The organism is Blautia sp. BIOML-A1 (assembly GCF_009883055.1).
Classification (GTDB): Bacteria; Bacillota; Clostridia; order Lachnospirales; family Lachnospiraceae; genus Blautia_A.
In genome coordinates, this window is sequence record NZ_WWVR01000016.1 from 1 (window position 1) to 57,671 (window position 57,671).

Annotated in this window: 47 protein-coding genes, 2 pseudogenes, 2 riboswitches and 1 other annotated feature (1 of these 52 running past the window's edge); of the genes and pseudogenes, 47 read left to right on the forward strand and 2 right to left on the reverse strand. The window is 44.1% G+C overall.

The features are described 5' to 3' along the window. Both GT674_RS09005 and GT674_RS09010 read left to right on the forward strand, forming a co-directional pair. A pseudogene (locus tag GT674_RS09005) lies at positions 1 to 252 on the forward strand (CoA-disulfide reductase); the annotation flags it as partial. Next, a pseudogene (locus tag GT674_RS09010) lies at positions 245 to 1,168 on the forward strand (rhodanese-like domain-containing protein); the annotation flags it as partial. The pseudogenes GT674_RS09005 and GT674_RS09010, both read left to right, overlap by 8 nt. Positions 1,169 to 1,185: 17 nt before the next feature. On the opposite strand, the gene GT674_RS09015 reads toward GT674_RS09010, so the two are convergent. Next, positions 1,186 to 1,845, reverse strand: a complete 660-nt coding sequence (locus GT674_RS09015; protein ID WP_161285372.1) for a Crp/Fnr family transcriptional regulator — start codon at positions 1,843 to 1,845, stop codon at positions 1,186 to 1,188. A 141-nt stretch (positions 1,846 to 1,986) separates the two neighbouring features. On the opposite strand from GT674_RS09015, the gene GT674_RS09020 reads away from it, so the two are divergent. Further along, positions 1,987 to 2,760, forward strand: a complete 774-nt coding sequence (locus tag GT674_RS09020) for a DUF134 domain-containing protein (protein WP_161285373.1) — start codon at positions 1,987 to 1,989, stop codon at positions 2,758 to 2,760. A gap of 222 nt (positions 2,761 to 2,982) precedes the next feature. Here the strand turns inward: GT674_RS09020 and GT674_RS09025 are convergent, their stop codons facing one another. Continuing rightward, positions 2,983 to 3,975 carry an AraC family transcriptional regulator gene (locus GT674_RS09025; protein ID WP_161285374.1) on the reverse strand — a complete coding sequence of 331 codons (993 nt, stop codon included), beginning with the start codon at positions 3,973 to 3,975 and terminating at the stop codon, positions 2,983 to 2,985. 74 nt (positions 3,976 to 4,049) lie between these two features. Next, positions 4,050 to 4,223, forward strand: a riboswitch (cobalamin riboswitch). A 138-nt stretch (positions 4,224 to 4,361) separates the two neighbouring features. Here GT674_RS09025 and GT674_RS09030 point away from each other — a divergent pair. From GT674_RS09030 to GT674_RS09245, 44 genes are all read left to right on the forward strand, one after another. Further along, positions 4,362 to 5,291 (forward strand): ABC transporter permease, encoded by a 930-nt coding sequence (locus tag GT674_RS09030; RefSeq protein WP_147598858.1) that lies wholly within the window; start codon positions 4,362 to 4,364, stop codon positions 5,289 to 5,291. 15 nt (positions 5,292 to 5,306) lie between these two features. After that, positions 5,307 to 6,170: a nickel transporter permease gene (gene nikC / locus GT674_RS09035; RefSeq protein WP_227239504.1), complete on the forward strand. Its 864-nt coding sequence runs from the start codon at positions 5,307 to 5,309 to the stop codon at positions 6,168 to 6,170. Next, a complete protein-coding gene (locus GT674_RS09040) occupies positions 6,151 to 6,942 on the forward strand; it encodes an ABC transporter ATP-binding protein (protein ID WP_138271515.1) in 792 nt (263 codons plus the stop codon). The genes nikC and GT674_RS09040 overlap by 20 nt, the downstream gene beginning before the upstream one ends. Positions 6,943 to 6,951: 9 nt before the next feature. Next, positions 6,952 to 7,890 (forward strand): oligopeptide/dipeptide ABC transporter ATP-binding protein, encoded by a 939-nt coding sequence (locus tag GT674_RS09045; protein ID WP_161285375.1) that lies wholly within the window; start codon positions 6,952 to 6,954, stop codon positions 7,888 to 7,890. 31 nt (positions 7,891 to 7,921) lie between these two features. Beyond that, positions 7,922 to 9,490 (forward strand): nickel ABC transporter substrate-binding protein, encoded by a 1,569-nt coding sequence (locus GT674_RS09050; RefSeq protein ID WP_161285376.1) that lies wholly within the window; start codon positions 7,922 to 7,924, stop codon positions 9,488 to 9,490. A gap of 3 nt (positions 9,491 to 9,493) precedes the next feature. After that, the gene (locus GT674_RS09055) at positions 9,494 to 10,246 is read left to right on the forward strand and encodes a class I SAM-dependent methyltransferase (protein WP_138271518.1); all 753 of its coding nucleotides are present in this window, start codon (positions 9,494 to 9,496) and stop codon (positions 10,244 to 10,246) included. A 1-nt stretch (position 10,247) separates the two neighbouring features. Continuing rightward, positions 10,248 to 10,994, forward strand: coding sequence for a class I SAM-dependent methyltransferase (locus GT674_RS09060; RefSeq protein WP_161285377.1), 747 nt, complete (start codon positions 10,248 to 10,250; stop codon positions 10,992 to 10,994). A gap of 1 nt (position 10,995) precedes the next feature. Then, the gene (locus GT674_RS09065; protein ID WP_161285378.1) at positions 10,996 to 12,723 is read left to right on the forward strand and encodes an ABC transporter ATP-binding protein; all 1,728 of its coding nucleotides are present in this window, start codon (positions 10,996 to 10,998) and stop codon (positions 12,721 to 12,723) included. Further along, complete coding sequence (locus tag GT674_RS09070; RefSeq protein WP_161285379.1) at positions 12,716 to 14,506, forward strand: ABC transporter ATP-binding protein; 1,791 nt, start codon at positions 12,716 to 12,718, stop codon at positions 14,504 to 14,506. The genes GT674_RS09065 and GT674_RS09070 overlap by 8 nt, the downstream gene beginning before the upstream one ends. Positions 14,507 to 14,751: 245 nt before the next feature. Continuing rightward, a complete protein-coding gene (locus GT674_RS09075; RefSeq protein ID WP_161285380.1) occupies positions 14,752 to 15,069 on the forward strand; it encodes a PadR family transcriptional regulator in 318 nt (105 codons plus the stop codon). Continuing rightward, complete coding sequence (locus tag GT674_RS09080; protein ID WP_161285381.1) at positions 15,066 to 15,677, forward strand: DUF1700 domain-containing protein; 612 nt, start codon at positions 15,066 to 15,068, stop codon at positions 15,675 to 15,677. Before GT674_RS09075 ends, GT674_RS09080 begins: the two co-directional genes overlap by 4 nt. A gap of 4 nt (positions 15,678 to 15,681) precedes the next feature. Beyond that, on the forward strand, positions 15,682 to 16,500 hold the full coding sequence (locus GT674_RS09085) for a DUF4097 family beta strand repeat-containing protein (RefSeq protein WP_161285382.1): 819 nt from the start codon (positions 15,682 to 15,684) through the stop codon (positions 16,498 to 16,500). A 241-nt stretch (positions 16,501 to 16,741) separates the two neighbouring features. Further along, on the forward strand, positions 16,742 to 17,698 hold the full coding sequence (gene guaA, locus GT674_RS09090) for a glutamine-hydrolyzing GMP synthase (protein ID WP_334297014.1): 957 nt from the start codon (positions 16,742 to 16,744) through the stop codon (positions 17,696 to 17,698). 249 nt (positions 17,699 to 17,947) lie between these two features. Then, positions 17,948 to 19,453, forward strand: coding sequence for a hypothetical protein (locus tag GT674_RS09095; RefSeq protein WP_161285384.1), 1,506 nt, complete (start codon positions 17,948 to 17,950; stop codon positions 19,451 to 19,453). Between the two features lie 93 nt (positions 19,454 to 19,546). Next, positions 19,547 to 21,277: a class I adenylate-forming enzyme family protein gene (locus GT674_RS09100; RefSeq protein ID WP_243149085.1), complete on the forward strand. Its 1,731-nt coding sequence runs from the start codon at positions 19,547 to 19,549 to the stop codon at positions 21,275 to 21,277. A gap of 166 nt (positions 21,278 to 21,443) precedes the next feature. Further along, complete coding sequence (locus GT674_RS09105; protein ID WP_161285386.1) at positions 21,444 to 23,408, forward strand: bifunctional metallophosphatase/5'-nucleotidase; 1,965 nt, start codon at positions 21,444 to 21,446, stop codon at positions 23,406 to 23,408. 14 nt (positions 23,409 to 23,422) lie between these two features. Next, the gene (locus GT674_RS09110) at positions 23,423 to 24,811 is read left to right on the forward strand and encodes an MATE family efflux transporter (RefSeq protein ID WP_161285387.1); all 1,389 of its coding nucleotides are present in this window, start codon (positions 23,423 to 23,425) and stop codon (positions 24,809 to 24,811) included. A 234-nt stretch (positions 24,812 to 25,045) separates the two neighbouring features. After that, positions 25,046 to 25,615: a glycerol-3-phosphate responsive antiterminator gene (locus tag GT674_RS09115; RefSeq protein ID WP_161285388.1), complete on the forward strand. Its 570-nt coding sequence runs from the start codon at positions 25,046 to 25,048 to the stop codon at positions 25,613 to 25,615. A gap of 38 nt (positions 25,616 to 25,653) precedes the next feature. Beyond that, positions 25,654 to 27,150 (forward strand): glycerol kinase GlpK, encoded by a 1,497-nt coding sequence (gene glpK / locus GT674_RS09120; RefSeq protein ID WP_161285389.1) that lies wholly within the window; start codon positions 25,654 to 25,656, stop codon positions 27,148 to 27,150. 119 nt (positions 27,151 to 27,269) lie between these two features. After that, positions 27,270 to 28,706 carry an NAD(P)/FAD-dependent oxidoreductase gene (locus GT674_RS09125; RefSeq protein WP_161285390.1) on the forward strand — a complete coding sequence of 479 codons (1,437 nt, stop codon included), beginning with the start codon at positions 27,270 to 27,272 and terminating at the stop codon, positions 28,704 to 28,706. Between the two features lie 17 nt (positions 28,707 to 28,723). Beyond that, positions 28,724 to 29,992 carry an NAD(P)/FAD-dependent oxidoreductase gene (locus GT674_RS09130; protein WP_161285391.1) on the forward strand — a complete coding sequence of 423 codons (1,269 nt, stop codon included), beginning with the start codon at positions 28,724 to 28,726 and terminating at the stop codon, positions 29,990 to 29,992. A gap of 3 nt (positions 29,993 to 29,995) precedes the next feature. Continuing rightward, the gene (locus tag GT674_RS09135; protein ID WP_161285392.1) at positions 29,996 to 30,355 is read left to right on the forward strand and encodes a DUF1667 domain-containing protein; all 360 of its coding nucleotides are present in this window, start codon (positions 29,996 to 29,998) and stop codon (positions 30,353 to 30,355) included. A gap of 138 nt (positions 30,356 to 30,493) precedes the next feature. Further along, positions 30,494 to 31,180 (forward strand): hypothetical protein, encoded by a 687-nt coding sequence (locus GT674_RS09140; protein WP_161285393.1) that lies wholly within the window; start codon positions 30,494 to 30,496, stop codon positions 31,178 to 31,180. A 146-nt stretch (positions 31,181 to 31,326) separates the two neighbouring features. After that, positions 31,327 to 31,572, forward strand: a binding site (T-box leader). 84 nt (positions 31,573 to 31,656) lie between these two features. Then, positions 31,657 to 32,154 (forward strand): TRAP transporter small permease, encoded by a 498-nt coding sequence (locus GT674_RS09145; protein WP_161285394.1) that lies wholly within the window; start codon positions 31,657 to 31,659, stop codon positions 32,152 to 32,154. Further along, positions 32,155 to 35,490 carry a TRAP transporter large permease subunit gene (locus tag GT674_RS09150; protein WP_161285395.1) on the forward strand — a complete coding sequence of 1,112 codons (3,336 nt, stop codon included), beginning with the start codon at positions 32,155 to 32,157 and terminating at the stop codon, positions 35,488 to 35,490. A gap of 396 nt (positions 35,491 to 35,886) precedes the next feature. Next, positions 35,887 to 35,994: riboswitch (TPP riboswitch) on the forward strand. Between the two features lie 267 nt (positions 35,995 to 36,261). After that, a complete protein-coding gene (gene thiS, locus GT674_RS09155) occupies positions 36,262 to 37,233 on the forward strand; it encodes a sulfur carrier protein ThiS (protein WP_161285396.1) in 972 nt (323 codons plus the stop codon). Between the two features lie 18 nt (positions 37,234 to 37,251). Next, the gene (thiH, locus tag GT674_RS09160) at positions 37,252 to 38,487 is read left to right on the forward strand and encodes a 2-iminoacetate synthase ThiH (RefSeq protein ID WP_161285397.1); all 1,236 of its coding nucleotides are present in this window, start codon (positions 37,252 to 37,254) and stop codon (positions 38,485 to 38,487) included. Then, positions 38,474 to 39,055, forward strand: coding sequence for a thiamine phosphate synthase (locus tag GT674_RS09165; protein WP_161285398.1), 582 nt, complete (start codon positions 38,474 to 38,476; stop codon positions 39,053 to 39,055). The genes thiH and GT674_RS09165 overlap by 14 nt, the downstream gene beginning before the upstream one ends. Before the next feature lie 148 nt (positions 39,056 to 39,203). Next, entirely contained in the window at positions 39,204 to 39,482 is a 279-nt protein-coding gene (locus tag GT674_RS09170; protein WP_330585522.1) for a DUF1294 domain-containing protein, read from the forward strand. A gap of 33 nt (positions 39,483 to 39,515) precedes the next feature. Next, complete coding sequence (locus GT674_RS09175) at positions 39,516 to 40,124, forward strand: GDSL-type esterase/lipase family protein (protein WP_161285399.1); 609 nt, start codon at positions 39,516 to 39,518, stop codon at positions 40,122 to 40,124. Further along, positions 40,112 to 41,053: a GTP-binding protein gene (locus GT674_RS09180; protein WP_161285400.1), complete on the forward strand. Its 942-nt coding sequence runs from the start codon at positions 40,112 to 40,114 to the stop codon at positions 41,051 to 41,053. Before GT674_RS09175 ends, GT674_RS09180 begins: the two co-directional genes overlap by 13 nt. A 28-nt stretch (positions 41,054 to 41,081) precedes the next feature. Next, positions 41,082 to 41,897 (forward strand): Cof-type HAD-IIB family hydrolase, encoded by an 816-nt coding sequence (locus GT674_RS09185; RefSeq protein WP_161285401.1) that lies wholly within the window; start codon positions 41,082 to 41,084, stop codon positions 41,895 to 41,897. A 167-nt stretch (positions 41,898 to 42,064) separates the two neighbouring features. Further along, positions 42,065 to 43,129: a CDP-glucose 4,6-dehydratase gene (gene rfbG, locus GT674_RS09190; protein ID WP_161285402.1), complete on the forward strand. Its 1,065-nt coding sequence runs from the start codon at positions 42,065 to 42,067 to the stop codon at positions 43,127 to 43,129. 13 nt (positions 43,130 to 43,142) lie between these two features. Continuing rightward, positions 43,143 to 45,122, forward strand: a complete 1,980-nt coding sequence (locus GT674_RS09195) for a hypothetical protein (RefSeq protein ID WP_161285403.1) — start codon at positions 43,143 to 43,145, stop codon at positions 45,120 to 45,122. A gap of 14 nt (positions 45,123 to 45,136) precedes the next feature. Further along, positions 45,137 to 46,474 (forward strand): lipopolysaccharide biosynthesis protein RfbH, encoded by a 1,338-nt coding sequence (rfbH, locus tag GT674_RS09200; RefSeq protein WP_161285404.1) that lies wholly within the window; start codon positions 45,137 to 45,139, stop codon positions 46,472 to 46,474. A 22-nt stretch (positions 46,475 to 46,496) separates the two neighbouring features. Continuing rightward, positions 46,497 to 47,825: a phenylacetate--CoA ligase family protein gene (locus tag GT674_RS09205; protein WP_161285405.1), complete on the forward strand. Its 1,329-nt coding sequence runs from the start codon at positions 46,497 to 46,499 to the stop codon at positions 47,823 to 47,825. Between the two features lie 19 nt (positions 47,826 to 47,844). Beyond that, a complete protein-coding gene (locus tag GT674_RS09210; RefSeq protein WP_161285406.1) occupies positions 47,845 to 49,065 on the forward strand; it encodes a lipopolysaccharide biosynthesis protein in 1,221 nt (406 codons plus the stop codon). Then, positions 49,052 to 50,374, forward strand: a complete 1,323-nt coding sequence (locus GT674_RS09215; RefSeq protein ID WP_161285407.1) for a phenylacetate--CoA ligase family protein — start codon at positions 49,052 to 49,054, stop codon at positions 50,372 to 50,374. Before GT674_RS09210 ends, GT674_RS09215 begins: the two co-directional genes overlap by 14 nt. Then, positions 50,374 to 52,221 carry a thiamine pyrophosphate-binding protein gene (locus GT674_RS09220; protein ID WP_161285408.1) on the forward strand — a complete coding sequence of 616 codons (1,848 nt, stop codon included), beginning with the start codon at positions 50,374 to 50,376 and terminating at the stop codon, positions 52,219 to 52,221. Before GT674_RS09215 ends, GT674_RS09220 begins: the two co-directional genes overlap by 1 nt. 29 nt (positions 52,222 to 52,250) lie before the next feature. Next, positions 52,251 to 53,177: an NAD-dependent epimerase/dehydratase family protein gene (locus GT674_RS09225; protein WP_161285409.1), complete on the forward strand. Its 927-nt coding sequence runs from the start codon at positions 52,251 to 52,253 to the stop codon at positions 53,175 to 53,177. 6 nt (positions 53,178 to 53,183) lie between these two features. Then, complete coding sequence (locus GT674_RS09230; RefSeq protein WP_161285410.1) at positions 53,184 to 54,152, forward strand: glycosyltransferase; 969 nt, start codon at positions 53,184 to 53,186, stop codon at positions 54,150 to 54,152. Further along, positions 54,149 to 55,990: an ArnT family glycosyltransferase gene (locus GT674_RS09235; protein WP_161285411.1), complete on the forward strand. Its 1,842-nt coding sequence runs from the start codon at positions 54,149 to 54,151 to the stop codon at positions 55,988 to 55,990. The genes GT674_RS09230 and GT674_RS09235 overlap by 4 nt, the downstream gene beginning before the upstream one ends. A gap of 144 nt (positions 55,991 to 56,134) precedes the next feature. After that, positions 56,135 to 56,662 (forward strand): ribosome hibernation-promoting factor, HPF/YfiA family, encoded by a 528-nt coding sequence (gene hpf / locus GT674_RS09240; protein ID WP_161285412.1) that lies wholly within the window; start codon positions 56,135 to 56,137, stop codon positions 56,660 to 56,662. A gap of 79 nt (positions 56,663 to 56,741) precedes the next feature. After that, a protein-coding gene (locus GT674_RS09245) for a GNAT family N-acetyltransferase (RefSeq protein ID WP_330585526.1) crosses the window boundary here: on the forward strand, positions 56,742 to 57,671 show its 5' portion. The gene runs 339 nt beyond the window's last position; only the first 930 of its 1,269 coding nucleotides appear in the window; it begins with the start codon at positions 56,742 to 56,744; its stop codon lies off the right edge, out of view.

Sequence of the window (57,671 nt, forward strand, 5' to 3'; positions counted from 1 at the left end):
ATCATCGCTGATAATATTTGTGGCGGTGATAGTCGTTACCTGGGCAGTCAGGGAAGCTCCGTTATCAAAGTATTTGATATGACAGCAGCTACTACAGGTATCAATGAAACCAATGCCAAAAAGTCAGGATTAGAGGTAGATACAGTAATTCTTTCTCCTATGAGTCATGCCGGTTATTATCCTGGTGGAAAAGTGATGACCATGAAGGTGGTTTTTGAAAAAGAGACCTATCGCTTGCTTGGTGCTCAGATTANGCATCAAGGGAAGTATCGTAGTGAATGAAAGGATGGAAACTTCTGTACCGGATATTTATGCAGCAGGTGATGCAGTTCAGGTAAAACATTATGTTACGGGTGATGATGCGCTGATCTCTTTGGCTGGTCCGGCCAATAAACAGGGCAGGATCATCGCTGATAATATTTGTGGCGGTGATAGTCGTTACCTGGGCAGTCAGGGAAGCTCCGTTATCAAAGTTTTTGATATGACAGCAGCCACTACAGGTATCAATGAAACCAATGCCAAAAAGTCAGGATTAGAGGTAGATACAGTAATTCTTTCTCCTATGAGTCATGCCGGTTATTATCCTGGTGGAAAAGTGATGACCATGAAGGTGGTTTTTGAAAAAGAGACCTATCGCTTGCTTGGTGCTCAGATTATTGGATATGAGGGCGTTGATAAACGGATTGATGTGCTGGCAACAGCAATCCATGCAGGACTGAAGGCAACCCAGCTGAAAGATCTGGATCTCGCATATGCACCGTCTTATTCCTCTGCCAAGGATCCTGTAAACATGGCCGGGTTTATGATAGACAATATAGCAAAAGGAACCCTGAAACAGTGGCACCTGGAAGATGTGGATACGATCTCTGAAGATGAAAGTGCTGTGTTGCTGGATGTGAGAACTGTAAATGAATTCAGCAGGGGTCATATTGATGGATTCAAAAACATTCCTGTAGATGAACTGAGGGAACGGATCAATGAAATTGAGAAAGGAAAGCCTGTATATCTGATATGTCAGAGTGGGCTGCGAAGTTATATTGCCAGTCGTATTCTGGAAGGAAATGGATATGAAACATATAACTTCTCAGGCGGATTCTGTTTCTATGATGCAGTGATTAATGACCGCGCGCTGATCGAAAGGTTATATGTATGTGGTATGGATTATTAGAAATAATCAAAATATTTTTATGATTTTTGTAGTGTTTCCAGTCTTTTCGAATCAAGGATTGTGATTTTGCCGCGGGAGAGTTTGACGAGTCCTTCACCTTGAAAGTATCGAAGCATTCGAGTGATAACTTCTCTGTGGGAACCAAGATGATTAGCAATCGTCTCATGAGTGATTTTCAGCTCGTTTGTTCCTTCGATATAGGTCTCTTCTAAAAGAAATGAAGCAACACGCTTATCCAAACTTTTCCACATGATTTGTTCAATAAGCCACATGACATCAGAAAAACGGGTAGCCATTAACTCATTGGTATAGTTTGCGACGGGAGCAGATTCCTGCATGATGCTTTTATAGATCTCAGCAGGGATGATCCAAAGATCTGTATCTTTTTCTGCTTCAATGGTTACTTCAAATTGAATGGAACGTATGATACATGAGGCGGACAAGAGGCACATATCCATATCGAACAGACGGTAAAGCGTAATCTCCCGTCCTTCATCTGAAAGTATGTAAGTTCGAAGCTGTCCGGACTTAACCAGTAATAAGCCAGTGCAATCCATGTTTCCGTTGTGAATGACCGTTCCCTTTTTTACATGCTGTGTGCTTAAATGATCTGAAATCAGTTTTTTCTGTTTTGTATTTAATTCACTCCATACTGGAAAATAATTATCAAAGCTCATAATATTTCTCTCCCTTTTATGAACATAGTATACTTATTTTTTTGAAAGGCGTCAATTGCATAATTGACATATGTCGAAAAAGTTATTGACATATGCCTTTTATCAAGCTAATATATAAGAAAAGCGAGAAGGGAGCAGTTTATGCCGAGACCAGTAAAATGCAGAAAAGTCTGCCATTTTCCGAATGTTTTAGAATTCCTTCCGGCAGATGATGCCGAGAAAAAAGCACCCATTGTTCTGACTGTAGATGAGTACGAGACAATCCGTCTTCTGGACAAGAAAGGTTACAGTCAGGAGCAGTGTGCAGTATCTATGCAGATCGCAAGAACGACGGTCCAGCGGATTTACGAGATTGCCCGGAAGAAAATAGCAGATGCACTTATTGACGGACATCCACTCAGAATTGAGGGCGGGGATTTCAGAATCTGCGACGGTCAGAGCAGTAACTGCAGCCTTGGAGGATGTTACAAGCAGGAACTTTATCAAAAATATGCAGTGGAAAAAGGAGAGGGTATAATGAGAATAGCAGTAACATATGAAAACGGACAGATTTTCCAGCATTTTGGACACACAGAGACATTTAAGCTTTACGATGTAGAGGAAGGAAAAGTAGTACATTCAGAAGTAGTAGATACGAATGGAAGCGGACACGGTGCATTGGCGGGAGTCCTTAATGCATTAAATACAGATGTTCTGATCTGTGGCGGAATTGGAGGCGGTGCACAGACTGCGTTAGCGGCAGCCGGCATTAAGCTTTTCGGAGGAGTTTCCGGAGATGCAGATGAAGCAGTAGAAGCTTTTATCAACGAAACACTTGAGTATAATCCGGATGTGAAGTGTTCCCATCACGAACACAACCACGGGGAAGGACATACATGTGGCGAGCACGGATGCGGAAGCCACAGCTGTCATTAAGAAGAATAGCAAGAATAATAATATTAAAGGATGCGTCAAGGTAACGGGAGAAGTTACCGTGGCGCATCCTTTTTGTGTGAGAGGAAATTCCTTTTTTTCGTTTGCTTAAAAGCCATTTTGTATTATACAGGATAATCTGACATATGTTTTCGGAGAATTCAGTGTAAAAAAACACGATTTTTATAAAAAATAAGCCATTTTTATAGGGATGAAAGTGTGGTACTATGTTATTGTTGGTTGCAAAAGCTTTTTCGTAGATTGATATTTTTTACGATACTGGTAAGGCGTAACCGAAAAGTACCGCTTGAACAGTTTGATAAAATAAGTCAGATCATGATAACCGACCAGTTCTGCAATATTCTGAACGGAGAGGTCACTTTGTTCCAGAAGGCTTCGGGCCTGCTGAAGTCGGATTTCCTGAATGACCGTAGTAACAGTAGTACCGTTTTCGTGAAACAGTTTGCAGAGATAAGACTGACTGATATGAAAATATTCTGCAATTGTTCTGGCAGAGGTCATTGGATAATTATCACAGATATAAGAATAAATCTGATCATAACGTACCAGCCGAAGCGGATTGGATGGAGAGACGCAGATATGGCTGAGTGACTGTCGTTCCATAAGGGTAAAAAGCATGCCGGCAGAATAATAAAGCATATTTTGATGGAAAATCTGTTTATGATGGAATTCTTCATACATTTCAGCCAGAAGAGTATCTAGTTTATCTGTGTAGGAGACTGAAAAATAAAGATAATTCCAGTAATGTGTCCGATACAGCATATTGGAACAAAAAAGAAGAAGCATATTATTGGCTGAGATCAGGTCGGAGTAATGACTTTTCAGAGAATCCAGCTTGAAAAAAATATGCAGGATCTGGCAGTCGGGATCAGGAGAAAAAGAATGAATAACCTGATGTGGGATAATACAAAAGGAATGTTTGGATAAAAAGACGGATTCCGGTGGTGCTGCCAGATCTGTTTTATAAAATCTGCAGGTGCAGTTTCCTTTAAGGATAAACAAAACATCCACAAAATCCTGCTTGCACAGACGATTTTGAAAATCAGGATCCTGCAAAAATACTGCGATTTCTTCATTGCAGCGAAAAACATCAGATTCAGTTATACAGAAAACAGAATTCAGGCTGTGGTTTCTGGAAATAGCAGGAAAAAGCACAGCATCAGATGCAGTTAAGATAGATTGCAATGTCTGTTTCATAGCAAGCCTCCATATAATGTACTGACAGTCATTATAACAGATGCAGCAGGGAAGATACAGACCATAAACCAAGAAAATTAAATAGTCAGAAAGGTGTACAAAGTACTTAATAAGGAATCTGGTGAAATGCCAGAACAGCCACCGCTACTGTGACAGGGACGAAAACCAAAAAATCACTGGAGAAATCCGGGAAGATGGTAAGTAGGATGAACTGGAGTCAGGAGACTTGCCTTTTTGATAGAAAAAATTCTGATTCGGATGGGATACAGAAGAAATAAGCTCTGCCTGGGGTAGAGATTTATTTTTGTGCTGATATGATGCTGAATCATATCAGTTTTTTTTTGTTTCAAACACAATAAACAGATGAAAAATGAGGAGAAATGAAGATGGGAAAGGTAATTGCAAAGCGTTTTATATTTATGATACCGGTAGTTCTGGCAGTTACATTTATTATTTTTATGCTGAGTTTTATATCGGCAGGTGATGCGGCCAGAGTACTGGCAGAGCAAAAATACGAACATCCATCACCGGAGCAGGTAGAAGAAGTACGGCATGAGGAAGGATTGGATCAGCCTGTGTTGGTGCAGTATGGAAAATGGCTGAATCAGGCGTTGCATGGTGATTTTGGAAAATCATATTCCACAAGAAAACCAGCTTTTGAGGAATTAAAAAGATATTTTCCACAGACGTTTAAACTGGCAGTTACTTCGTTTTTCCTGTTGCTGATCGTATCGGTTCCTCTTGGGATTTTGTCAGCGATTTATGAAAACAGGTTTCTGGATAAAGCCGTTCGTGTCTTATCATCGCTCAGTGTATCTATGCCATCTTTCTGGATTGGTCTGATGTTGCTCTATATATTTGGAGTGAAGTTGAAAGTAATCTCTGTAATCGGAGGAAATGCCGGTGGTATCCCGATTCTTGCAGCATTTGCCATGGATATCAGTTTTTTTGGAATCATGACAAGACTGATTCGTACAAATATGATACAGGTGCTGAAGCAAGATTACATACGTGCCAGCAGAGCCAAGGGATTGTCCTCTGTAAATGTGATTCTGCGTCATGGATTAAAAAATATACTGATTCCTGTGATGACACGCCTGGTATCAATGGTAATCAGCTTTTTCTGTGGCTCAGCCGTGATAGAGAGCATTTTTTCCATTCAGGGAATCGGAAATCTCGCACTGAAATCAGTGGTTACAAAAGATGCTCCGGTGCTGCAATGTTTTATCTTTATTCTGGCAGTGGGCATTGTAGTGTTGAATTTTCTTGTGGATATCGCCTATTCTGCGATTGACCGGCGAATTCAGTTAAAGTAAAGGAGAAGGCATAGAATGGGAAGCAGAAGAGCACAAAAAACAGACAAAAGCATGATTCAAAATCTGTACTGGAAACGGATATTCCAGTCACCAAAAACAAAAATAGGATTAATCGTAGTAATGATTTTTGCAGTGGCAGCTGTTTTTGCACCTGTGCTGGCACCGCATGATCCGCTGCTGGTGGACGTTACAATAAAATTAAAAAGTCCGTCAGCGGCGTATCCTTTAGGCACTGATCAGCTGGGACGATGTATTTTATCAAGACTTCTCTGGGGTAGCCGATATTCATTGAGTTACAGCTTTACGGTACTTATGATTACCGTATGTGTTGGTGTGCCGATTGGACTGTTTGCCGGATATGTAGGTGGAAAAATTGATTCTGTGATTATGAGAATCATAGATGTATTTATGGCAATGCCGGTCTTTATTGTGGCACTTGCTATTGCGGGAACTATGGGAGCCAGCGGTGCTCATCTGATCCTGTCCTTATCGGTTGTATCCTGGGCAGAATATGCAAGACTTGCCCGTGCACTGACACTTCAGGAAAAAAATAAAAATTATATGACTGCATTAAAAGCCGGCGGCTGTGGTCATGCCAGAATTATATTCAGACATATATTAAGAAATATCCTGCCGTCTGTGATCGCACTGGCAACCATGGAAATCGGTTCGATTATTTTGTCTATCGCTGGTTTTTCATTTATTGGTCTGGGTGTGCAGGCACCGACACCGGAATGGGGAATTATGCTCAGTGACAGTAAAAGTTATATCCAGACTTATCCAAGTCTGATGTTTTATCCGGGCATACTGATTATGATCATTGTTCTGGCATTTAATTATCTGGGGGAGGGAATACAGAATGGAACAGCCCAAAAATGATGTTCTAAAGGTGAAAAGATTACATGTGGAGTTTCAGACCTCTCACGGAATGGTGCATGCAGTAAAAGATGTCAGTCTGGAAGTAAAAAGAGGAAGGATTCATGCATTGGTGGGAGAAAGCGGAAGCGGCAAGTCAGTTACTTCTCTGACGATTATGAATCTGCTTGCAGGAAATGGAAAGGTGATATCTGGAGATGTGACACTGAACGAAAAGAGTATTCTGAAGTTATCAGGAAAAGAAAAGCGACAGTTATACGGAGACAGGATTGGAATGATTTTTCAGGATCCGACAGCCGCTCTCGATCCGCTTTTTACAGTTGAGCAACTGCTTCTGGAAGGGCTGAGAAAACATCATAGAATGAGCAAAAAACAGGCAAGAGAAGTTGCACTGGAAAGTCTGAGGATGATGAATCTGCGTGATCCGGAAGAACTGATGAAGAAAAAGCCTTACGAATTGTCAGGTGGTATGTGTCAACGGGTTATGATCGCCATTGCCATGTCCATGAAACCAGATTATCTGATCGCAGATGAACCGACGACGGCATTGGATGTAACAGTGCAGAAACAGATTCTGGAAGAAATCTATCAGTTATCCAGGAAAGAAAATCTGGGCGTGTTATTTATCACTCATGATCTGGGTGTGGTGGCAGAAATTGCAGATGATGTTTCAATTATGAAGGACGGCGAAATAGTAGAAAACGGAACAGTCGAAGATATCTTTTATCATCCACAGCATTCATATACAAAAAAACTGTTGGATGCTGTTTTATAGGGGAAAAGTATGAGTACGTTACTAAAGACAGAACATTTAAAAAAATATTATGGCAAGAAAAAAATAGTGAAAGCAGTGGATGATGTAAGTTTGGAAATCCATGCCGGATCATCCATGGCTCTGATCGGTGAAAGTGGAAGTGGGAAAACTACATTTGGAAAGCTGATTGCAGGTCTGGAGAAGTCTACAGATGGGAAATTTTGGTTTCAGGGACAGGAAATGCAGAATTTTTCTGAAAAACAGTTCCGTCCATATCGCAGGAACCTTCAGATGATCTTTCAAAGCAGCAGCGGAGTATTTGATCCCGGGTACACAATTGGAGAAAATATCCTGGAAATTCTGAAATTACATGAAAAACTGCAAGAGGGGGAGTATGAAGAGCGAGTAAAGGAAGCTTTGATCCAGACGGGTCTGGATCCGGATATTCGTAACCGTTATGTTGGACAGATTTCAGGAGGCCAGTGTCAGAGAGCCAATATTGCGAGAGCGCTGGTATTAAGACCAGAACTTGTAATCTGTGATGAACCGGTATCCAGTCTGGATTATTCCATACGAAAGCAGATCCTGCATCTGTTAAATGAACTGCAGGAAAAATATGAGATGACCTATTTACTGATCACTCACGATTTGTCCAATGTTCCGTATCTCTGCAAAGAGGTGGCAATTATGTATCAGGGACGTGTGGTAGAGTTTATCAAGCATACCGACAGATTAAAAGAGACAGCCATACATCCTTATACAATAGATCTGTTTGATTCCATTCCGGTGAAAGAACCGAGAATGCGAAGAATCGGATTACAGGAAAAGAAAATGTTTTCAGATACGATTCCGGAACAGGGCTGCCCATATCAGAACAGGTGCAGCAAATGTACAAATATATGCAGAGTGCACATACCGGAACTGACAGAAATTGCGACAGGACATTTTGCGGCATGTCATATGCTGTAAAATATATAACAAATACAAAGGAGAGGAAGAAATGAAGAAACGAAACGTAGTAAAACTGGTAGCATTGGGAATGATGGCAGCAACTTTGATGACAGGCATCAATGTACAGGCAGAAGGAGAAAAAGTGGTTACAGCAATAACATCCCTTGATCTGACTCCTGAACTTTGTGATCCTGTAAAAAGTGGTCCGGACTTTCGTCTTTATGAAATGATCTATGATCCGCTGGTACGTTATGGAGAAAATGGAGAGATTGAACCCGCACTGGCAGAATCCTGGGATATCAGCGAAGATGGCACAACCTATACGTTTCATTTAAGAAAAGATGTGAAATTCTCAGACGGTACAGAGTTTAATGCAGATAATGTGCTCTGGAATTATAACAGATGGGTGGAACAGGATGTAACCGGCAACTTTTCAGCCAAACTGGAAGATGTAACAAAAGTAGATGATTATACTGTAGAATTTAAGTTTGCAGAACCATGTTATACACTGCTGATTGAATTTACTTATCCAAGACCATTCCGTTTCACCTGTGAAAGTGCACTGGATGAAGATGGAGAATTTTATCAGGAAGTGGGTACCGGAATGTGGATGATCGACAGTTATGAGAGTGGTCAGGAAGTAGTTCTGGTACCAAATCCGAATTATTATGGAGAGAAACCAAAGATTGATAAAGTTGTTTTGAAACAGGTGGTAGACGGAGATGCCAGAGTGATGGCACTGCAGAGTGGAGAGGCAGATCTGAATCTCCAGGATATTCCTTCCGAAAGCTACAGCATTATTCAGGCAGATGAAGAGTTATCAACAGAACAGCAGGTTTCCACACTTTCCTTCTATCTGATTGAGAATTATGATACACCGGCACTTCAGGATATAAACGTACGTCAGGCACTGAATTATGCAACAAATAATGAAAGCATTGTAAATGACCTGTTAGATGGTTATGGTAATCCGGCAACCGGACTTATGTCTCCGACAGTTCCTTATGTAACAGAAGAAAACAGCAAAGGCTATCCATATGACCCAGACAAGGCAAAAGAACTGTTAAAAGAAGCAGGATATGAGGATACAGACGGAGACGGTATTGTAGAAAAAGACGGAGAACCGCTGAATCTCAGACTGGTATTTCAGACAGAAGAATACGCTTCCTGGAAGTCTCTGTGCGAGTTCCTGAAATCAGAATACGAAAAGATTGGTGTAGGTATTGAACTGGTAGAAGAAGAATCTGCAGCTTACTATGATGCCATCTGGTCCACAAGAGACTATGACCTGTGTATCTACCGCAGCTATGAAGATTCCTGGATGCCTCATGGTTTCCTGAAATCCATGTTCTATGCATCAGATGGAGCAAAGGCAGTAAACTGGTATGATGAAGAACTGAACAATGATCTCGGAGAAGTATTAAAGACACAGGATGAAGAAGAACGTACTGCATTATACGACAAGATTCTGACACGTATCAATGATCAGGCAGTTACAATACCGTTATATTATCCAAACCGTGATTATATCTATAACAATACCAGACTGACCAATGTGGAACTTGCACCGACAGCCTATGAAGGCATTAACTGGGGAACGCTGGATATAGTGGAGTAAAATATGTTTGAGGAAATCGAAAATAAGTGGACAGAAGATTCCGGTGATTATGATGACATGATCCAAAAACAATTGAGTAACAAAAGAACGGTATCTTACTGGACAAAAGAGCTGAAAAGACTTCTTGGACCTGAGCCCCTTCGTATTTTAGAAGTGGGCTGCGGCCCGGGGTTTATGAGTATCATAGCAGCGCGTCTGGGACATGAGGTAAGGGCAGTCGATGGATCATCAGGAATGGTAGAAAAAGCCAGAAGAAATATGCAGCATTATCGTCAGACTGTGGAAATCTGTCAGGAAGATGGTGTTACTCTGCCATTGGAACAGGAAGAAAGTTATGATGTGATAATTTCCAGAGATGCAGTATGGACGCTGTATGATCCGGAAAAAGCCTTCAGGCGCTGGAAGGATATATTAAAACCAGGCGGAAGAATCATTTATTTTGATGGAGACTATCGTACCATAGAACCTACATTAAAAAATAAAATCCATATGAAAATTGCTGATTTTCTTATTTATGTTACAGAGAAAAAAACATATGAAACTGACGTAAAGGAAAACAGCGGAATCTACGAAAAATTGCCATTTACGTCACAGAAGCGTCCGGAAGTGGATTTTCAGATATTGAAAAAAGTACGTTTTGCAAGAATCCAGATCAGAGAGAACCGATGGCTGAACAGTCCATGGAGGATGGATTTTTGGAAATACGGATATCAGGGAAAAAAATTTATTGTAATAGCCACAAAGAAGGAGAAGTGACATGCAAAACGATAAGATTAAAGAGTACTGGGAAGGGGAAGCCGGTATTTACAGTGAGGGAATCAAAGCAGAATTGCAGAGTGAAACAGCAGAAAACTGGAAGAATCTGATTCTGGAGTATGCACCGGAAAAAGAGCATCTGGAAGTATTGGATGTAGGATGCGGACCAGGATTTTTTGAAATAACACTGGGAAAAGAAGGACATCATGTGACGGGGATTGACATTACTGAAAATATGATCCATGAGGCAAAGGAAAATGTAAAGGCGGCAGGTTTATCTGCGGATCTGATGACAATGGACTGTCACAATCTGAATTTTCCGGATGAGACATTTGATATGGTTATCTGCAGAAATATCACATGGACGCTGGACGATCCACAGAAGGCTTACAGGGAGTGGCTGCGTGTACTGAAAAAAGGTGGACGCCTTTTGGTGTCGGATGCCTGCTGGTATCTGCATCTTTATGATGAAGAAAAGAAAAAGATTTATGAAGCACATGATGCTGCTATGTGGGAAAAATATGGAAGAGGTATCCATGCTCATGAAGATGTGGAAACAGGGAAAGAACTTAGCGCCAAGCTGTTTATGAGTGACAAAAAGCGTCCTGCATGGGATCTGGATTACATGATGGAAATTGGATTTTCCAAAGTGTTTGCACTGCCAGATATCAGTGAGATTTCCAGAACATCTATGGAACGAGAACTGAATAAACTGACACCTCAGTTTTTGGTAGGTGGAGAAAAGTAAGATGAACCAGTTTTTTCGATTAGTATATTTTCTGAAATATGCAAAGAAGGAAACTGCAATCCGAATTTTACTGGGACTGGGCATAGTGGGTGCCCAGTTTTCCCAGACATGGTTTCTTGCAAAAATGGTTATAGCAGTATGCGAGAAGAGAGATATGAAAGAAATTCTACTGTGTTTTCTGGCAGAATTTCTTTCTCTTTTTATCAGAGCGAGTTTAATAAAGTATCAGGAATATTTTCTGAAAAAATATGCGGCAAAAGTGAAGAATGAGATCCGCAGTCAGATTCTGGATAAGATAATGGTTCTTGGTCCATCTTTTAAGAATGACCAGAGAACCGGAAATCTCCAGTCACTGATTACAGATGGCGTGGAATCGCTGGAAGCCTTTTTGACTCAGTATATACCACAGATGGCGGTGGTTGTTTTTACCACAATATTTATTACATCTTTTATGTGCCGCCTGGATCGGACGGTAGGTCTTCTGCTTCTTTTTATGTCGGCGGTGACGGTAATTGTACCGCATATATTTATGCCGGCAGTATCGGATGTAATGGTACTGTACTGGAAAGAATATGCACAGTTAAATGCACAGTATATCGATGATATGCAGGGGATGAGTACCTTGAAATCCTTGGGAGTCAGCAGAAAAGAGGGAAGAAGGCTGCAAACCCAGGCCATTGGATTTGCAGCAGAATCTATGAGGAATCTGGGAATATCACTTTCAGATTCTACATTAATTATGATCTGCATTACAGCCGGAACCAGTATCAGCATCCTGTTATCTGCCATTCATGTGGCACAAGGAAAGATTCCCTATGCAGTACTGATACAGGTTCTGTTTCTGGCGGGTGAATGTCTGAAACCGATGAATGATTTAAGTATTTACTGGCATAACAGTTATACGGGATTATCAGTTGCTGAGGAATTATTGTATGTTCTGGATTATCCGGTTTCGGAAAAAACAAAAGAAGATCTGCAGAATACAGGAATTGGGGAAAAGCCGGAAATCGTATTACAAAATCTGTCATTTCAATATGAAAAAGATGGCATCGATGTATTAAAAAATGTGGATATGGTGTTTGAGTCCGGCAAGGTTACTGCAATTGCAGGAAAGTCAGGATCCGGGAAATCCACAATTGTAAATCTGCTTCTTGGATTTTATGAAACTGAAAAAAACAGAATTCAAATCGATGGGAAGGCATTGGGAAGCTTCGAACCAGATTATTTGAGAAGTCGGATTTCGGTAGTGTTTCAGGATAGTTTTCTGTTTTATGGTACGGTAAAGGATAATATCCGGATGGCCAGACCAGAAGCATCGGATGCGGAGATCATGCAGGCGGCTATGTCGGCGAATGCCCATGAATTTATTGTAAACCTTCCAAATGGATATGACACATTGGTGGGAGAACGTGGAGCTACGCTTTCTGGAGGAGAAAGACAAAGAATTGCCATTGCCAGAGCAATCTTAAAGAATGCGCCAATTCTGATTCTGGATGAAGCAACTTCCAGTGTGGACTGCAAAAATGAGCAGGAAATACAAAATGCACTGAAAGAGGCTATGAAGGATCGCACAACTCTGGTGATCGCACATCGTATGACGACAATTGAGGATGCGGACCGGATTTATGTCATGCAGAATGGATGTGTAGAAGGATGTGGAACGCATGAGGAATTACTGCAGAAAGATCAAATTTATCAGAATCTGGTGAGGGCACAAAGCTATGAATAAAGAAGAACAGAAATTTACAAGACTGAAAAATGTCATACGGCTCTCGAAGAGGCTGAAAAAATATCGTCTGCGTATGGTGGCTGCAATTGCGGCAGGAGTGGGAAATCAGTTATCGCTGGTGGCTGCATCTGTGCTTGGGGCATGGACAGTAGGTCTGGCAATTGATGGAAAACTGATGCAGGAACTGAATTATGTGATCGCGGCTACGATAGCAGTAATTATCATCCGGATTGTGTTTTACGTGTTGGAAATGTGGATTTGCCACGATGTGGCATTTAAGGTACTTGCTGATTTCCGAATACAGTTGTTTGATTCTATAGAAAGAGTGTCGCCGGCAATTTTGCTGAATATGCGTTCAGGACAGCTTGCATCCACATTAATGGGAGATGTGGAAATCATGGAATGGTTTTTTGCCCATACCTTTGGAAGTGTTCTGGTTGCAATTATTACACCTGTTATTTTAATGATTATTTTATGGCAGATACTTCCGATTCTGGATCTGGTAATGCTTCTTTTTGCAGTAACAGCGGTCATCATACCGATATGGATGAAAAAGAAAGCAGATGTACAGGGAAGAGAAGTCAGGGAAGCTCTGGCAGATGCCAATGCGGTAACGTTAGAAGGAGTGCAGGGGTTAAAAGAAATACTGACTCTGAATTATAGAACAGGATACGAGGAAAAGAACAGAGCATACCTGGAACATATGTATAAAAAGCAGTTTTCATACAGTAAACGGCTAGGTACAGAAGGAATGCTGCTTCAGATGGTACTTGGAGTATCCGGCCTTGTGGCGGCACTGATAGCGGCATGGTATGTAGGAAAGGACGGAATGGCAGTTTCCATGTATACAGTTATTGTGGTACTGTCTGCAATGATTCTGGGACCTGTCATTGAGGTCTGCAATACAGCAAGAAATTTTGGGTTGATTTTTGCAGCAGCAGACCGGATTTACCGGGTACTGGAAGCAAAACCGCTGGTGCAGGATTCCGGAAATGATATCAATACAAAGGATCTGAAACCGGAAATATGTTTTGAGAATGTAAGTTTCCGATACAGAGAGGATCTGGAGGCTGCTGTGGAAGATATTTCATTTCGGATTCAACCGGGGGAACATATAGCCATTGCAGGGGCATCCGGTGCAGGAAAAACAACTTGTATCCAACTGCTGCTTCGAAACTGGGATCCTGAAAAAGGATGTATCCGTATTGGAGGAAAAGATATACGAGACATATCTTTAAGGAGCCTGAATGAAATGTATGCCACGGTATTACAGGATGTGTATTTATTTCAGATACCGATTTTGGAGAATATTCGTCTTGGAAGAAGCAGTGCAACGGATGAAGAAGTAATGGAGGCAGCAAGGAAAGCATTCGCCCATGAATTTATTACAGAGCTTCCGGAAGGTTATCAGACGATTGCAGGAGAAGGCGGGGTAAAACTATCCGGTGGTCAGAGACAGCGTATAGCGATAGCAAGAGCACTGCTAAAAGATTCTCCGATTTTGGTCTTCGATGAAGCTGTATCCAATCTTGATACTGAAAATGAAAGAAAGATTCAGGAGTCGATAGAGCGAAGTGCCAAAAACTGTACGGTAGTGATGATAGCGCACAGATTATCTACAATTAAATCCGCGGATCGGATTATCTGTCTGGATCATGGAAAAGTGGTTGAGATGGGAACATTTAAAGAATTAATGAAGAAAAACGGATATTTAAAAAAACTGTTGGAAAATAGCGAAGAAATGAAATCAGGGCAAATGTCGAGTAAGAAACAGAATGCATAAAAATAATCCGGAATGTTTGTGTGTTCATTCATATGTACAACGTGAGGAGTTCAAAAATAAGAAGAGCCTGCTCATGGAGAACTATTTTATATTCTCCAAGGGCAGGCCTTTTTTTGTGGAATATTTTTTTGTCGCAAAATATATAAAAATTTTATATATGTATTGACATCCGGGCACTGCCGACGTATAGTATATATAAAATTTATATATATAAATATTTTATATATACTTTGGGAGGTGATTCAATGTATTTTCCGGTATCAGCGTTACTGATCGAATATATGATCCTGACGGTGGTAGAAAGCAGGGATTCTTATGGTTATGAGATCAGTCAGACAGTAAAGAAAGCTGCTGACATTAAAGAATCTACGCTTTATCCGATATTAAAAAAATTACAGAATGCAGGATATCTGACTACTTATTCGCAGGAGTATCAGGGAAGAAAACGAAAATACTACTCGATTACAGAAGAAGGAAAGGCACAGATCGCATATCTGAGTAATGAATGGAAAATTTACAAAGATACGGTAGATGGGATCATTGAAGGGAGGATAAGAGGTTGAGCAGAGAAGAATATCTGAATCAATTGCATAAATATCTGCGTAAGCTTCCGAGACAGGAATATGGGGACGCGATGGAATATTTCACTGAGTATTTTCAGGAGACGGATGAGGAAGGCACAGCAGAACTGATGAAAGAACTTGGCACGCCGAAGGAGGCCGCCCGAGACCTTATGGCCAATCTTCTGGATAAGAAGATTGAAGATCATCAGAACTATGAAGCAGACGGACAGACCAGAGCCGAACAGAAAGGCTCCGGCAAGCATGTGGTGTGGATCGCATTACTGGTGTTATTTGCAGCACCGGTGGGAGCTCCGCTTCTGGCAGCCCTTGTAGCAGTTGTTCTTTCATTAGTCGTGTGTGTATTTGCAGTTTTGTTATGTGTGGTGTTGTTTGCAGCAGCTCTGCTGATGGTTGGTGGCAAGATTTTTATCCGCGGTATACTGGCAGTTCCGTTCTCCATGAGCGGCTTTGCAATGCTTACAGGAAGCGGACTGCTGGCTATTGGAGCAGGCATTCTTGGTGCACTGTTATGTGTATATCTGTGTAAATGGAGCGGCATGCTGATCGTGAAGCTGGTGCGGTGGATCGCAGGCAGAAAGAGAGGTTAGAGCGATGAAAAGATGGGTAAAGGCATGGCTTGCAGCAGGCATCGGATGCTGTGTATGTGGTGCAGTTCTGCTGGGAATCGGTGCCGCAAGTGGTGGAAGTAAATATGTGAAGGAAGCAGACTTGAACCGGCTGGAAGGATCTGCAAAAAGAAGTGATAATGAGGCAGTCCTTGAGAAGACAAAGCTGGATGACTTCGATTCCGTAGATATTTCCATGTCAGATATGAATCTGCAGGTGGTCAGCTCGGATGATCAGTTCTGTTATATTGCTTATCAGGCTTCTGACCAGAAGAAAGAGCCGATCAGTTATCAGGTAAGGGATGGTAAATTAGCGATTCATGAAAATAGCAATGATAGTAAGAGTTATTATCATGTTGATATCGGATTTTTATCAGGATTTTTGGGTGGAAATCCCCTTACTACGGATGAAAATGTGGTAACACTTTATGTACCGGAAGGTCAGAAATGGAAGATGGTAAATATTAAATCTGATATGGGCAACGTGCTGCTGAATGACTGTGAGATTGAAAAGGGCAATGTTCAGACGGATTCGGGAGATATGTTCTTTAAAAATTGTGATTTCGATGATCTTAAGGTGAATACGGATATGGGAACCCTTTGTTTTATTGGTAAAGAAGCTGTGATGCGTGCATGGAACGTGCAGGTGGACACTGAGATGGGAAATATCAATGCAGATGATGCACTGGGTGGCAAAGTGCAGGAGGATGACGATGACGGTGCTATCTCCTACATACAGAAAGGAATGGGCGGTAATCTGGTGCTCAGGACCGACAGCGGAGATGTCAGCCTGAAGTGCAGATAACAATAACTGCGGATAACAAAATAGTGGTTTGTTCATTTTTACTAAAAAAAATCGGTATTTCAAATAAAGGTTGTCAAATATTTCCCTGTCATTTATAATTTAAATCACAACAATTTGGCACTGAAGAGTAAGCCAAAATAATAGATGCGACCGAAATGAAATACCAGCAAAAAGAAACAAATCTTTAATGGATGAGGAGGAATTTCCAATGAACGTTACTGAAATCAGACGTCCAGCTGATATGGAAAGAATTACAACACCAGAACTTGCAAAGGCTTTTATCGACGAGCAGGTTAAACTGATCAAAGAACAGGTAGGAGATAAGAAAGTTCTTCTTGCACTTTCAGGTGGAGTTGATTCATCTGTTGTTGCGGCACTTCTGATCAAGGCAATTGGTCAGCAGTTAGTATGTGTCCATGTTAATCATGGTCTGCTTCGTAAAGGTGAACCAGAGGAAGTAATCGAAGTATTCCGTAATCAGATGAACGCAAACCTTGTTTACGTGGATGCGACAGATCGTTTCCTTGAAAAACTGGCAGGAGTCGAAGATCCTGAGACAAAGAGAAAAATCATCGGTGGAGAATTCATCGAAGTATTTGCTGAAGAAGCAAGAAAGCTTGAAGGAATTGAATTCCTGGCACAGGGCACAATCTGGCCGGATATCCTTGAATCAGAAGAAGGAATCAAGGCTCATCATAATGCCGGCGGACTTCCGGAGGATATGGCTTTTGAGCTCGTAGAGCCAGTCAGAATCCTGTTTAAGGATGAGGTTCGTGTTGTTGGTGATGAACTTGGTCTGCCACATGGCATGGTTTATCGTCAGCCATTCCCGGGACCGGGACTTGGTGTTCGTTGCCCAGGTGCTATCACACGCGATCGTCTGGAAGCGGTTCGTGAATCTGATGCAATTCTTCGTGAAGAATTTGCAAAGAACGGACTGGAAGGAAAAGTATGGCAGTACTTCACTGTTGTTCCGGAATTCAGATCTACTGGAATCAAAGATGGAAAACGTGCTTTTGAGTGGTGCTGTATCGTTCGTGCAGTATGCACAACAGACGTTATGACAGCAACTGTTGCTGAGATTCCGCATGAACTGATGGTTCACATCACAGATCGTATCACACACGAAGTTGCCGGAATCAACCGCGTGCTTTATGACTTCACACCGAAGCCAACCGGAACTGTAGAGTTCGAATAATATCCATATCCCCAGAAAACTTTGAATTACAAGGTTTTCTGGGGATTTTTTCTTTTCGATGGCTACAAATTGTCTACTATTCGGGATGGTAGTAAGTCCCTCAAAGATTGAGGGATTCAGGGAATTTGAAGTGGACTTGTCCGCTTTGTTTGTGTATTTATAATTATATGACAACAAATTGGCATTGATGCGAAAATAGACGGAGAGTATAATAAAGTGAAAAATATTTGTACTGAAGGAGGGCAGAGTATGGAAACAACAGAAAAAAATCGTTTCAGTATTTTGTTGGAACAACTGATCAATATGGGAGAAGTTAAGAATTCTTCTCTGGCAACAGCACTTCGATATGATCCGAGTTATATCAGCAAATGGATTACAGGGCGAATACTTCCGGCTGAAAAAACAAAACAGAAGGTGCTTCGGGGAATCAGCCAGGAAATTGTCAGACAGAGCACGCAGAGCGGGCTGGAAACGCTGAGTGCAAATTATCAGATTACAGACTGTGAAGAACTGCAGGCTGTAATCTATGACAATTTAGAGGCAGAATATAATTATGTGATGGAATTACAGAAAACATATGGTACATTGGTTGCGCCGAAGATGAGCTTTTTTATGACTTTAAGTCCTGCCCAGTATATTGTGAAGATGCATCATCCGGTGCTCAGACGTGTGAAACAGTTGAACATTGCGGCAGAGATGGATCTGATGGCTTTAAAACATGAATACCGTATGCAGATCATACAGGGAAGTATGCGAAGAGAAGTATACAGAGCATATCCGGATGTCCATTTTTCCCTGCTCATTCATATTCAGCCTGAAAAAATGAATATTATAGAAGACACCATGTTTTTGATGAATGTCATATCAGATATGTCAAGAGTTGATTTTCGATTATATAAAAGCAGTCAGGCAGCAGGACGGATGATTTTTTCTGTTCAGGATGAATTTATGATCAGCGGTATGCTGGTGGATGATAAAAAATGCATGGCTGTCAATGTCAGTACAGAGGCTTCGCATTGCCGGAGTATGTTTGAGACTTTACGTGAATCGTGCACAAGAGATGCTTTGCTTTACCGCCCGTCAACAATTGAGGAATTGATCGTGGAACATATTTATCAGCGTTCGATGCTTGCTATGAACAGGAACTGGTATATAGGACATCTGACAGAACATTTTCTGCCGGATGAATTATTTGAAGAACTGCTGGAGACCTTGAAAAAAGGCATACATGAGGATGAACAAAGTAAAATAGAAGAAGCACAGCTGCGGTATCTGCATGCACTGACCCGGAAAGTATTGGCGGAAAGTCCATCCAGAGTCATATTCTGCAAGGAAGCCATTGCACAGCTTGTAGTTGAAAAAGAAGTCAATTTTTTTGGTTATCCGATCAGGCTTTCATTAGCACAGGTAAAAACTTATCTGAGGTATTTACAGTCGTTGTGCAAAAATGGAGAAAGTCCGCTGGAGATAAAACTGCTCAGTGGACGACTGACGACGGATTATCAGTATGAGATGACACAATGCATTTTCCTTTCGGACAGCAATTCTTACTTAATATCCAAAACAGAGAACAGAAAAAATAATCTGGCATTGTTTACTCATCCGGAAATGACGAGTATTTTTGACAGGTTTTTCCAGGATATATGGAATATTCAAGATGAAAGATGTCTGTCAGAGTCGGCAGAGCAACAAAGATTTTTTGGCCATATGATTCATAATACAGAGATTCAGACAGATATCTCATTCAATTTTTAACGCTATTTATCATAAGAATTCAAGTCCGTTCATTTTTTTCTATGTTAAACTGTCCCCATCTTACTCAGGAAGAATATGAAAGGGGAAAATGTTATGAATAAAATGACTGGAAAACCGAGTATTGATAAACCATGGATGCAGTATTATCCGCTACAGCTGATACAGGGGCTTGCGATTCCGGAACAGACAGTTTATGAATATCTTATGGAGAGATGTCCTGGTGATGATGTGACAGCGATACATTATTATGGACGAGATATACAGTGGAAGGAAGTAAAAGAGCAGGTTGATCTGACTGCAAGAGCTCTGCGTGCGATCGGCTTTGGAGAAGGAGATCAGATTCCGGTTTTCCTGAGAGCTGTTCCTGAATTTATTTATCTGTTTTTGGCAGCAGAAAAGATAGGGGCATCTGTTCTCTGCAGAGATAACACACTTGAGGAAAACATAGAGGCAGTCAAGAAATCCGGAGCAAAAATGATCATTGCACATGATTTTCTTTCACATGAGGATTTAAACAGATACCGTAAGGAAGCCGGCATTCGAGGAGCAGTCTTGTTAAGTCCGATTCGCAGCGCCATGAGAACCGGGCTGCCGGATTACTGCTGGAACTATCTGGAATCTCTTTATACCGACTATCCTGCTTATGGACCTTATACGATGTCGTGGGATGCCTTTATTTCTGAGGGCGAACAGTTTTCAGGTACTGTGGAGGCAGAGAAAAACATTGACAGACCGCTGTTCAGGGCCTATACAAGTGGTTCAACAGGACCATCCAAGCAGGTGATCCATTCTGCACACACAATGATTGGCAATATGCATCAGATGAATTTCTATGGCGCTTCTTCAGAATTCCGTCCGACCTGGCTGGTTACACAGCTGACTCCATCACTGGTAGCGGTGGTTGTTGCGATGCTTCTGATGCCGTTGGCATCTGATAAACTTCTAATCTTGAGTCCATTTGTTGCACCGGAAGATGTTGATCTGGAAATGATGCATTATCGACCAAACTGCTGGCCATTGATTCCGATGTTTATTGAAATTGTCATGAGAAACGGACGTGTACCGGATGACTATGATATGTCTCATCTGTTTTCCGCAGGTGCCGGCTGTGAGGCTTACAACAACAACCAGTTAAAAAGAGCTCAGAAATTTCTGGAAGATCATCATTGTAAAGCCCGTTTTACAACTGGTTACGGATGCAGTGAAGCCGGATCTAACATGTCATTGCCATTAACAGCTCATCCAATAAAAGATGGAAACGTAGGTATACCGATGCCTCTTACAACGATTTCTATTTTTAAACCGGGAACAGATGAAGAACTGACGTATAACACAATGGGAGAAATCTGTCAGTGTGGTCCGGGAACAATGATGGGATACGATGATCCGACAGCAACGGAAAGAACAATCAAAATCCATGAAGATGGCAGTCGGTGGCTGCATACCGGTGACATCGGTTATATGACAGAAGATGGAACAATTTATGCTCTGACAAGGGGCGAAGCACCAAGATATGGCGGAGGTTCACTGGCAACACTGCCGATGGAAAACCGTCTTGCAGATGCAGAAGTAGAAGGAATCGATGACGAGTTTTTTGTTATCGTGCAGGATCCGGAACATCACAGATGCTTTATTCCATATTTGTTTGTAGTACTTAATAAAGGTTATACCGTTGATGATATTCGTGAAAAAGTAAAAGAAAGTCTGGAAGACTATATGCAGCCGGTTGACATTATTGCTCTTCCGGAGCGTCCGTTCTTCCATTTCAAAACTAATCGTATCGGATTGATTCATGATATTGAAGCGGGAAAATTTAATAAATAATTTTTCTTTTTCAGAGATGCTCTTTTCCAGGCAGACAAGTGAAATAAAAAAACCTGCTGCCTGGAAGGGAGTATTTTTTTTACTTTATTATTATACGTGACAAACATGGTGGAAATCACGTATACTCAAATCAGGTGAAAAAGTTCGAAATGAAAGGAAGTAGTTTATGAAAAAATGGAAAAAAATTCTGTCAGTCATGCTTGCTGTCGCAGTACTGCTTTTACCTGTGATGGATGTTCCGGTGGAGGCGGCAGACAGCACAAAACAGATAGATGTCCTGTTTACGCATGACACGCATTCCCATCTGGACAGCTTCTCGACAATTGTAAACGGAAAGCAGGAAAAAGTAGGTGGATTTGCAAAAATTAAAACGCTGATCAACGAAAAAAAGAAAGAAGATCCGGACACGCTCATACTGGATGGCGGTGATTTTTCAATGGGAACACTGGTCCAGACAGTATATGATACAGAGGCAGCAGAGCTTCGGATGCTTGGATCTCTTGGTTACGATGTGACCACGTTTGGTAATCATGAATTTGATTATCGTTCCAAAGGTCTGGCAAATATGCTGAAGGCAGCCAAAAGCTCCGGTGAGACGCTGCCTGAGATCGTAGTGTGCAATGTGGACTGGGAGAGCATGGAAAAGGCTGGTCTGAGCGACGGCCAGAAACAGATACAGTCAGCATTTGAAACCTATGGTGTGAAGGATTATGTAATGGTTCAGAAGGGTGACGTGAAGATCGCAGTTGTCGGTGTTTTCGGAAAAGATGCCCTGGAATGCGCACCGACCTGCGAATTGTCTTTCAAAGATCCTATAGAGGCTGTTAAGCAGACTGTAGAAGAGATCAGGAAAAACGAAGAAGCAGACATGATCGCCTGCGTTTCTCACAGTGGAACCTGGGATGATGAGAATAAGTCCGAAGACGAGCTCCTTGCAAAGGCGGTTCCGGATATCGACCTGATCATCAGCGGACATACACATTCAGAGCTGCCGGAGGCAATTCAGCACGGAAACACCTATATTGTGTCCTGCGGGGAATACGGAAGAAATCTTGGTTCCCTTTCGATGACCCAGAATTCTGACGGACGCTGGGATTTGAGCTCTTATGAGCTGATTCCTGTATCGGAAGATGTAGAGGCGGATCAGGAAACCCAGAAACAGATCGATGCATTAATGGATAAAGTGGATACGAATTATCTGGCAGATTTTGGTTATACAAGAAAAGAAGTTCTTGCTGAGAATGACATTGAATTTAACAGTCTGGAAGAAATGGAGACGAAGCATGAAGAATTGAATCTCGGTGATATCATGTCGGATGCCTATGTCTATGCAGTGGAGAATTCCGAGTATTATGACGGGGATCCTGTAGATGTGGCTGTTGTTCCGAGCGGAACCGTGCGTGACACCTATACAAAGGGTGATATTACCGTAGAAGATGTATACAATTCATTTTCTCTGGGGATTGGCAGGGATGGAGTGGCCGGATATCCTCTGATCAATGCATATCTGACAGGAAAAGAACTGAAACTGGTGGCAGAAGTGGACGCATCTGTCTCTGATTTTATGACGACCGCAAGATTATATTGCAGCGGACTGAATTTTACATACAATCCACATCGAATGATCCTGAATAAAGTAACGGACTGCTATCTGACCAGGACAGACGGAGAAAGAATAGAGATTCAGGATGATAAGCTGTATCATGTTGTGACGGATCTGTATACGGGGCAGATGCTTGGTTCCGTGATGAAAATGTCCTATGGACTTCTGTCTCTTGAACCGAAGGATAAGGATGGAAAACCTATTGAAAATCTGGAAGATCAGGCGATCATGGAAGGTGACAGAGAATTAAAAGCATGGGATGCGATTGCAAGATACATGCAGTCCTTTGATGATACAGACGGAGACGGCATTGCAAATGTGCCGGAATATTATGCGTCACTGCACGATCGTAAGGTTGTGGATAACAGCAAAAATATCATCGATCTGGTAAAGAATCCGAATAAATTTGCGGTAATGATCGTTCTTATCTGTCTGGTCATCCTTGTGATCTTTGTTCTTGTGACAGTCCTGATCCGCAAAGTCGTTCGAAAGATAAGAAAGAAGAAAAACGGAAAAAAAGAAAAATAAAAGGAAAAGTAACTATGTTAACACATTTCAAGGAAAAATATATTGGCAGTGCATCTTTTTATAAGAGATATCTGTGTCTTGCACTGCCAATGATCCTGCAGAATGCCATCACAAACCTGGTGAGCTTTCTTGACAACATTATGGTCGGTCAGCTGGGGACTGAGCCAATGTCGGGAGTTGCGATCGTAAATCAACTGATATTTGTGTATAATCTGGCGATCTTTGGGGCAGTATCGGCAGCGAGTATTTTTGGGGCACAGTATTTTGGAAAAGGGAACCATAAGGGACATATGCATTCCTTCCGGTTCAAGTTATATGCGTCACTGACTATGACGGCGGCTACAATACTCCTGTTTATGACAAAAGGCTCCACACTGATATCATTATATCTGACAGATACAACAGGAAGCGGGGCAACGGAAGCTGCCCTGCAGTATGGCCTGGAATATCTTGCGATCATGATGATCGGGCTGATCCCGTTTGCGATAAATCAGTCCTATGCGACTAACATAAAAGAAACCGGTCAGACCATGATTCCTATGATTGCAAGTTTTGCCGCGGTTGGACTTAATGCAGTCCTGGACTATCTTCTGATCTTTGGACTTGGTCCAATCCCGAAGATGGGCGTTGTCGGTGCGGCACTGGCAACAGTTATAGCACGTTATATAGAAGCGCTGATAGTGATCGTGTGGGCCCATACGAACAGAGCGAAAAACCGGTATCTGGAAGGTGCATATCGTGGATTTGGAATTCCAAAGGCAGAGTTTAAAGCAATCCTTATCAAAGGACTTCCGCTTATGCTCAATGAAGTCTTTTGGGCGGCAGGAATGACAACAGTGACCCAGTGCTATTCTGTCCGTGGACTGGATGTCATTGCGGGGCTGAATATAGCAACAACGATCACCAATCTGTTTAACATCATTTATATTCAGCTGGGAGGCTGTATCAGTATTATTGTCGGACAGTATCTCGGTGCAGGCAAATTAAAAGAGGCCAAAGATGCCGATAATAAGATGATTGTTTTCAGCGTATTCTGCTGTGCATTAGTTGCCGGAGTAATGTTGATATTTGGTGGATTATTCCCACAGATTTACAATACGTCCGAAGAGATCAAAGCGCTTGCAACCAGCTTTATTGCAGTATCTGCGATCATTATGCCATTCTGTTCTTTCAGTCATGCCTCTTATTTTACGCTGCGTTCCGGTGGGAAAACGATGGTCACATTTTTATTTGATTCCGTATTTACCTGGGTTGTGGTAGTACCGACATCTTTTCTTCTGGCCCGCTATACAGGCCTTGGAATCGTGAGCGTGTATTTCCTGGTACAGGCAACAGAAGTGATCAAAGTAGTGATCGGATATTTCATGGTAAAAAGCGATGTATGGCTGGTGCAGATGGTGTAACCAGGTTGCTGTGAACGGAGTGAACAGTAACACTTGGTTTGTGCAAATAGTATATTTATTTTGAAAAATACTTGTAATTAATTGTGCAATGTGTTATGATAAACGCATTGAATAAGTAATTGGAAAGTGAAGCTGTGAGAGGAGAGCGAATTTATATCAGTCGAAAGGCTGTTATAGAATGCGCTCTTTTTTACTTTATACTTTATAATTTTTAAAATTGCAAGGAGTGAGAGGGTGAGCAGTTCTTTTTATGAAGCAGTTGAGGATAATCCGATCATTGCAGCAGTAAAAAACATGAACGATCTGGAAGTCTGTTGTTCCCTGGAGGACATCCGTGTGGTATTTATCTTATTTGGAGATATCTGTTCTGTCAAAGAGATCGTAGATAAGGTAAAGGCAGCCGGCAAGGTTGCAATGGTCCATGTGGATCTGATCAGTGGGCTCAGCAGCAAGGACATTGTAGTTGAATTTATCCAGAAGAATACAAAGGCAGATGGAATCATTTCCACAAAGCCGACCTTGATCAAAAAAGGAAGGGAACTGGGAATGTTTACAATACTCAGGTATTTTCTTCTTGATTCAATGGCATATGAAAACATCAGGCAGCAGCAACATGCAGTGAAGCCTGATTTCATCGAAGTCCTTCCTGGCGTGATGCCAAAGATCATCAAAAATGTCTGTAAGATGTCGAGAACACCGATCATTGCAGGCGGACTAATCTCAGATAAGGAATCTGTGATGGATGCTCTTTCAGCAGGAGCAATCGCAGTTTCATCCACAAATCATGAGGTCTGGATGTTATAAAAAGTAACGATATTCACATGTTTAATGGAGGAAAAGATATGGCTAAGTATGTAATGGCTCTGGATGCAGGAACAACAAGTAACAGATGTATCCTGTTCAATGAAAAAGGAGAAATGTGCAGTGTAGCTCAGCGAGAGTTCATACAGTACTTTCCAAAACCTGGCTGGGTTGAGCATGACGCAGATGAAATCTGGGCAAGTATGCTTGGTGTAGCAGTTGAAGCAATGAATATGATCGGAGCAGCAGCGGAAGATATTGCAGCGATTGGTATTACCAACCAGCGTGAAACCACCATCGTATGGGACAAAAATACAGGAGAACCAATTTATCATGCAATCGTATGGCAGTGCCGCAGAACTTCTGAATACTGTGACAGCCTGAAAGAAAAAGGACTTACCGATAAGTTCAGAGAAAAAACAGGTCTTGTTATCGATGCATACTTTTCAGGAACAAAGGTAAAATGGCTTCTTGACAATGTTCCGGGTGCGAGAGAACGTGCAGAAAAGGGCGAATTATTATTTGGTACCGTTGAGACATGGCTGATCTGGAAACTGACAAAAGGTGCAGTTCATGTAACCGATTATTCCAACGCTTCCCGTACGATGCTGTTTAACATCAACACGCTGGAATGGGACGATGAGATTCTTGCAGAACTGGATATTCCGAGATCCATGCTGCCGGAACCAAAACCGTCAAGCTGTGTATACGGAAAAGCAGATCTGGCCTTCCTTGGTGGAGAAATTCCGATCGCAGGTGCAGCAGGTGACCAGCAGGCCGCATTGTTTGGACAGACCTGTTTTAATGCAGGTGAAGCAAAGAATACATATGGCACAGGCTGTTTCCTTCTGATGAATACCGGTGAGAAACCGATCTTCTCAAAGAATGGTCTGGTAACAACGATCGCATGGGGACTTGATGGCAAAGTAAACTACGCACTGGAAGGTTCTATCTTTGTAGCAGGGGCTGCGATCCAGTGGCTGAGAGATGAACTTCGTATTATTGATTCCGCACCGGATTCCGAATATATGGCTAAAAAAGTAAAGGATACCCATGGTTGTTATGTAGTGCCGGCATTTACAGGACTTGGTGCACCGCACTGGGATCAGTATGCAAGAGGAACTATAGTGGGAATCACACGTGGTGTAAACAAATATCATATTATTCGCGCAACGCTGGAATCCATTGCTTATCAGGTAAATGATGTTTTGGAAGCTATGAAGGCAGATTCCGGAATCGATCTTGCAGCACTTAAGGTTGATGGCGGCGCAAGTGCAAATGATTTCCTTATGCAGACACAGTCTGACGTCATCAATGCGCCGGTTAACCGCCCGCAGTGTGTAGAGACAACTGCAATGGGAGCTGCTTATCTTGCAGGTCTTGCAGTAGGTTACTGGACAAGCAAAGAAGACGTTATCAAAAACTGGGCAATTGACAGGACATTCGAGCCACAGATTTCTGACGATGACAGAGCAAAACAAATCAGAGGCTGGAATAAAGCTGTCAAATATGCTTATGGTTGGGCAAAAGAAGATTAAATTTTTATAACTAAAAAGAGTAGCGGCATGAGATGAGAGAGCCTGGCAGGATAATCGCATATAGTATGCGCTTACTTGGCAGGCTCTTTTTACAAATCAGTTTAAGGAGTGATCTGAGAATGTATGATGTAATAATTATCGGAGCGGGAGTTTCAGGTGCGGCAACAGCAAGAGAACTGTCACGATATAACGTAAAAACATGTGTGATCGAAAAAGAAGAGGATGTATGCTGCGGCACTTCCAAAGCGAACAGCGCGATTGTTCATGCCGGTTATGATGCAGCAGAAGGGTCACTGATGGCAAAACTGAATGTTCGTGGAAATCAGATGATGGAGCAGCTTTCCAAAGATCTTGATTTTCCGTTTAAGAAAAACGGATCTATGGTCGTATGTCTGCATGAAGAGGATATGCCAAAGCTTCATGCACTGTACGACAGAGGTATTGCAAATGGTGTTAAGGAGCTGAGGATCCTTAACCGTGAGGAATTGAAAGAAATGGAACCGAATATTTCCGATGAAGCCTGCGCTGCACTTTATGCACCTACAGCGGGTATCATATGTCCTTTCAATATGAACATCGCAATGGCAGAGAATGCATATGCAAACGGCGTGGAGTTTAAGTTTGATACGGAAGTTACGGATCTTAAACCAATAGATGAAGGCTGGGAAGTCCATACAAACAATGGAGTTTTCCAGACGAGATACGTGGTCAATGCAGCAGGAGTCTATGCAGACAAGTTCCACAATATGGTGAGTGAGAAGAAGATCCATATCACTCCGAGAAGAGGTGATTACTGTCTGTTAGATAAGAGTGCAGGAAACCATGTGAGTAAAATAATTTTCGCACTTCCGGGAAAATACGGAAAAGGAATCCTGGTCACACCGACAGTTCACGGCAATCTGCTCCTTGGACCGACAGCGATCGACGTTGAAGACAAAGAAGGAACAAACACTACAAGAGAAGGACTGGATCAGGTCATTGAAAGAGCAGGAATGAATGTAAAAGATATTCCGCTTCGTCAGGTGATCACCTCATTCTCCGGACTTCGTGCTCATGAAGACGGACATGAATTTATTATCGGAGAAGTGGAGGATGCAAAAGGATTTATTGATTGTGCAGGCATCGAGTCACCCGGTCTTACCAGCGCTCCGGCAATCGGAGAGATGGTGGCACAGATTCTGAAAGAAAAAATGAATCTCGAAGAAAAAGAAGATTTTGTTGCAACAAGAAAAGGTATTCTGAATCCGAATACACTCAGCAAAGAAGACAGAATTGCCTTGATCAAAGAGAAACCGGAGTACGGAAATATTATCTGCCGTTGTGAAATGGTTACAGAAGGTGAGATCATCGATGCGATCACAAGACCTCTTGGAGCGAAATCTCTGGATGGAGTAAAGCGCAGGACAAGAGCCGGAATGGGACGCTGTCAGGCAGGCTTTTGTTCACCGAAGACCATGGAGATCCTGGCAAGAGAACGACATGTGAGCATGTTTGATATTACGAAATCCGGTGGAGATTCCAGAATTGTCACAGATCATAACAAGGATTCGTTATAAAAGGGAGGCATTGCATCATGAAAGCTTATGATATTGTTATCATCGGAGGAGGACCGGCAGGACTTGCGGCTGCGATTTCTGCTAAAAAAAGCGGCACTGACAGTATTCTGATCCTGGAAAGAGACAGAGAACTTGGCGGCATCCTGAACCAGTGTATCCATAACGGATTCGGACTTCATACCTTTAAAGAAGAACTGACCGGACCGGAATATGCAGGACGTTTTATTGAACAGGTAAAAGAACTGGGCATTGAATACAAATTAAATACCATGGTCATGGATATCAGCCCGCAGAAAATCGTCACAGCAATGAACAGAGAAGAAGGTCTTTTCGAGATTCAGGCAAAAGCAGTAGTACTTGCAATGGGCTGCCGCGAGCGTTCCAGAGGAGCACTCAACATTCCGGGATATCGCCCGGCAGGTATTTTCTCCGCAGGTACTGCGCAGAGACTGGTAAATATTGAAGGGTATATGCCAGGAAGAGAAGTAGTGATCCTTGGTTCCGGAGACATCGGCCTTATTATGGCAAGACGAATGACCTTTGAAGGTGCAAAGGTTAAAGTAGTTGCAGAACTGATGCCATATTCCGGCGGACTCAAACGAAATATCGTACAGTGTCTGGATGACTATGGAATCCCGTTAAAGCTCAGTCATACAGTGGTTGATATTAAAGGAAAAGAACGTCTGGAAGGTGTCACGCTGGCACAGGTTGACAGTCATGGAAAACCAATTCCGGGAACAGAAGAAGAATACAGCTGTGATACCCTTCTTCTTTCCGTAGGTCTGATCCCCGAGAACGAAATCTCCAGAGGTATGGGTGTGGACATGAACCCGGTCACTTCAGGACCTAAGGTAAATGAAAGTCTGGAAACAAGTATTGAGGGCGTCTTTGCCTGCGGAAATGTATTGCATGTACATGATCTGGTTGATTTTGTATCCGAGGAAGCCGGAACTGCCGGAAGAAATGCCGCTGAATATGTAAAGCGGGGCGAAGAACGTAAGGCTGATGCAAAAGAGATCAGGATAAATCCGATCGAAGGTGTCAGATACACTGTTCCAGGGACTATTAACGTAGATCGTATGGACGAAAATCTGACCGTGCGCTTCCGTGTCGGCGGTGTTTACACAAACTGCTATATCAGCGCATACTTCGATGACGAAAGAGTCATCCACAAAAAACGTCCGGTTGTTGCACCAGGTGAGATGGAAGAAATTAAGTTGACGAAAGAACAGCTCTTAAATTATCCGGATCTCCAGACGATCACTGTAAAAATTGAGGAGGCGTAGACTATGGAAGAGAGAAAACTGACTTGTATCGGATGTCCGATGGGATGCCCTCTTACAGTTGTTATGAATGGAGACGAAGTCGTCAGTGTCACGGGAAATACTTGTAAGCGAGGCGGCGTATATGCAAGAAAAGAAGTGACCAATCCCACAAGAATAGTGACCTCCACTGTACGCGTAGCAGGCGGCAGCATTGATATGGTATCGGTGAAGACAAGAGAAGATATTCCAAAGGGAAAAATCTTTGACTGTGTGAAAGCACTGAAAGGGATCGAAGTTCCGGCACCGGTCCATATTGGAGATGTGATTCTCAAAAATGTGGCAGATACGGGTGTGGATATTGTCGCAACAAAAAATGTAGAATAAGATATAGAAATCATAAACGAAAAACCGGATTTACAGGATGGTTTTTCGTAAGTGTATAATAAAAGCCGTTACAGGAAAAGCAGAATTTTCTGCCGGGAGTCGGAGAGTTCTGTGGCTTGATTGTAAGGGGCGATTATTATGAAACGATTCAGGGGAATGGTACTTGCAGGAATTGTACTTTCGATGCTGGCAGTGAATTTTTGCAGTGCAAAGGATCGAAAGGTCGGGGAAGATACGACAGAAACCCAGGAGCAGGAGATGGCTTCCGGGACGAAGGAAGAGGCAGCCGTGAAGGGGACGGTAAAGCTTCCGGTATTTATGGTTGACTTTCCGGATAACCGATTTCAGGAGGAAGCACTTCCCTCTGACAAACTGAAAACACTGCTTTTCAGCGAAAACCAGAACAGTATGACTACACGAGCGAAAGATATTTCGGATTCACAGCTTCAGCTGGACGGAGATATTTTTTACTATACTGCCAAGTATGATATGGAGAAATATGAGAACAGCAATGATCCGACGGAGGAACTGGCCCGGGAGGTTTTGTCTGCGTTTGATTCTCAGATCGACTATATGGATTATGACAGTAACGATGACAAATACGTGGATGTTTTTGTACTGAGCGTTGCAGGGGAGGATACCTGCTGGCAGGAAACAAATGGAATCTGGAAGGAAAATTCCGGATTTCAGCTGGATGGAATGAAATTCGGCAGATATATTGTCAACGATGCACAGCCATATACAGAGAATGAAGATGGCTTTGTGGAAAAAATGAATTATGAATTTGATCTGTGTATGGGACTGACCGATTATTACAAAAGATAAAATAATCGGCCGGTCCCTTAATCTTTGAGAGATTTTGATTCATATATATCGAAAAAAGTTGATTCATATATCTCGAGAAAAGTCTTGACTGTGACGAAAAAGAGTTGTAGAATAGCTTTGTCCTGTTAAAGGGATAAAGCATAAAACTAAATTCTGAGAAGGGAATCAGTAGGAACAGAGAATGTGTGTCTACAGAGAGCCGCAGGTGGTGCGATGCGGCGGCAGCACTGTTTTGAATATCATCCCTGAGAAGGAAGACCGAACGCTATATGATTAGTAGGTTTTCACGGAGGCTCCCCGTTACAGGAGACGCGTATGCCGGTACGTTGCAGAATCGTACTTGTTTCAATGGAGAAACAGGGTGGTTGCGGAATATCAGATCCGTCCCTGAGGGACGGTTTTTTTGTGCCTAAATTTCTGAAACCGGGAAGATGGGGAGTTTTCCCCGATATTATAATACAGGGAGGAAAGAGAGGATGAAAGTCTACAAAAAACTTATGAATGCACTGGCAGCAGTAGAAAAAATTGTTCTTGTGATCTCGACACTGCTGATCCTGGTGCTCACTGTGGGAAATGTATTTTCCCGTAAAGTAATCCACCGCTCCTGGTCTTTTACAGAAGAACTGGTCGTAGCGGTATTTGTACTTATTACACTTCTGGCAGCGGCACTGTCCTGCAGAGAAGGCGGCCTGGTAAACCTGACGCTGGTTACGGATCGTCTTCCAAAAAAACTGAAAAAACCTTCTGTGATACTGATCACAGTTTTGAGTATTGTTTTTTCAGTGATCCTTTTTAAATATGGTATGGACAAGGTTCTTACTCAGCTTGCAAATGGCAAGAGGACGTTTGTACTGAACTGGCCGGAATGGATCTTCTGGTCCTTCGTACCGATTGGGGCAGGATGCATGATCCTTCATTTTATTGAATACTGTCTGGACATCTGTCTTGGAAATAATGATAAGGAGGAAAAATAAATGATCAGTGCAGTTTTATTTATCTCATTTTTTATTTTTCTGATTCTGGGTGTGCCGATCGCATTGTGCCTTGGTCTTTCCTCCGTCTGTGCGATCCTTTATTCAGGTACTTCCCTTACTATTGTTGCGACAAATATGTATTCGGGAATCAGTAAGTTCCTTCTTCTGGCAATTCCGTTCTTCGTACTGTCCGGAAATATCATGGCAAAAGCCGGAATTTCCCGCAGACTGATTGACTTTGTAGATACCTGCGTTGGACACAAAAAAGGTGGTATTGCAATCGTATGCGTTATTGTTTCCTGTTTCTTTGGAGCAATCTCCGGTTCCGGTCCGGCTACCGTAGCAGCTCTCGGTGCTGTACTGATTCCGGCAATGGTAGAGCAGGGAGGATTTTCCGCACCGTTCTCCACAGCACTGATGGCGACATCGAGTTCCGTGGCGATTGTCATCCCGCCGAGCATCGCGTTTGTCGTATATGCATCCATCACAGGCGTTTCCATTGCGGATATGTTTATGGCAGGTATCGTTCCTGGAATTCTGATGGGCGTGGCACTTGTGATCGTTGTACTTCTTGAAGCAAACAAACATGATATCAAACCGTCCCGCAAGAAGGCGACAGCAAAAGAACGCTGGAGTACCTTCAAAGATGCATTCTGGGGATTTCTGATGCCAGTTATCATCCTGGGCGGAATCTATGGAGGAATTTTTACACCGACAGAGGCAGCTGCCGTATCTGTCGTGTATGGACTTTTTGTAGGTATGGTGATTTACCGCGAAGTGTCTTTCAGAGATCTGTTTGATATTCTGGTAGATTCAGCAAAAACAACAGGCGGAATCATGCTGATCGTTGCAAGTGCGTCTCTGTTCTCATTTGTATGTACCAAGTTTGGTATTGCAGATGCCGCATCAGGACTGCTCGCATCCATTGCACATAATCAGTTTGTTTTCCTTCTGATCGTCAATATTATTTTCCTGATCGCAGGATGCTTCATTGATGCAAACTCAGCAATGTACATCTTTATTCCAATCATGCTCCCGGTATGCAAGGCACTTGGATATGATGTTGTTGCATTCGGTGTTATGGCAACAGTCAACCTTGCAATCGGACAGGTTACTCCTCCGGTTGGAGTCAACCTTTTTGTTGCTATCAGTATCAGGATCAAGAAAGGTCTGGAAGTTACCCTGCAGGAGATCTCAAAGGCAGTTATGCCGATGATCGCAGCCAGTGTGGCGGTGCTTCTGATCGTTACCTATATTCCGGCAGCTTCCACTGCACTGCCGAAGGCACTTGCAAAAAATGGCTCCTACACGGGAGACCAGTCCGGTACTGATACGGGAAGCGGTACTTCTAAATCAGCCGGAAATGACAACGATTCCTTTAATACAATTGAAGATTACAGCGACCTTGACTGGCCGGAAATGACCTGGAACTTCGCATGCTCCACAACAGAGACAAGCACCTGGGCAGACGGCGGCCGTAAATTTGGTGAGCTGATGGAAAAAGCAACCGGAGGCAAGATTAAAGTCAATGTTTATGCTACAGATCAGCTGACCAATGGAAACCAGTCTGAAGGAATCCAGGCGCTGATGAACGGAGACCCGGTACAGATATCCATGCATTCCAACCTGATCTACTCAGCATTTGATCCGAGATTCAATGTTGTATCCCTTCCGTTCATCTATGATTCTTATGATGACGCAGATGCGAAATTTGACGGAGAAGCCGGAGAAAAACTGAAGGAAATCCTTTCCAGCTACGGTCTGCATTGTATGGGAATCGCAGAGAACGGCTTCCGAGAACTGACCAACAGCAAACACGAAGTCAAGACTCTGGATGACATGAAGAACCTCAAGATCCGTGTGGCAGGCTCCAACCTTCTGATGGAATGCTATAAGAGATGGGGAGCAGACGCAACAAACCTGAACTGGACAGAGACTTACACAGCCCTGCAGCAGAACACCGTAGAAGGACAGGAAAATCCTCTTCCGGCAATCGATGCTGCAAGCGTACAGGAAGTACAGCCATACTGCTCCATGTGGGATGCAATCTACGACTGCCTGTTCTTCTGCATTAACCAGGAAATTTATGACAGCCTGACACCGGAGCAGCAGGCCGTTGTTGATGAGTGTGGACAGAAAGCTGTCGAATATGAACGTTACATCAACCGCTCCGGCGACGAAGAGATCATGAGCCGCTGGCAGTCAAAGAATGGCGTGACTATCACAAAGAAAGAAGACATGGACATCGATTCCTTCAAAGAAGCCGTAGATGGCGTAGATGAGTGGTTTGTTAAGGAACTCGAGAAAGAAGGATATGATGATGCACAGGAACTGGTCGATCTCTTTACAGAAGAATCTACAGATACTGTGGCAGACTACAGTGACCTTGACTGGCCGGAAGCAACCTGGAACTTTGCATGCTCCACAACAGAGACAAGCACCTGGGCAGACGGCGGCCGTAAATTTGGTGAGCTGATGGAAAAAGCAACCGGAGGCAAGATTAAAGTCAATGTTTATGCTACAGATCAGCTGACCAATGGAAACCAGTCTGAAGGAATCCAGGCACTGATGAACGGAGACCCGGTACAGATCTCCATGCATTCCAACCTGATCTACTCCGCATTTGACCCGAGATTCAATGTCGTATCCCTTCCGTTTATCTATGATTCTTATGATGACGCAGATGCGAAATTTGACGGAGAAGCCGGAGAAAAACTGAAGGAAATCCTTTCCAGCTACGGTCTGCATTGTATGGGAATCGCAGAGAACGGCTTCCGAGAACTGACCAACAGCAAACACGAAGTCAAGACTCTGGATGACATGAAGAACCTCAAGATTCGTGTGGCAGGCTCCAACCTTCTGATGGAATGCTATAAGAGATGGGGAGCAGACGCAACAAACCTGAACTGGACAGAGACTTACACAGCCCTGCAGCAGAATACAGTAGAAGGCCAGGAAAATCCTCTTCCGGCAATCGATGCCGCAAGCGTACAGGAAGTACAGCCATACTGTTCCATGTGGGATGCAATCTACGACTGTCTGTTCTTCTGCATTAACCAGAACCTGTACGATACACTGACACCAGAGCAGCAGGCCGTTGTTGATGAATGCGGACAGAAAGCCGTTGAATATGAGCGTTACATCAACCGTTCCGGCGACGAAGAGATCATGAGCCGCTGGCAGACCAAAAATGACGTTACCATCACAGACAAAGAAGATATGGATATCGATTCCTTCAAAAAAGCCGTAGACGGCGTAGATGAGTGGTTCGTAGAACAGCTCAAAGATGCCGGATACGACGATGGCCAGGAACTGGTAGACCTCTTTGAAAAATAAAAAGCCCATGAAAAGTCCGGATTTTCCGGACTTTTCATATATAATCGCCTACCTGCAATGACAGTACTCCCGCATTACATTGAACAGCCCCTGGCATAAAGCAGACAACAGGATCACGGAAACAAGTCGGGGAATGCTCAAGAGTACGGCGTGATGAGGTGCAGGCAAGCTTCCGCCACCAAGCCCACTGTCTGAGCGAAGCGAGTTTGGGCGACTGGCGGATAAAAAGCGAATGCACCGAATAGCCGCACGCAATGGCATTCCCTGCACTGTATCCGTGAATCCGTTGTCGTAAATGTTATAAATGTTACTGTGAACAGTTGTCGTAAATATTACCGTTCATTCCACACAAAACATACCTTGACAGAAAAGAACTTTCGTCATATACTAAACCATGTAAATAAGCAGGGGAGCTTGTATTCGCAGGCTGAGAGGAAGTAATCAACTTCGACCCTTATACCTGATTTGGATAATGCCAACGTAGGAATTTGAACGTATGTGAATATTACGGGAGATACCTCACGGTATTTCCCTTTTTCGTTTACATATATCTGAACAGGGACACACAATTTCATAGCGATACAAATGAGAGTGAACAGAGTTCATGAAGGGGTGCACCACCACGGGTGTATTACTTCGTGAACTCTTTTTTACTTTACAGGAAATTACTCCGTAATGTTCCAATAAAGCAAAAAAACGCTCCGCGAGGACCTGTCCACTCTGCTCCTTCACAGGCATCATTTGTATCAATCACAACACAGGAGGAAAACCATGATCACAGTAAACGGAGTAGAAAAAACACTGGAAAAACCATTATCAGTCACAGAATACCTCGAGACAAACAAATACGTACCAGTACAGGTAGCAATCGAACTAAACGACAAAATCCTGGCAAGAGAACTATACCCAACAACCATTCTGAAAGAAGGAGACATTATGGAAATCGTAAGCTTTATGGGCGGCGGAAGCGGCAAAAACGAAGACAAACTCATACTGGGAGGACACGAATTCACCTCCCGATTCATCCTCGGATCAGGCAAATTTTCACTCGATCTCGTAAAAGCCTGCATCGAAAAAGCAGAAGCACAGATCATCACCCTTGCACTTCGCCGTGCAAACGAAGGAGGCCTCGCAAACATCCTCGATTACATCCCGAAAAACGTCACACTCCTTCCAAACACATCCGGTGCAAGAAATGCAGAAGAAGCAGTCCGCATCGCAAGACTCTCCCGCGAACTCGGCTGCGGAGACTTCGTAAAAATCGAAGTCATTCATGACTCCAAATACCTTCTCCCGGACAACTACGAAACCATCAAAGCAACAGAAATCCTTGCAAAAGAAGGGTTCGTAGTCATGCCATACATGTATCCGGATCTGAATGCAGCAAGAGATCTGGTCAATGCAGGAGCAGCCTGCGTCATGCCACTCGGTTCCCCGATCGGCTCCAACAAAGGCATCTGCACCAAAGAATTCATCCAGATCCTGATCGATGAAATCGACCTTCCAATTATCGTAGATGCAGGAATCGGCAGACCTTCCCAGGCATGCGAAGCAATGGAAATGGGAGCTTCCGCAGTCATGGCAAACACCGCAATCGCAACAGCAGGAAATGTAGAAGCAATGGCAGAAGCATTCAAAAAAGCAATCGAAGCAGGACGCAGCGCATACCTTTCCGGACTTGGACGCACCCTGGAAAAAGGAGCCAGTGCATCCTCACCACTGACAGGATTTCTGCATGACTAAAGAACGGAGGACAGAATAATGGCAGAGAATACAGCAAATCATGGAGATCACTTTAACGAAAGTATCGTCAACGAAGTGATCCTTGAAGATATGAAAAAAAACCGCATCGATCATATGAAATACCTTCCGGGAATGGAAACAATGGAAGAATCAAACGTAATGGAACAGGTCATTGAAGCAATGAATGCTTATGATTATGATCAGTATACAGAACAAGATGTCCGCAGAGCACTGGAACATGACAACCGCACGATTGAAGACTTCCAGGCACTTCTTTCCCCGGCAGCCCTTCCACTCCTGGAAGAAATCGCACAGGCGGCAAGAGTAGAAACAAGAAAACATTTCGGCAACAGCGTGTATATGTTCACACCGATCTATATCGCAAACTACTGTGAAAACTACTGCATCTACTGCGGATTTAACTGCCATAACAAGATTCGCCGTGCACAGTTAAATGCAGAAGAAATTGACAAGGAAATGGAAGCAATCGCAAGGACAGGACTGCAGGAAATCCTGATCCTGACAGGAGAAAGCAGAGCCAAATCAGATGTAAAATACATCGGAGAAGCATGCAAGATCGCAAGAAAATACTTCAAAGTCATCGGTCTGGAAGTATATCCGATGAACTCCGACGAGTATCATTATCTGCATGAATGCGGAGCAGATTATGTGACGGTTTTCCAGGAAACATACAACTCAGATAAATATGAAACACTTCATCTGGCAGGACATAAACGAATCTTCCCATATCGTCTGAATGCACAGGAACGTGCATTAAAGGGCGGCATGAGAGGCGTCGGTTTTGCAGCACTTCTCGGTCTGGATGACTTCCGTAAAGACGCTTTTGCAACAGGATATCACGCATGGCTCCTTCAGAGAAAATATCCTCATGCAGAGATCGCATTTTCCTGTCCGAGACTCTGTCCGATCATCAATAATGACAAGATCAATCCGATGGATGTACATGAGCCGCAGCTTCTCCAGGTTGTCTGTGCATATCGACTGTTTATGCCGTTTGCAAGCATTACAGTATCTACAAGAGAGTGTGCGAGAGTCAGAGACAATCTGGTAAACATCGCGGCAACCAAGATCTCAGCAGGCGTCAGCACAGGAATCGGAAGCCACGGAGATGACATTGCAGATAAAGGAGATGACCAGTTCGAAATTTCCGATGGAAGGTCAGTGGATGAAGTATATCAGGCACTTCTGGACCACCAGCTTCAGCCGGTCATGAACGATTATGTCTACCTGTAAAGAAGAATATAGAAACATTATCGCAGTGACAAACCGCAAGCTGAGCAGCAGACCGTTCCTGGAACAGATGGAGCGTGTCAGCAGACTCCAGCCGAAGGCGGTGATCCTCAGAGAAAAAGATCTCCAGGAGGAGATGTATGAGGAACTGGCGGTAAAAGTTATAGAATTATGTAAACAATATCAGGTTCCGTGTATGCTGCACACCTATCTGGAAACTGCGAGAAAACTGCAGCATCCATATATCCATCTTCCCCTGTTTCTGCTCAGAGAAAACAGCGGGAAACTGAATGATTTCGTAGAAATCGGATGCTCCATACATTCAGTAGAAGAAGCAGAAGAAGCACAGAAACTCGGTGCGACTTATCTGACAGCAGGACACATTTATACTACAGACTGCAAGAAGGGACTGCCGCCGAGAGGAACCGATTTCCTGAAGGAAGTCTGCGGTGCTGTGACAATCCCGGTGTATGCGATAGGCGGAATCCATGCAGGTACAGGACAGATACAGGAAGTAATAAAATGCGGTGCTTCCGGTGGCTGCATCATGTCAGAAATGATGCGGATATAACTGTCCGGAAGCTAAGGTAAAAAAAGAGAACAGGAATCAGCATATCTGATATTCTTTACTCAAAATAAGTTTCATGGTATCATTATGAGGAAAAATGATACTGTGAAACTTTTTTCTTTATATAAAAAATCTTCAGGGGAGGATATTTATGGATTTCATGAAATATTTCGGCTGGTATCTTGCCGTAGTGAATATCGTGGCATTTATCATGTACGGTATCGACAAGGAAAAAGCCAGACGCGGTGCGTGGCGCATCCCGGAGAGTACTCTGATCGGAGTGGCATTTCTGGGCGGCAGTTTCGGTGCATGGGCAGGAATGCGTTATTTCCGCCACAAGACAAGAAAGAAGAAATTTTCTGTAGGAATACCGCTGATCCTTGTTGTGGAATATGGACTGGCTGCATGGCTTATGACGAGCATTAAATGAACAGAAACTGCAGATAAAAACGGAGGAAAAATGATGTCAGGGACAATTATCTGTTATGGAGATTCTAATACTTATGGTTATGATCCATGTGTGATGGCAGGAGACCGCTATCCAGAAGAAGACCGCTGGACAGAAATTCTGGAGAGAGAAACAGACTGGAAGATCGAGGATCACGGAATCTGCGGAAGATGTATTCCGCATACAGGAAGTCAGATTCGATTTGCCTGTGAACAGCTGAGAGACTGGCAGGATATAGATGCTCCGGTACAGCTGTGGATCATGCTTGGAACAAACGATCTTCTTCAGGAAAGACAGTTTACAGCAGAAGATACCGCACAGAGAATGGAAGCTTTTCTTAAGAAGATCATGGCAGAGCCGGCAGTTTCCGATGGTAAGATCACGCTTCGGCTGATTGCACCGGCCCGGATGGAATACGGGGCCTGGGTAGATGAGGAGCGGCTGTATTTGGAGTCGAGACGGCTTGGTGAAGCATACAGAAAAGTCGCAGAACGCATGGAGATAGAATTTACAGATGCAGGTAAATGGGAGATCCCGGTCGTGTATGACGGAGTCCATTTTTCAGAGAAAGGACACCATATATTTGCACAGAAAATACAGGAGGAACTCACATGGTTAAGGTAGATCTGATCACGGGATTTCTGGGATCAGGAAAGACAACTTTTATCAAAAAATATGCCAGATATCTGATGGATCAGGGATATAATATAGGAATTCTGGAGAACGATTTTGGCGCTGTAAATGTAGATATGATGCTTCTGCGCGAACTGGAAGGAGAGCAGTGTGAGCTTGAAATGGTGGCAGGAGGATGTGATAAAGACTGTCACAGAAGACGTTTCAAGACGAAGCTGATCGCAATGGGAATGTGCGGATATGACCGCGTTCTGATTGAGCCCTCCGGAATTTTTGACATGGATGAGTTTTTTGATGCACTGCACGAAGAGCCGCTGGATCGCTGGTATCAGATCGGAAACGTGATCGCAGTGGTGGACGCCGGACTGGATGAGAAGATGTCAGAAGAAGCAGATTATATTCTGGCTTCGGAGGTTGCAGATGCTGGCTGTATAGTCTTAAGTAAGACGCAGGAAGCTTCCGAAAAGTCCATAGAGAATACGGTAAAACATCTGAACAGAGCACTGAAGGCAGTTCACTGCAAGCGAAAGTTTGGAGAGGATGAAATCATCCGGAAAGACTGGGAACAGTTTGAAACAGAGGATTTTGAACGGATCCTGAACAGCGGATATATAGCGGAAGATTATGAAAAAATGAGTCTGGATGAGAAAGAAGTTTTTAAATCTCTGTATTTTATGGATCTGGAGATTTCGGGGGCAGAACTGCGTGATGCAGCACAGAAGATCATGCAGGATCCAGCGTGCGGGTCTGTTTTCCGTATCAAGGGATTCACACAGGAAACAGATGGAAGCTGGACAGAACTGAATGCTACTCATCACGAGATAACTCAGTGTCCGATCGCGGAAGGACAGAAGGTCATCATAGTGATCGGGGAGCAGCCGGACGAAGAGATGATAAAGAAATATTTTGGAACAGATTAGTTTTTTGTACACAAATGGAGGACTACAAATGGCAGTGAACACCAGAATTTTATTTACGGATCTGGATGGTACTTTGTTGAATGACAATAAAGAAATTTCAGAAGGAAACAGAGCGGCAGTAGAGGAAGCACTCGCAGCGGGACACAAGATCGTAGTATCAACAGGAAGAGCTCTGGCGAGCGGACTCCAGATCGCGGAGCGCGTCGGACTTACAGGAGAGGGATGTTATGTCATAGCGTTTAATGGCGGACAGATCTATGATCCTTACCACAAAAAGACGATTCACGGAGTAACCTTCTCAAGAGATACAGCAGTTGAGATCTTTGAAAAAGCGGCAGAAAAAAATCTGTACATGCAGGCGTATTCAGATGAGGCGATCCTGACGATAGAGAACAGTGAACTGCTCCGGGAGTATGCGAAGATACAGAATCTGCCGTATAAACTTGTAAAAAGTGCAAAAGATGCGATTATTCAGGATCCATATAAGCTCCTCGCGATCGACAAGGACAGGAGCAGATCTGAGAAATTTCAGGAGGAGGTTCTTGAGGGATATTCTGACACCGTGAGAAGCTTTTTCTCCAATGCCACTTATCTTGAGATTGTACCAAAGACGGTATCCAAAGGAGAAGCTGTCCGCTGGATGTGCGACTATCTTGGAATCCCGATTGAGAACTCTGTGGCTGCCGGAGATGCACAGAATGATATCGAAATGCTCAAGGCTGCCCATGTAGGTGCCGTGATGTGCAATGCATTTCCGGGGATTCAGGAATATGGCGATTATGTGACAGAAAATGACAACAATCACGATGGGGTTGCAGAGATCATCCGCAAATTTATCCTGTAAGGGATTTTGCTCCACATCTGTTTATTATGAAGTCTGGATAAGGTCTTCTGAGCAGAAATGTTCAGAGGATCTTTTTTGTTTAGTGACTTTACAGGCAAATGCGAGTATAATAAAACTATCTATGCCTGAAACACAGTTGCAGGCATTATGACAAAAGGAGAAAATCTATGGATACATTTGATTTCAGTTTTTATAAAGGAAAAAAGGTTCTCGTGACCGGGCATACAGGCTTTAAGGGCTCCTGGCTCTGCCGACTTCTTTTGAAGCTTGGTGCGGAAGTCACCGGATATGCATTGGAGCCGCCGACGCAGCCGGATCTTTTTCAGCTTCTGGATGTGGAATCGCAGATGCATTCTGTCACAGGAGACATCCGTGATCTGGAGAAATTGAAGCAGGTTTTTGCCGAGGCACAGCCGGAGATCGTACTTCATCTGGCTGCACAGCCGATCGTAAGAGAATCCTACAAAAATCCCGTATACACCTACGAAACCAATGTTATGGGAACAGTGAACATTCTGGAAGCAGTGCGACAGTGCAAAAGTGTAAAATCTTTTCTGAATGTGACAACCGACAAAGTATATCGAAATAACGAATGGGAATGGGGATACAGAGAGACCGATGAACTGGACGGCTATGATCCGTACTCCAACAGCAAATCCTGCTCGGAACTGGTGACACACAGTTACGAGAAAGCCTTTCTTAAGGAGCTTGGGATCGCAGTATCTACAGCAAGAGCCGGGAACGTGATCGGTGGCGGAGATTTCGCAGCAGACCGTATCGTTCCTGACTGTGTAAGAGCCATCGCCGATGGAAAGAAGATCGCAGTCCGCAATCCGCATTCTACCCGTCCGTACCAGCATGTGCTGGAACCGCTGGGGGCTTATCTTATGATTGCCGGAAGCCAGTACGAGGACGCATCCCGTGCAGGTGCCTACAATGTGGGACCCGGAGATGATGACTGTATCACGACCGGTACACTTGCGGATCTTTTCTGTGAAGCCTGGGGAGAGGGAGCTTCCTGGGAAAATCTCTGTCAGGGAGGACCGCATGAGGCGAATTTCCTGAAGCTGGACTGTTCCAGAATCCGCAGTACATTTGGATGGAAACCGCACTGGCAGGTAAAGGAGGCCATCTCTCAGACTGTAAAATGGTATCAGGCATGGCTTGACGGAGATGATATGGCTGCATTTACGGATCGTCAGATTGAGGAATATCTGACACAAAACAGATAGAAAAGGAAAGAGTATGAAAAAAAACAGAGAAATTATCTGCGGACTGACAGCGTGGGTCCTGACAGTATGTTTTTTCCTGAGCTGCCTTCTGATTCCGGGACTTTCTAAGCGAATCAGTGAACATGGAAATATCAACATTCTGGTCTATGGAATGACGCTTGTCCTGTTCTGTATTTTGTTTCTTGCAGGAATGGCATGGAGTACATCCCGGCAAAATAACAGCCTGAAGCTGACTGAAAGCCCTGTGGCGAAGAAGACTGCACTGGTGATACTTCTTGGATCACAGCTTCCGTTCTGGATCATGTGCGTGACGAGGGAGACGGAACAGGTAGGAACCGTATCGATGAAATATGGCTGGCATACACAGCCACTGGCAGTGATGATCCTTTTGTTTCTTGCTGAACTGGCAGTCTTTTTCTGGTTGTATGAGAATCTTTCTCTTACGGAGAAAAAGGGTGAATGGATCATCTGGCTTACCTATGCGGCACTGGTGGTTCTGATCTTTTACTGTATGTACACGCCGAATATCTACGGAAGAGGGGAGCAGGGTGATAACTATCACGCACATGCATACTTTAATTCGGTTTACAATGTGTATCAGGGAGTGCCGTATACGCATAATGTGACAAGTATCTACGGTCATTACGGACTGTTTTTCAAGATTCCGATGAAGCTGGTACATGGTGATTTTCGGGCATTTGTGCTGATGATGGCAGGGCTTGGGGCCCTGACTTATATCGGGGCATTTCTGGTACTGCAGATGCTTGTAAGAAGCAGAATTCTCAGAGTTATTGCAGCATTTGCACTTGCATTCCCTGTGCTTGGCATGCGCGGTGGATATTACTGGCAGGTGTGGCCGCACAGAGTGCTTTTTCCTGTGCTTCTGCTTCTCTATGGAACGGTGATCCTTAAGAAAAAAAGGAGCAGTCTTCTGACCGCGGCTGGTGGATATCTGATCTGTCTTCTTGCGATTTTGTGGAATACGGAGACAGGCCTTCTTCTTACAGTATCCTGGGCGGGACTTTATATTTCAAGACTGCTCTCAAGAAAAAAATGGAAGATAAGAGAGCTGCTTTTTTCTATCGGTGCACAGGTAGCTGGCATGATCTTTGCCTTTACAGGTGCTTATGGAATCGTAAATCTCTATAATCTTTCCAAGCACAGTCCGATGAATTCCGTGAGAGATTTTCTGATTCCGCTGCTCTCTGACGGCTATATGACAGACATCCTTCATCTGGATCTTCCGACCTATCCGAGTGCCTACATGGCGGTGATCACACTGTTTCTGACTGGTGTGGCGATGGGAATCGCCGGATGGTTCGGTGACAGGGAGGAACGCCGCTGGGAGACAGATTTGATCTTTATGCTCAGCGTCGGGGCTCTTGGATGTCTGGTCTATTATATGAACCGTCCGTCTTATCATAACCTTGACTGTATCAGTATTTCTGCTGTTCTTCTGGCAGCTTATCTGGCACAGCACGGACTGGATTTTGTGAAAAAAAATGGCTGGAAAAACATCGCCCGTATCACTTTTTATGAGGTCGTGCGTGGCGGGATCGGGGTCATCTGTGCGGCTTCTGTGCTTGCAATGGGAACAGGAACAATCCTGCAGTTTTCACAGAACAGCAAGATCAAAGAAAACTTCCATAATACGGCGGAGTTTGAGGATTTTGCGCAGCAGATTGCAGCCATTGTGCCTGCAAACACACATGGATTTGGTCTGAACGTAGCTGAGGTTTATAGCATGCTTCACTGGAGTACACAGTGTTTTACCATGGATTTCAGTGATATGGCAGTCCGCCCGGATTCTCTGAAGGAGCTGAAAGAGCAGCTTGAAACAGAGGATGCACCGGCAGTTTTTACAAACAAATCTTCACTGGGAATCTGGAAAAGAAATGATCCAAAGACCTACCAGTGGTTCTGTGACAATTATAAACTGAACGAAACTTTTTCATTTTATAATGAGGAATTCAGATACTTTACAAAACGATGATAAAGGAGAAAAATATGTTTGAAGAAATGACAGAAAAACAGGCGAGAGAAGAAATTCTCAAACTGACAAAGGAATATTGTGAGAAGTATCACAATCAGAAGAAACCGTACGAAAAAGGAGACCGTATCCCGTACGCATCCCGCGTCTATGATGCAGAAGAGATGGTGAATCTTGTGGACAGCTCCCTGGAGTTCTGGCTGACAGCCGGACGTTACACAAATGAATTTGAGCATGAATTTGCGAAGTACCTGGGTGTAAGATACTGCTCTCTGGTAAACTCAGGTTCTTCCGCGAATCTTCTTGCGTTTATGACTCTGACTTCCCCGCTTCTCAAAGAGCGTCAGATCCTTCCGGGAGATGAGGTTATCACGGTTGCGGCAGGTTTTCCGACAACCGTAGCGCCGATCATCCAGTACGGTGCAGTTCCTGTTTTTGTCGATGTGGCGATTCCGCAGTACAACATTGATCCGCAGCTTCTGGAGGCTGCATATTCTCCAAAGACAAAGGCAGTCATGCTGGCACACACACTTGGAAATCCGTTTGATCTTAAGGCAGTCAGAGATTTCTGCAAGAAACATAATCTCTGGCTGGTGGAAGATAACTGCGATGCTCTGGGGTCTGTCTATACCATCGATGGTGAGGAAAAACTGACAGGAACGATAGGTGATATCGGAACTTCCAGCTTTTACCCGCCGCATCATATGACAATGGGTGAGGGTGGTGCTGTTTATACGGACAATTCACTTCTCAACAAGATCGCAAGATCTTTAAGAGACTGGGGAAGAGACTGTATCTGTGCACCGGGACAGGATAACCTGTGCGGACATCGTTTTGACCGCCAGTACGGTGAGCTTCCGGTAGGTTACGACCACAAATATGTCTATTCTCATTTCGGATATAACCTCAAGGCGACGGATATGCAGGCTGCAGTCGGCTGTGCACAGCTTAAGAAATTCCCATCTTTTGTAGAGCGAAGGATCCACAACTTCAATTATCTGAGAGAAGCACTTAAAGGAACGGAGGACAAGCTGATCCTTCCGACAGCCTGTGAAAACTCCAGACCGAGCTGGTTTGGCTTCCTTATCACCTGTAAGGCAGGCGTTGACAGAAACAAACTTGTTCAGGAGATTGAAGCCAGGGGTGTTCAGACACGTATGCTGTTTGCAGGAAATCTGACAAAACATCCATGCTTTGACCAGATGCGTGCAGCAGGTAAGGGCTATCGTATTTCTGGAAGCCTGGAAAATACAGACCGCATCATGAAGGATACCTTCTGGATCGGTGTTTATCCGGGAATGACAGATGAGATGCTTTCAGCAATGGCAGACGCGATCAAAGAAGCTCTGAACTGATTTACAGTAGAATGGAGAAAATATGATTTTAGATGAAAGACTTCGCTGGATGGGCTTCTGGATGCTGGATAAGATGAAGGGCGGAAAGATTCGGGAATATTATGACCAGATCCGCTATGCCTGGAAAGAGGGCAGTTCCATCGAGGAGACGGACAAAAGGATCCGGGATCTGATCGCACATGCAGTCAGAACGACTGATTTCTACAAGGATTATCCGGAAGATATCGCACTTAGAGATCTTCCGGTGGTAAATAAGGATACATTTCGTCAGCAGTATGACCGTTTTATCTCTTCTACATACAAAGACGCACCGGACAACCGGGTGATGTGTACCAGCGGTTCTACGGGAACTCCTCTCCGCATGATCCAGAACAGGGACAAGATTCGGCATAATACAGCAGGCGGTATTTTCCTGGGAGCGGCAGCAGGATATTACATAGGCATGAAGGAAGCTTTTATCCGTGTGTGGGTAAACAATGTCAGAAAAAGTAAATTTCAGCTGATTCAGGAAAACATGATCATGATGGACAGTTCCCGCATGGATGAGAAGGCACTGTCCGAAATGTTCCGCACGATCGAGAAGAAAAAGGTGAAATGTCTTGTCGGATATTCCTCCGCTCTGGGTGAGCTGAGTGATTATATCCGAAAATCCGGCACAGACTGCAGCAACTGCAGTGTCAGAGCAATCATTCCAATCTCCGAGACAATGCCGGAACCGGTGCGAAGGACTCTGGAAAAGCAGTTCGGCTGTCCTGTAAGGGCATGGTATTCCAATGAGGAAAACGGAATCATGGGACTCCAGAATGAGGAGAATGAAGGGTATCATATTGACACAGAAACCTACTATTATGAAATCCTCAAGATGGACTGCGATGAACCGGCGGAACCGGGAGAACTGGGACGTATCGTGATCACGGATCTTTTTAACTATGCATTTCCGATCCTGCGTTATGATAACGGAGATACAGCAGTGGCTGTCCGCAAAGAAAAAAACGGACGTTTCAAGCTGTATCTGTCGGAGCTTTACGGACGCAGAAGTGACCTGATCTACGACTGCAAAGGCAATGCGGTGACACCCTATATCATCACCAATAATCTCTGGGATATTGAGGGAGTGAAGCAGTACCGCTTTATTCAGGAAGATGTAAAGGATTACACGATCTGGCTGAACGGAGATCCGGCGAAGATGGATCAGAAGGAGATACTTGGAAGGATCCGCCCGTATCTTGGCGAGGAAGCAAGAATCAAAGTAGAGATTGTGGATGAGATTCCGGTTCTGGCCTCCGGAAAGCGTAAATACATAGAGAACCGCTGTGAGAAATATAAGGATCACAGGGGAATCTGTGGCTGACAGAGAGGCGGGAAACAGATTGGAAAAAAAGGAACAGAAAAAAAATATTGCAGTAAACACTCTGTATACTATGGGCGGGCTGATCTTTATGAATGCAGTTCTGCAGATTGTGATCACACCGCTTCTTAACAGAGTTATGGGAGCAGAGCAGCTTGGAGGTCTTCTTTATATCACAGGACTGATCGCAATTGTGTGTCCTTCCGTCGGACAGGCACTGAACACCAGTCGTCTTGTGGTACGGAGAAATTTTGCCGTGACAAACGGGGATTATGACTGGATCCTGCTTGTATTCGGGGCCATCGGAAGCGGTGTCGCACTCTGGATGTCGAGGAACAGCCTGGAAGGTCCTGTTATGGCAGTTGGAGTCTTTGTGCTGTTTATGTTTACTGTATTTCGATATTATGGTGATGTGGAATATCGTCTGAATCTGAATTACCGGAGATATTTTATTTATTATCTGCTGATCGGGCTTGGATATCTTGCCGGATTTGGTGTGTATTATGTGACGGGTCAGTGGGTGTGGATCTATCTGGTCGGAGAGGGGGCAGCCCTTGTCTTTGTGGGACTGACAGGAAGTATTTTTCATCAGTTTTTTCAGAGAAGCCAGTATTTTTCGACAGCACTGGGCAGAGGATTCTTTCTTACGCTGTCGTATCTGATCACAAACACGACTATGAATATGGACCGCCTTGTGATCAAGCAGGTTCTGGGAAATGAGCAGGTTACTTGGTATTACGTGGTCTCTCTGATCGGCAAGACTCTGGTGCTTCTGATCGCTCCGATCAACACGATCGTGATCTCCTATCTGACCAGGAGAAAGGAACTTCTGACACGATCTCAGTTTGGAAAGGCAGTTCTTGCAGGCGGTGGCGTGAGCTTTGTGTTCTTCCTTGCCTGTCAGGTGGGAACTCCATTATTTGTATGGCTTTTTTACAGAAATCTCTATGATTCGGTCAGGGGACTTGTCACAGTGGTAAACCTTGCACAGATCCTGGGACTGTTTTCCGCATTTTTATTTATTCTGGTACTTACATTTACAGATGAAAAATGGCAGCTGTGGATCCAGCTTGCACATTTTGTAATCCTGCTGGTCAGCTCTGTGCTGGCGGCAAGGGCATACGGTATGATTGGTTTTGCCTGGGCGTCCCTCGGGGCGAACAGCCTCAGAGTGGCAGCAGTCATTATTCTGGGACTGTTAAAGGCAGGAAAGGACAAAGGAGGCAGCAATGCAGACAGGTGAAGTTCTGAGAAGAGTGGCATTTAATCTTCTCGATGCTGCAAAAGGCGGCAGACTCAAAAAATTAAAAGAAGTAAATAAACGGGAGATCGTGGAGGGTGTCACAGAAGAATATGTGGACCGCAGGCTCCACATTCTTCTGGATTATGTAAAGGAACATTCTCCTTATTATAAGGATCACTCGGAATGGATGGAGCTGCAGGACTTTCCGGTGATGACCAAGGGTGATTTTATCGAAAATTATGACCAGGTTCTTGTGGACAACAGCAAGGAGCAGGGGAATCTCTATCGATTAAGTACAAGCGGCTCTACGGGAACTCCGTTTACCGTACTCTGCGACGGGGACAAAATGAGCAGAGTCAACATGAATTTTATTTCCTGTATGGAACTGAATGGTTTTCGTATGGGAATGAAGCGCGGAGAGTTCCGTGCGTGGATAAAGGGAAAAAATACAATCAGTAAGTGGAAATCTTTCAAAAATAATCTGATCATGGTGGATATCTCCAATATGGGAGACGATTCCCTGGACAAAATCTGCCGGGATATCGAGAAACAGAAGATACAGGTGCTGGTTACTTACTCCAGTGCGCTGACAGCACTGACACAGTACATCAGAAGAACAGGAAGAGACATCAGCAAGTGGTCAGTGGAGATGGTCTTTTCCATGGGAGAGGCACTGCCGCAGGAGACCTATGATCTGACAAAAGAACTGTTTGGATTTTCTCCGGTCCGTTCTTATGGAAACAATGAAAATGGTTTTATTGCGATCCAGCTTGATGAGGATCCGGAATATACCATTGACCTCTACAATTTTTATCCGGAGATCCTGAAGCTGGACTGCGATGAGCCGGCAGAAGAAGGAGAACTGGGAAGGATTGTGGTGACAGATTATTACAATAAGACTTTTCCTATGGTCCGTTATGATACCGGTGATACGGGAATCATGAGAATGTATAAGGATGATAAGGGCAGGATGCATGGAAAATATGTCGAGATCTATGGCCGAAGAGGTTCTCTGATGTACAACACCAAGGGCGAACCACTCTCCATCCATGTATTTATGAATACGCTTCTTAAATTCGAGGGTATTGTCTATCAGGCGAAATGTATCCAGTGGGGAGAGAAGGATTACGAACTTCTTGTCAATGCAGACAGAAAAAAATTGGATGAAGAAGAACTTCTTGCAGCATACCGTCATTATCTCGGTGAAGATGCCGATATAAAGACAACCTATGTCGATCAGATCCCGATCCAGGCCTCCGGCAAGTTTATGGTATGCGAAAACAAATGGGACGGAAGGAAACAGGCGTAATGAAACAGAAAGTATCTGATTATATAGCTGAGTATATTGCACAGTGGGGAATCCGGGATGTGTTTACAGTGACCGGCGGCGGTGCCATGCATATGAATGATGCCTTCGGTCATCATCCGAAGCTTCACTGTACCTATCAGCATCATGAGCAGGCGTGTGCGATGGCAGCGGAGGCATACGCACGGATGGATAACCGTATGGCTGCTGTCTGTGTGACGACAGGACCCGGGGCAACAAATGCCATCACAGGCGTCCTGGGCGGCTGGATGGATTCTATTCCGATGCTGGTTTTTTCCGGACAGGCGAGATATGCGACAACTGTCCCGGCAAGCGGGCTTCCGCTTCGAAGCATGGGTGTTCAGGAGTGTAATATTGTTCCGGTGGTTTCTTCTATTACAAAGTATGCGCATATGGTCATTCATCCGGAAGATATCCGTTATCATCTGGAGAAGGCACTTTATATGGCAGTTACAGGAAGACCTGGACCGGTCTGGCTGGATATTCCTCTGGATGTACAGGGTGCTGTCATTGAGACAGAAAATCTGAGAGCTTATGATCCGGCAGAAAATCCGGAGCAGAAACCACAGGAGATCTCACAGGAGATAATAGAGAAGATCCTTGATAAGATTGAGGAAAGTCATCGTCCGGTGCTGTCACCGGGAAATGGTGTCCGTCTTGCCGGTGCGATCGGGGAATTCCATGAACTTGTAGAACTTCTCGGCGTACCGGTTGTGACAGGAATGAGCAGTGTAGATGCACTGGAATCCGACCATCCGTATTTTGCGGGCCGGAGCGGCGGAACAGGAACGAGAGCAGGAAATTTTGCCCTGCAGAACAGTGATGTGCTGCTTTCCATCGGAAACCGTCAGGGATTTACACAGACAGGTTTCCAGTATCAGGACTGGGCGAGAGAGAGCTATACGATCCTGAATGATATTGATGAAAATGAATTAAAGAAGCCAAGTCTCCATGTCAGCCTTCCGGTTGTCGGAGATGCGGGGGAACTGATCCGTGGACTCCTTACGGAGGCAAAGAAGCGTGGAGCAGATAAAGGACATCCGTTGTTTAAGGGAGAGGACTGGAGAAACCAGTGCCTTCTCTGGAGAGAAAAATATCCGGTCGTAACACAGAAACATTATGAGACACAGGAAGAGGGCTGCACAAATATCTATGCTTTCTATGAAGAACTCTCCAAAGCCATGAAGGAAGATCAGAATCTCATGGTCAGTGTGGGAACTTCCAGGGTGGCAGGCAGCCAGGCCTTTCAGGTTAAAAAAGGGCAGCGTTTTATCACAAATCCAAACACGGCGTCTATGGGCTTCTGTCTTCCTGCGGCGACAGGGATCGCAGTGGCACAGCCGGGCAAACCGGTTGTCTGTGTGACAGGTGAGGGAAGTCTGCAGATGAACATTCAGGAAATGCAGACAATCCGGCATAATCATCTGCCGGTGAAGCTGTTTGTGATCAACAACCAGGGCTACCATTCAATCCGACAGACACAGCAGAGTTATTTTGCTCCGCCGTTAGTCGGAGTGGGAGAAGAGAGTGGAGATTTAAGCTTCCCGGATCTTTCCAGGATTATGCCGGACTACGGATTCCCGTACAGGGCGGTTCATTCTGCAAAGGAACTTCCAGAGGCAATCAGGGAAGTGCTGGATGCAGACGGAGCCTTTGTCTGTGAGGTCTTTGTGACAAAATATCAGAAGACAGAGCCGAAGACTTCGGCGAAGAAGCTTCCTGATGGAAGCATGATCTCCGCACCGCTTGAGGATATGTATCCGTTCCTTGACAGGGAAGAACTGGAAGCAAATATGTACATCCCTCTTCCGGAAAAAATGCGTCAGTGATGATTCAGGTGTGACAGATGGAGAAAGAGATGAAGAAAATTGTTGTTACAGGAGCCACCAGTATGATCGGTTCGGCTCTGATCGAAGAATGTGTAAAACATGACATAGAAGTCTATGCAGTTCTGCGGTCGGCTTCCGGGAAACAGGATCGTCTGCCGGATAGCAGCCTTGTACATTTAATAGACAGCAGTCTGGAAACTCTGGAGGAACTTCCAGAACTGATTCCACAGGGATGCGATACCTTTTATCATATTGCCTGGGGGAATACGGGAGAAAACCGCAACAGAAGTACAGAATTACAGAGCAGGAACATAGGCTATACACTGGCGGCGGTGAGAGCGGCAAATGCACTTGGCTGTAAACGCTTTATCGGGGCGGGTTCTCAGGCAGAGTACGGTCCGATGGATGTGGAAAGAATCTCACCGGACAGTCCGACGAATCCATCTACGCCGTACGGTGCAAGCAAGCTGGCATCCGGCCATCTCGCGGGAATGCTCTGCCGGGAACTGGGGATGGAATGTATCTGGCCGAGGATTTTCAGTGTTTATGGGATCCATGAGAAGGAAACGACGATGATCGCTTCGGGACTTCGCAGGATGCTGAAGGGCGAACCGACAGAATTTACGCCGGCAATGCAGCGGTGGGATTATCTGTACAGCAAGGATGCAGGCCGTGCCTATTACCTGATCGGTGAAAAGGGCAGGGACAAAGCGGTATACTGCATTGGAAGCGGAGAAGCACATCCTCTTCGGGAATATATCCTCAAGATGGCAGAACTTACCGGAGCAGAAGAAACAGGTATTGGTGTAAGACCATACCCGCCGGGGGCAGTGATGAATCTTTGTGCAGACACAGAATCTCTGAAGAGAGATACTGGATTTGTGCCGGAATATACCTTCGAAGAGGGAATCAGAGAAACGATCGACTGGATCAGAAGCCAGGAAACAGGAGTATAAATAAAAATGAAGAAAAAAATTTCGGTGGTGATCCCCACCTATAATGAAGAGGCAAATGTAGTACCTCTGGCCAAAGCAGTGTCGGAAGTCATGGAGCGTGATCTTAAGGAGTATGATTATGAGATCCTGTTTATTGACAATCATTCCAAAGACAATACCCAGGCACTGCTTCGGGGGCTGTGTGCTAATAACAAAAAGATCAAGGCAATCTTTAATGCCAAAAACTTCGGACAGGCACGTTCTCCGGTATACGGAATGAAGCAGGCCTACGGAGACTGTGTCGTGCGTATGTGTGCGGATTTTCAGGATCCGGTTGACATGATTCCGAAATTTGTGCGTGAGTGGGAGCAGGGAACAAAGATTGTGATTGGAGTCAAAAGTGCCAGCAAGGAGCGTAAAGGTATGTATTGGATCCGTTCCTGCTATTACAAGATGATCAACAAGATCACAGATATTGACCATATTGAGCAGTTCACCGGATTCGGACTCTATGACAGGAAGTTTGTAGATGTGGTCCGTGATCTCCATGATCCGCTTCCATATCTTCGCGGAATCATCGCAGAACTCGGTTTTGATTATAAAGCGATCGAGTATACGCAGCCGAAACGTCGTGCAGGTAAGAGTAAGAATAATTTTTACAGTCTGTATGATTATGCCATGATCGGAATCACTTCTTATTCAAAGGTAGTCATGAGGCTGGCGACGTTTGCCGGATTTATCATCGGTGGTCTGAGCCTGGTTGCGGCCATTGTCTATCTGGTACTGAAGCTGATGTACTGGGATCGTTTTTCAGCCGGTGTTGCACCTATGGTCATCGGCATGTTCTTCCTTGGGGCACTGCAGCTGTTCTTTATTGGTTTCCTTGGAGAATATGTGCTCAGTATCAACAGCAGGGTTCTTGACCGTCCTCTTGTAGTGGAAGAAGAGCGTCTGAACTTTGAAGAAGATGAGTCAGAGGAGCAGAAAAACGTATGAAAGAAAAAGCAATAAAAAAACAGAGCTTCCTGAATCGCAAAAAAGCGGAATGGAAGGAAATGAAACTCTGGAATGCAGATGAACTGTGCAGGGTGGACTGGATGGTTTCCATCCTGATCCTGACGGTATTGTTTTTTACCTGTGTACATTCGGATGTGAAACTGACAGGAAACAGATCTTTCCTGATGTATAAGCACTTTACGGATTTTTATCAGGCAAGCTATGAGCAGTCCGGTGGTTACTGGGCGAATTATCTGCCGAGTACCTTTATCGCCTATGCAATCTGGAATCTGCCGCTTTATCTGACAGGGCATGCTCCGGAGGCAATCCTTACAAACAGCTTTGTCAATCTGATGTGGTACAAGCTTCTGCCGGTGATCATTTACTTTGTCACGGCACAGCTTATTTATCATATTGGTAAGGAAATGGAATTTGGAGAGAAAAAATCTCTCCTGTGCAAATTTGCCTTTCTGGTATTTCCGATGGGTGTCTTCAGCCAGTTTATTTTCAGCCAGTATGACATCTTTACCGTATTCTTTATGGTACTGGGACTGTATTTCTTCCTGAAAAACAAAATGTGGCAGTTTGCACTGGCATTCGGAATGGCGAGTACGTTCAAATATCATGCGGTACTGTACTTTGCGGCACTGCTTCTTCTGAAGGAGAAAAAAATCCGCAATCTGATCCGCTATACCTTAATCATGGCAGTTCCCCTTATGGTAGAAATCCTGCCGAATCTCAGCTCCGATGCATTCCGCAGAAATGTGTTTGGGTTCAGTGCACTTGAATATGTCAAAAAACCATTTAGTGTAGGCTTTTTCAGCGGGATCAATCTGATGGCAGCGGTTGCGGCCTTTGTGCTGGTCTGGGCTTATCAGAAAAAAGTGGACAAAGATGCCACGGCTTCCTGGGCAGTATTTTTCTGTGTGGCAGTGAGCTTTTCTGTGTTCGGATTTTCCACCTGGAATCCACAGTGGGTACTTCTGATGGCACCGTTCCTCGTTTTGAATATCTTCATGAACGAGAATGGAAGTCTGCTTCTGATGATCACGAACATCTTTATGCTGGCGATGTATATTTTCTGCAGCCAGAGCATGGTAGATGAAAGAGTTTTGAATGGCGGAATCCTGAAATATATTCTTAAGGACAGGAATTTTGCCGTGCGCATGTGGGATATTTACCGATTCCATGATCAGGAGCTTCTCTGTACAGCGATGTGGATCGTGCTTCTCTTGTATGTTGTCTTTGGACATCCTCGTTATCACAGTAAAAAAGGCAGTACGATCTCCAGAGGTTTGGTATGGCAGATCCGTGCAGCCTTCCTCTTTGGAGTGGCAGCCTTTGTACTTCCGATGTCTGTCTGTGCAATGGGCGTTCTGCAGGGCAAAACAGTCTTCTTTGACAACAGCCGCCAGAATATGGAGATGGAAAATGTCGTCATGCTGGAACGTGATCATCCGATCATCCAGGAACTTACCGCAGATGGAAAAGAGATCACGGGCATCAAGATCCGTGTATATACAGAGACAAATCTTGATCTCTACAGCCTGAAAGTGGTACTTCGCGATAAAGACTCCGGTGAGGTGCTTTATGAGAGTGAGGGCGATACTTACGGTCTCAAAGAAAATACGGCACTTTACTCCTTCCTGAAGCATTCGGTAGAAGTGGAGAACGGAAAAACTTATCAGCTTGAGATCACAACTGATGCACCGCAGAACAGCGGAATCGGTCTGTATTGTGTCACAGCAGGAAAATCTCCGGAACAGCTTGTCCAGCCGCACGATGAAGAGCACCCGGAAAAACGCAGCCTTCAGATGTGTGTTACAGGAATTGAGTAAAAGAGCTGGAAATTTTTATCAGAATTTTTATAAAAATTTTGTAAAGTTGTGTTAAAATTCAAATGGATGTGTTATAATGGTCACATAGACAACCGGATTGGTTGAATATAAGCATCCAAAATAAACAGCAAAGGGGATGGGACTATGAAATTTATTATTAGTGGAAAGAACATCACAGTATCCCAAGGACTCAGAACAGCCGTTGAGGACAAACTCGGTAAACTGGAGCGTTATTTTACTCCTGACACAGAAGTTATCGTAACTTTAAGTGTCGAAAAAGAAAGACAGAAAATCGAGGTTACAATCCCGGTAAAAGGAAATATCATCAGATCCGAGCAGGTAAGCAACGATATGTATGTATCCATCGATCTGGTAGAGGAAGTTATCGAGCGTCAGCTTCGTAAATACAAAAATAAAATCGTAGACAAACAGCAGGCCGCAGCCAATTTCCAGAAGGAATACATTGACAGAGATTATGAGGAGGATGATGAGGTTAAGATCATCCGTACCAAGAAATTCGGTATCAAGCCAATGTATCCGGAAGATGCATGTGTACAGATGGAACTTCTGGGACACAATTTTTTCGTATTCTTTAACGCAGAGACAGAGCAGGTAAATGTTGTTTACAAACGTAAAGGCAATACCTACGGTTTAATAGAGCCGGAGTTCTAAGTCTGAAGTGGAATCGAGGTTGAAGCACTTCTTAAACATTAAATAAAACGTAAACGCAGTCCCATCTCTCTTAGGAGGGATGGGACTTATTGGTAAAAAGGGCTGCTGTGGACAGCAGCGAAAAGGGAAAGGAATCATGAATAACAAGAAAAACCTGAAAATGAAACCCGTAGGCAGCGAATATATGGAACAGTACAATGCCCTTCTACGCTATGTGTTCCAGGTGACAGAACAGGAACTGAGTTCCATCGGATGGCAGGAACGTGAGATCATCCGCGCCAAATTTCCAACCATGGAAAAGGCAGATGTGATCGGATGGTTTGATGACGACAATCTTGTTTCTCAGGTGGCAGTCTACCCTATGCAGGCACGTATTTTTGGTAAAACCTATGCCATGGGCGGTCTTACCGGAGTCGGAACCTACCCGGAATACTCCAATATGGGTCTGATGCACAAGCTTCTTGAGCAGGCACTCAAGAACATGAAGGAGCGTGGCCAGGATATCTGCTATCTGTATCCATATTCCATTCCATATTACCGTCGCAAGGGCTGGGAGATTATCTCGGACAAAATCTCCTATGAGATCAAGGATTACCAGCTTCCGAAGAACCATCAGGTTCCGGGGGATGTACGCCGCGTTGATACTGAGGGCGAAGAACTGAAGGCAGCTTATAACCGCTATGCCATGCGGACACACGGTGCGATCCTCCGTGATGATCTGGCATGGAATGAGTACTGGCTGTGGGACTCCGATGATATTATGGCAGCCGTCTACTATAACGAGAATAATGAACCGGACGGCTATGTGATCTACTGGATCGCGAAGGAAGTTTTTCATATCAAGGACATGATCTTCAATAATGAAGAGGCAAGAACCGGACTGTGGAATTTCGTTGCGGCACACTTTTCCATGATCAATCAGGTGGAGGGCGATACCTACACCGATGAACCACTGGCATTTCTTCTGGAGGATGCAAGTATCAAGGAAATAATCTCACCATACTATATG

Coding starts and splice junctions, on each gene's coding strand:
- GT674_RS09145 (WP_161285394.1), top strand. CDS start 31,657: ATGAAAGTCTACAAAAAACTTATGAATGCACTGGCAGCAGTAGAAAAA.
- GT674_RS09020 (WP_161285373.1), top strand. CDS start 1,987: ATGCCGAGACCAGTAAAATGCAGAAAAGTCTGCCATTTTCCGAATGTT.
- GT674_RS09025 (WP_161285374.1), bottom strand. CDS start 3,975: ATGAAACAGACATTGCAATCTATCTTAACTGCATCTGATGCTGTGCTT.
- GT674_RS09130 (WP_161285391.1), top strand. CDS start 28,724: ATGAAAGCTTATGATATTGTTATCATCGGAGGAGGACCGGCAGGACTT.
- glpK (WP_161285389.1), top strand. CDS start 25,654: ATGGCTAAGTATGTAATGGCTCTGGATGCAGGAACAACAAGTAACAGA.
- GT674_RS09230 (WP_161285410.1), top strand. CDS start 53,184: ATGAAGAAAAAAATTTCGGTGGTGATCCCCACCTATAATGAAGAGGCA.
- GT674_RS09175 (WP_161285399.1), top strand. CDS start 39,516: ATGTCAGGGACAATTATCTGTTATGGAGATTCTAATACTTATGGTTAT.
- GT674_RS09180 (WP_161285400.1), top strand. CDS start 40,112: ATGGTTAAGGTAGATCTGATCACGGGATTTCTGGGATCAGGAAAGACA.
- GT674_RS09135 (WP_161285392.1), top strand. CDS start 29,996: ATGGAAGAGAGAAAACTGACTTGTATCGGATGTCCGATGGGATGCCCT.
- GT674_RS09085 (WP_161285382.1), top strand. CDS start 15,682: ATGAAAAGATGGGTAAAGGCATGGCTTGCAGCAGGCATCGGATGCTGT.
- GT674_RS09170 (WP_330585522.1), top strand. CDS start 39,204: ATGGATTTCATGAAATATTTCGGCTGGTATCTTGCCGTAGTGAATATC.
- rfbH (WP_161285404.1), top strand. CDS start 45,137: ATGTTTGAAGAAATGACAGAAAAACAGGCGAGAGAAGAAATTCTCAAA.
- thiH (WP_161285397.1), top strand. CDS start 37,252: ATGGCAGAGAATACAGCAAATCATGGAGATCACTTTAACGAAAGTATC.
- nikC (WP_227239504.1), top strand. CDS start 5,307: ATGGGAAGCAGAAGAGCACAAAAAACAGACAAAAGCATGATTCAAAAT.
- GT674_RS09110 (WP_161285387.1), top strand. CDS start 23,423: ATGTTAACACATTTCAAGGAAAAATATATTGGCAGTGCATCTTTTTAT.
- guaA (WP_334297014.1), top strand. CDS start 16,742: ATGGAAAGAATTACAACACCAGAACTTGCAAAGGCTTTTATCGACGAG.
- GT674_RS09235 (WP_161285411.1), top strand. CDS start 54,149: ATGAAAGAAAAAGCAATAAAAAAACAGAGCTTCCTGAATCGCAAAAAA.
- GT674_RS09050 (WP_161285376.1), top strand. CDS start 7,922: ATGAAGAAACGAAACGTAGTAAAACTGGTAGCATTGGGAATGATGGCA.
- thiS (WP_161285396.1), top strand. CDS start 36,262: ATGATCACAGTAAACGGAGTAGAAAAAACACTGGAAAAACCATTATCA.
- GT674_RS09070 (WP_161285379.1), top strand. CDS start 12,716: ATGAATAAAGAAGAACAGAAATTTACAAGACTGAAAAATGTCATACGG.
- GT674_RS09140 (WP_161285393.1), top strand. CDS start 30,494: ATGAAACGATTCAGGGGAATGGTACTTGCAGGAATTGTACTTTCGATG.
- GT674_RS09215 (WP_161285407.1), top strand. CDS start 49,052: ATGCAGACAGGTGAAGTTCTGAGAAGAGTGGCATTTAATCTTCTCGAT.
- GT674_RS09060 (WP_161285377.1), top strand. CDS start 10,248: ATGCAAAACGATAAGATTAAAGAGTACTGGGAAGGGGAAGCCGGTATT.
- GT674_RS09100 (WP_243149085.1), top strand. CDS start 19,547: ATGAATAAAATGACTGGAAAACCGAGTATTGATAAACCATGGATGCAG.
- GT674_RS09075 (WP_161285380.1), top strand. CDS start 14,752: ATGTATTTTCCGGTATCAGCGTTACTGATCGAATATATGATCCTGACG.
- GT674_RS09015 (WP_161285372.1), bottom strand. CDS start 1,845: ATGAGCTTTGATAATTATTTTCCAGTATGGAGTGAATTAAATACAAAA.
- GT674_RS09045 (WP_161285375.1), top strand. CDS start 6,952: ATGAGTACGTTACTAAAGACAGAACATTTAAAAAAATATTATGGCAAG.
- GT674_RS09195 (WP_161285403.1), top strand. CDS start 43,143: ATGAAAAAAAACAGAGAAATTATCTGCGGACTGACAGCGTGGGTCCTG.
- GT674_RS09030 (WP_147598858.1), top strand. CDS start 4,362: ATGGGAAAGGTAATTGCAAAGCGTTTTATATTTATGATACCGGTAGTT.
- GT674_RS09125 (WP_161285390.1), top strand. CDS start 27,270: ATGTATGATGTAATAATTATCGGAGCGGGAGTTTCAGGTGCGGCAACA.
- GT674_RS09225 (WP_161285409.1), top strand. CDS start 52,251: ATGAAGAAAATTGTTGTTACAGGAGCCACCAGTATGATCGGTTCGGCT.
- GT674_RS09165 (WP_161285398.1), top strand. CDS start 38,474: ATGTCTACCTGTAAAGAAGAATATAGAAACATTATCGCAGTGACAAAC.
- GT674_RS09150 (WP_161285395.1), top strand. CDS start 32,155: ATGATCAGTGCAGTTTTATTTATCTCATTTTTTATTTTTCTGATTCTG.
- GT674_RS09220 (WP_161285408.1), top strand. CDS start 50,374: ATGAAACAGAAAGTATCTGATTATATAGCTGAGTATATTGCACAGTGG.
- hpf (WP_161285412.1), top strand. CDS start 56,135: ATGAAATTTATTATTAGTGGAAAGAACATCACAGTATCCCAAGGACTC.
- GT674_RS09040 (WP_138271515.1), top strand. CDS start 6,151: ATGGAACAGCCCAAAAATGATGTTCTAAAGGTGAAAAGATTACATGTG.
- GT674_RS09205 (WP_161285405.1), top strand. CDS start 46,497: ATGATTTTAGATGAAAGACTTCGCTGGATGGGCTTCTGGATGCTGGAT.
- GT674_RS09185 (WP_161285401.1), top strand. CDS start 41,082: ATGGCAGTGAACACCAGAATTTTATTTACGGATCTGGATGGTACTTTG.
- rfbG (WP_161285402.1), top strand. CDS start 42,065: ATGGATACATTTGATTTCAGTTTTTATAAAGGAAAAAAGGTTCTCGTG.
- GT674_RS09095 (WP_161285384.1), top strand. CDS start 17,948: ATGGAAACAACAGAAAAAAATCGTTTCAGTATTTTGTTGGAACAACTG.
- GT674_RS09065 (WP_161285378.1), top strand. CDS start 10,996: ATGAACCAGTTTTTTCGATTAGTATATTTTCTGAAATATGCAAAGAAG.
- GT674_RS09055 (WP_138271518.1), top strand. CDS start 9,494: ATGTTTGAGGAAATCGAAAATAAGTGGACAGAAGATTCCGGTGATTAT.
- GT674_RS09105 (WP_161285386.1), top strand. CDS start 21,444: ATGAAAAAATGGAAAAAAATTCTGTCAGTCATGCTTGCTGTCGCAGTA.